Raw genomic sequence first — 57,671 nt, forward strand, 5'->3', positions numbered from 1 at the left:
CATCTTCATGTTTAGTTAATTATATTCATTCAACTTTGAAATTATGAATTTTTACCTCGAATTGCAAAGCAACAACCAGATAATTCTGAAAATCAAGCTTGTATGAGTATAGTGCTGGCTTGTATGAGTATAGTGCTAAACTCTATAAAGTCAAACTCTAAAAAGTCTCCAAACGAATAAATTGTTATCCAACAACTTGATATTTAAACTGTTTATTGCTAAAGCATTTAATTTTTTTAAGCAAAGGTTAATACATGGATCTGACTGACATACTTAAGGCTGTTAAAGAGGGAAAAATGGATCTTGAGAGTGCGGAGCAGCAGGCTCGGGGCCTGGGGTTCGTCTCTTATCTGGATATAGCAAAACTTGATTCTCACAGAAAAAGCAGAACAGGAGTAATCGAGGCTATTCTTGCCGATTGTAAAGATCCTGATGACGTGGTAGAAATTGCGAGGGTCATGGTTGCTGAGAGCAAAAGAGCCCTTATTACGAGGGTCTCGCCAGGGCATCTCGAAGCCTTAAAGCAGGCCTTTGGCCAGGATAAACTGGAGTGGAACAGCAGGGCTCGTACAGTTGTTATCCATGACGGCACGCCTGCCCCTAGAACCGGGGGAGTCGTAGGGTTCGTTTCAGCAGGCACGGCAGATATCCCGGCTGCGGAAGAAGCCAGGGTTGTAGCTTCAGAAATGGGTTGTGAGACGGTTGCGGTTTATGATGTGGGTGTTGCGGGAATCCACAGGCTTATCCCGGCGCTGGATAAACTGAAAGCCAGGATGCCAGGAGCAATCGTCGTTGCGGCTGGGAGGGAAGGAACGCTTCCCACAATAGTTTCAGGATTAGTTGACGTGCCTGTAATAGGGCTTCCGGTTTCGACAGGCTACGGAGCAGGTGGAGGAGGAAAGGCTGCCCTGCTGTCAATGCTCCAATCCTGTTCCACACTTGCAGTTGTAAATATTGATGCAGGCTTTGTTGCGGGAGCGTATGCGGCCAGAATCGCAAATATGATTGCGGCTGCTTATGCCCACGGCAAAGAGGATAGGGCCGGGCAGGCAAAAGAGGGTAACGGCAATAAAAAGGGGATAAAAAGGGAATAAAAAGGGAATAAAAAAAGAATAAAAGGAAAAGAAAAAGGAAAAGAAATCGAAATGCAGGAAAGAATTTTATGAAAGCACTTGTATTCAACCCTTTTTCAGGGGCAGCAGGAGATATGATCCTTGGGTGCACTCTCGATCTAGGAGCTAACCGAAAAATGGTTAAAGAGCTGATAGAAGCTTCTGTCAACGTATCCGTAGATATAAGAGAAGTTATGAAAAAGGGAATAAAGGCCCTGGATGTCCGGATTAACGTACCTGAAAAAGAACCAGTCCGTACATATCCAGAAATTCTGGACGTGGTAAAGGCCGCAAAACTGCCCTCCGGTGTGGAAGCAAGTGCCCTTGATATCTTTTCGAAGTTGGCCGAGGCCGAAGCTTCAGTTCATGGGCAGACTGATCTTGAGAAGCTTCATTTCCATGAGGTTGGGCAGAGTGATGCGCTTGCTGATATAATCGGCTCTTCGGCAGCTATCTATTCCCTTAACTGCGATTCCGTTTACTGCACTCCTATAAATGTAGGCAGTGGGACAATAGAATGCGCACATGGAGTTCTTCCTGTGCCAGCGCCTGCAACCCTTGAGCTTCTCAAGAAAGGAAAATTTTATTTCAGGGGAGGGGCTGAGCAAAAGGAACTTCTTACTCCTACAGGGGCTGCTATTCTTGCTCATTTCGCAAGACCTCTGGAAGCTTTTCCTCAGGGCAGAGTAATTTCAATAGGTTATGGAGCCGGGGATTCCGAGCTTGCCGGGCCCAATGTACTGCAGGGAATGTTATGTGAACTTGATTCCTGCCTGATTACGGATATAATTGAGGTACTCGAAACGAACGCTGATGATGTGAGCGGAGAAGTACTGGGGAACCTGTTTGAGGAGTTACTTGCTATGGGGGCAAGGGATGTTGCAATTCTCCCGGCAACGATGAAAAAAGGCCGTCCTGCTCATGTTATTAAAGTCATCGCAAAACCTGAAGACACTGAAAAACTCGCCCGGAAAATCATTATCGAAACAGGGTCTCTGGGTGTGAGAGTTATCCCTACCCGGCACAGGTTGATGGCTGCCAGACGAATAGAACCGGTTAAGTTTGAGGTCGAAGGGCAGATATATGAATCTGCTGTCAAGATTGCCAGGGACTCTGAGGGAATACTGCTCAATATTTCTGCCGAGTTTGAGGATTGCAAAAAAATCGCAAAAGCGAGTGGCATCCCTGTAAAAGAGGTTATGAGAAAGGCAGAGGAAGCTGCAAGAAAGCTTTTCTCATGAAATCCTTAAAAGGTCTGAAATCAGTAAAAAAATAAAGAACGAAACAGATTTAAAATGAGTAGCGAAGCTGAAAAGTAAAGTTGAAAAGTAAATCTGAAAAGTAAAGTTGAATCGTAAAGTTGAAAAGTAAGTCTGAAAAGTAAAGTTGAATCGTAAAGTTGAAACGTAAAGTTGAAAAGTAAGTCTGAAAAGTAAAGCTGGAAAGCAAAAGCCTTCTTAAGCTGTGAGGCTTTCACTTTTCATTCTATTTTGCTTGTAAGCCATCCAGATTTAAAGTTTGCCCATTGAATGCAGGAGTTCCGCATTCAGCACACTTGCCCCGGCTGCTCCACGGATGGTGTTATGTCCCATTGCGATGTAGCGGATTCCTTCTCTTATACGGCCCACTGAAACGCTCATGCCTTTTCCCATGTTGCGGTCAAGGCGCGGCTGAGGCCTGTCAATTTCATCTCTTACAATTAAAGGTTTTGCAGGTTCGGAAGGAAGTTCTTTCAGCCTTGGGTCAAATTTCAGAAAAGCTTCCCTTACTTCTTCAGGCGTTGGTTTATCCCTCATTCCGGCCCAGATGGCTTCTGTATGCCCATCTATTACAGGAACCCTGTTGCAGGAAGCACTTACTTTCATATCTGCAGGCACGACTTCAGAGCCGTTGAACTCTCCGAGGAGCTTTAAAGTTTCAGTTTCCATCTTCTTTTCTTCATTTCCTATGTACGGAATGATATTGTCGTAAATTGCCATTGCGGCAACTCCGGAAAAACCTGCGCCTGAGATCGCCTGCATTGTGGCTACCTGTATGGTTTCAAGTCCAAACTGCATAAGAGGCTTTAAGGTGACAGTCATGACAATAGTGGAACAATTGGGGTTTGTAATGATATATCCGTCCCATCCTCTTGCATCCTGCTGGACTTCGAGAAGCCCGAGATGTTCTGGATTTACCTCCGGAATCACAAGAGGTATATCCTTTTCCATCCTGTAGGATGAGGCATTGCTTGCCACTGCAAATCCGGCCTTTGCAAATTCGGGTTCCACTGTCAGGGCAAGGTCTGCAGGAAGGGCCGAGAACACCACTTCCGCATCTACGGCTTTTGGATCTACCGGAACAACTTTGATATCTTCAACGCTTTCCGGCATAGCTGTATCTAACCTCCAGCCTGCGGCTTCTTTATATGTTTTGCCGGCGCTTCTCTCGGATGCTGCGAGGGCTGTAATCTCAAACCAGGGGTGGTTTGCAAGTGCTTCTACAAATCTCTGCCCAACAGCGCCTGTGGCGCCTAAAATACCCGCTTTAATTGCTACCATTTAAGCTACCTCCGGAAAGATAAGAGTCATTGACAAAACTGATTGATAAAACTGATTGATAAAACTGACTGATAAAACTGACTGATAAAACTGATTGATAAAACTGATTGATAAAACTGATTGATAAAACTGATTGATAAAACTGACTGATAAAACTGATTGATAAAACTGATTGATAAAACCGATTGATAAAAACAACTAATAAAAACGATTTATAAAACCGACTAATAAAACCGATTGATAAAAACAACTGATAAAAACGATTAATAAAACCGATTGATAAAAAGGAAAAAGAAAATTGGAATAAATAGATTATTCCAACTAGTTACCTTTTTACTCTTCTACTTTAATTGCCTGGTTCGGGCATGCCTCTTCACATGCACCGCATTCTACGCATTCGTCATTGTCGACTACTGCGATTCCCTTTTCTTCATCAAGAGTGATTGCATCATTGGGGCATTCATCTACACAGGTTCCACATCCGGAACATTCATCTGCATTAACTGTTGCTGGCATATTTATTCACACTCCTTTTTGCTTACTCGATATATACGGAAATTAAATGGGACGTTTTTGAAACTTCCATAAGATATCGAAAAGTTTGGTCATAACGCCATTGACAAGACAAACATAAAAACTTATCGCTTTTTAGCAAAAGGAAGCTTTCTAAAATCAGGATGGAGTTAACCACCAGGCAACTAAAAAATCTTATTGAAAGTTATAAAATAAAGGGAAAATTAAAAAAAATTTATTTAACACACCGAATCGTGCATGGAAATTCCAGAAGCGGTCAGACGATACATTCCATCTTCGAGTTTCAGAAAGCCTTCCTTTAGCAGAAAATCCATATGGAACTTAAAGAAGAAGTCATTTAATCCGGATTCATCCTTTAGCTGTTTTTCAGTCTTTCCAAAGATTCCAACAATCCGGAGGAGCTTTCTTCTTTCAGGGCTTACGGAAATCTTTTCCATCATCATGTGTTCCAGTTTGACAGCTTCTCCTTCAGTAGGCTCACTTTTGTTTTCAAAATAAGCATCAAGTTCATCAATTTCCTCGCTCATGTTAAGACTCCATTATTTTTTTGTAATTATAAAACCTCAACTCTTTTTTATACAGTTCCGAAAAGGATAAGTGTGATTGCAAACCTCTTAATTAAGTTGCAGGTTTCTACCATACCTTTAAGTTTAGTTGTAAGTTCAGCTTTAATTTAACTTTGAGTCAAGCCTAAGTCCAGCTTTAATTTAACTTTGAGTCAAGCCTAAGTTCAGCATTAAATTATCTTTAAGTTGAGCCTGACATATTTTTAATCGTCTTTCCTGTATATATTAACCTTGCATATTTGCTCATTTTCATGTTCACCATGACTCTCAGCGTGAGCATCAGTACCATGCTCATGGACCTCTTTTTCAAAGACAAAACCTGATTTCTTGAGATTTCCTTCAATAGTACTTTCAATTATCTCTATGAGTTTATATTTTGAGACCTTTGTAATTGCGGAAAGCAGCCTGAGTTCGATGTTCTCATTTTCCAGAGCAGGAAGAAGCTCTACCTGAGGCACTTCTTTAGATGAGGTTACACTGCCCTTAACCGCAGATTTCGGAAGTTTCATGGAAAGCTTTACATGCCCTATAAACTCAGGATTAAGTTCCCGAACTCTATCCTGAATGGTCTGAAGGTTTTCTTCTATGAAACGTACACTTTCTTCAGGGCTGAACTCCCGTGGTTCAAGGGTATAGAGAGCTGAGTAAGCTGAAACCTCAGAGAGTTCAATGGAGTTTTTCTTTTCCTGGGAAGGCTTTTTAAATCCCGGTACAGCGAGGTGAATAAGTAGTTTTTCGAATTGTTCATCTTCATGTTTTGCGGAAAATTTCAGAATATGGGCTTCCGGGTTCATCTCGTAGAGCATTTTCTCAGCAGCCAGGACAGTTTCTATAGGCGTTACGTCAATCTTGTTTATGCAGAGAACTTCAGCATCTTTTATCTGCGTCTCTATAAACCTCGGGATCTGTTTTGCCTCGGTCCCGAACCGACCAGGATCTATAAGGGTTACTATCGGGGCAAAGGAGAGCTCAGAGAGTCCCATTGTTTCGATTTCTTCTCGTATCTGACCAGGGAAGGCGATTCCTGTCGGTTCGATAATAACAACGTCAGGCATAAACTCTTCTTCAAGAGTCTGAAGAGTATACTGCATGCTTATCCTGAGTGTACAGCAAATACAGCCACTTGTAAGTTCCTCGGTTACAATGCCAGGCCTTGTAAGAATATCCCCATCAAGCCCTATTTCCCCTATTTCATTTACAATAATCGCAGTCTTCTTTCCTGCGTTACTGAGCTGCCTGCTGATTTTCAGTATAGTGGTTGTTTTCCCGCTTCCGAGAAAACCTCCTATGATCATGACTTTCATGTCTCTCTCCTTTTTTCAATAATAAAATTGTTTTTTAGACGGTCGAGTGGTATAATCTATTTTAAGATATATATAAAATTGGCAGTGCCGCCAGAATCAGCAGAATTGCAGCTCAACCCTTTTAAAAAACTGCTTGGCTGCGAGCCATTTATCAAAAATTTGAACGAAAACCTCGAACAACGACATGGTCGAAAAGTGCTAATAAGAAAGCAAATAAGACCTTTAAACCAAAAAAGAAGAAATCCTTTTATTACCGGGAGAAATTATCGGACAGCTTGTAAAGACTCAGGGGTTTTACGCTTCGTCCTATAATTTCTTGTATCTTATTTTGTCAACGTTTTCTGCCGACTAACCGGGCAATTTGCATGATTCTAAATAGACGTGTTGAATTTATTTTTTAGATCGCTTTTTTAAAAAACCAAATATACTAAACGATGTCCTATAGTAAATCCTGTTATACACTGCTTTTTTTGGATTCTTTATAAGTCCCGTTCCCTTTTTTCCATAAAATGGTACTACAGCCTTTTTTACTTTACGTTTTAATTTGCCTGTAGTCCTTGCTTTAATAGACTTTTTCAAAGATGGTTTTCTGAAACCAAATTTCATAAACTTCCACACCATTGATTTTATTTTAAAAATAAAAATATAACATTAGTATATAACTGGTTTACTTCTTCTTAATCAGAATAAACGCTGTCAATAGAATACACAAAGTTTGAATACTCCCAGTCCAGACAAAAACGGTGTTTCACGCTTTACATAGACTTCTCTCATCTGTGATCCTTGAGCATGTGCCATTCAGCTTTGTTTCCATTTATGGCATTAGCATTGGGAACCAATGATATCATTTGGTATTTCCAGGTAATAGTGAATAGACATGTTATAAATGGTTTTTTATATTTCCCTCTTAATCATAACTCTTAACCGTCGACAGATACGGTTATTCGTAAAACTCCATTTTAAATCATAGTTCTTTTTAATATGAAACTTGGAATAACTTTTTATTTTTCCCACAGCCCATATTATCCTGATAAGCTTCCTGGCTGATGCACATGTTGCGGTATTGCAGTGCTTTCCTTCACTTATTGTTGAAATACGTTCCAATCACAGGTTGACACTTTGCCTGCACAAAAGCTCTTCCCAAAACCCATCTTAGCAGTTCTGATCCACTGTTGTCAGGTCCTGAAATCACTTCCTTTTTTAATTCTCTTGAAGCTGATTTTACACATTTCTTGAACTTCTGAACTTTCAGCATACGTTTGTTTTATGAAAATGCAGCTATAAAAGTAAAGTTACATGTCACTCTTTATACGAGTTATCAATATGGCCTTAATATTTGAAAAAAAAGATTGCGTTCTCATCAAGGAACCTGGAAGTTCTGAACGGCTCTAAGAGATTTTTATATGGGAAGAGATACTGAGGTACTGGACTCACGGGTTGCGAGCTTTGGTTAATTCTCTTTCCGTTTGATCCCCTTAATTATGGAGTAGATACTAATGAATTGGGTGTTAAAGGGATGAGAACGCAATTCATACTATGCGCTTACCATATATAATATTTTTAGCACAGAATGTTATGTAGTTATCTTGATATTAGCATATCATTATAATTTCAATCCATTATTCTAAGCTTATATGATTGTTATAACCAGGACTATATGCAGTTGAACTGAAAAATCAACAATATCAAATCGTTAACTATATAAAACGTGACTTTAATTCGCAACCTTTAACGTAATTGATTTTGTTTTTCAGGTGCGTGAGTCCTGGTTTGAGGGGATAAATTTAGGGCAACGGTCAGAGGCAAGCTACTCTCAGCAAAGGTTAGGGCAGCAAGACCCAAAAAATATTTCTTCTGGTATTGAATTGGCTGAAAACAATTTAACAGGTTGTCTCAAACTTGACCCATTTCTATAACTGGATAATTGGAATTGTTACCTTTAAATTCAGATCGAAAATTATTCTGAAATAACAGAATAATTTATATATTTCTTTAATGATGAGAGAAAATAAAGAAGCTGCAGAACTAAATTTATTTTTGGAATTACTTGTGATTAATCCCTTTTAATCATTTTGTGATCACTTAGTAGTCGCTTGATAGTTGCCCTTGTATTCACTTTGTAATCACTCTCAGGAGAATTTGCATGCAAAGCAAGCTAATTACGCCGGAAATTAAAGCTTTCCTTATTTCTATAGGTTCGGTTTCCGTAGACCCCTCACTTATCCCACGGGCCCGAGGTTCGACTGCGGGTCCGGGGGCAGGTACGAGTTCAGTTTTTTTCAGGTCGGGAAATAAACGGGTAAGGCTCAGCATAAATAAAGACTCTCCGCTTTCGATTTTGAAAGTTGAAGGTGAAGGAGATGTTGGAGTCTTCTATCAAGGAAAAGAGCTCGTAAGGGGAAAACTTGAACCTGCACCTGCGCACTGCCCTGATCAGGCATTTATAACCCTTTGTGAAAGGTGCGTATTTGACTGCAAATATTGTCCTGTACCCAAGTTACAGGGGCACGTTAAGAGTGACGAAGAAGTCCTGAATATAATCGATGAGGTTTTACGAGCAGGAAATCTGAAAGCTATTTCCCTTACTTCGGGAGTTGAAACCTCAATAGAAGGAGAGGTTGAACGTGTGCTTAAATTGCTTCCTGCTCTCAAGAAATACAATGTCCCCATTGGAGTTTCGGTGTACCCTACTGAAGGATGTTCCAGAAAATTCTATGAAGCCGGAGCTTCTGAAGTCAAGTACAATGTTGAAACTATGGACCAGGAGATCTTCAAAAAAGTCTGTGGAGACCTTTCCCTTGATTACATTCTGGATAGACTCCGGGAAGCTGTTGACGTTTTCGGGAAAAACCGGGTTTTCAGTAATTTTATAATAGGGCTTGGGGAAAGTGACGATTCTGTAAGAGATGGAATCGAGACCCTTGCACAAATGGGAGTGATTCCTGTCCTGCGGCCGGTAAACCCGCATCCTCTAAGGGCCGGAGATTGCTTTACAGAACGTCCGTCCCCTGAACGCCTTTTAACGCTTGCAAAACTTGAAGCCGAAATACTCAAGAAATACGGGCTCGATCCAGGGCTTGCAAAGACAATGTGCCTGAAATGTACAGGTTGTGACCTCGTTCCCTTCGTTGATTTTTAATTTCCACTTTTTTCTCTTCGTTGATTTTTAATTTCTACTTTTTTCTTTTTTCTTTTGAAAATTTGGCTTTTCTCAAAGAGCCCGTCGTAAACGGAACTTATGACTTGAGTAGTAAAACCAGGTACAATATATGTTTCTGTTAAACCTGCATTTTAGGCAACTAAAGGTTTAATGTTATATTCCATTTCAACCACATAATTTCTGCTTTTATTTCTTTAAGAGGAACCCCATAATTTCCACTGGAAACTTCCACGGGTTAATTTTTTTGTTACTATTGATTATTTTACTTTTTTCTTTTTTGTTATAGTTCTATATATTTTTTTAATTTGTTCTTTGAGTTTTAATTTTTATGTGAAAACGGTTCTGTTTACTTTTTTGATGTAATTTTTAAAAATTTTGAAACACTTTTTATCCAGTTATATTTATTATAACCCATCGGCAATTCGCTTACTGTACTCAAATGTTTGTTTTATTATCGCATTCAATCTTATCTTTTTGTTTTCGTTCCTGATAATTTCAGTACCCCCTAATTTCCACTGGAATCTATTGGTTAACAGCCGGGTTTTCATGGAATATATACATACACTTGAGTTTAACTCCGGCTTTTTCAAAAAAACGCAAAAAATATCTCAAAAAGAGTTCATGCCGCTTAAAAAGCACTTTATCTTATTCTGCATTCGTTCACTTATTCTGCATTTGTTCACTTATCATTCGGCATTTTTCTTTTATTGTTCATTCTGTACATAGCATGTGAGATGATTTTAAGGTAATTTGTTCTTAAACTATGTACCTGAGAACTATTTGTTAAAATGTAACTTTTAGGTTTCAATTTAGATAGATATTAGGTTAGCAGCTTTAAAATAGAAAAATGAACGAATTTGAATATTTGAGTAAAGTTTTGGAAAATAACAAGCTACGACTAATTAGTGAGTCCAGAACATGAAATTTAAAGTTTTTAACCGAGGCTTTTTACTTTTAGGAATTTCTTAAGTCTTATTCAAACACCTTATTATATTTATAATGTGTTTCTTCATAATATATAGAAGAAGAGATTAGAAGAAGAAATCTATCTAAAAAATTATAACCCGTTTATTTCCATTGGAAAAAGTGGAACTTACCCCTCTGGCCTTCTTCTTTCGGTATGATTTTAAATTCCACTTTTCCTTTCCAGTTAAACTTTATCTTTTAATTTTTACATCAGTCTTTTTAACCTTCAGGATTTACCTGTTCGACTTTGATATTTCTTCCACACTTACGCCCCCGTGAACAACTTTTGCAATTTTTTGGACAAGGTCTGTTGGGTCACGGGACTGGAAAACATTTCTTCCTATAGCAACACCTCTTCCTCCTGCCTCGAGTGACCCTGCGATCATTTCCAGCAGTTCCTGTTCAGAATCCATTTTTGGACCGCCTGCGATGATTACAGGTACAGGGCATCCTTCAACTACTTCTTTAAAAGTTTCAGGGCTTCCGGTATAATTTGTTTTGATTATATCAGCTCCAAGTTCGGCTCCAATTCGAGCTGCATGTTTTACAACATCCACATCATATTCAGAACGAACCTTTTTTCCGCGTGGGTACATCATCGCAAGAAGAGGAATTCCCCATTCATCGCACTTTCCTGCCACATAGCCTAGCCCCTGCAGCATTTCATACTCGTCTTCAGCCCCGATATTTACATGAACTGATACGGCATCGGCCCCTACTTTTATAGCTTCTTCTACGGTTGTCACCAGAACCTTATGGTTTGGATCAGGAGAAAGAGAAGTTGAAGCTGAAAGATGTATTATAAGGCCCACATCATGTCCGTATCCACGGTGTCCGTACTTTGCAAGCCCCATGTGTCCGAGCACGGCGTTTGCCCCGCCTTCTGCAACCTTGTTTACAGTTTCCTGAAGGTTTTTAAGCCCTTCAATTGGACCTGCACTAACTCCATGGTCCATAGGAATAATAATTGCATTACCGGTACTTCGATTGAATATACGTTCCAGCCTCACGGATTTACCTATAGTGTTCATAGGCTGCATATTTCGAATTAGAGAATATAAACTTTATCAGTATATCTTTAAGGAACCAAATGCCAGGATTTCTCTTGCTTACTTTTCATGACTCAGATTTTCGGAAGGCAGAGACTATAAAGCTTAATCTGCTTTTAAAAATGCACATAATTTGTGAAAAATAACTTAAAAAATTCGGGGAAATATTAAAAAATTAAAAATGTTACTGAAAATTCGAAACGTTAAGAGGGTTAACAAAGGTTACAAAGGTTACAAAGGTTACAAAGGTTAAAACCATTAAAAATATTAAAAAAAGTTTAAACACTTTTTGATGACTTATTTTGGCTCTTCGTTGTTTTGTGTGGATATCCTTATAACGTCCTCATAAAAACCAATGCGGTCTTGAATTGAAAATCATTTTATCCATAGGGAATAGCGAAGAGCCCTTATTTTGTATTTTCGTTCTGATAAATCCCTGAATACCCTTTTTCTACTTCAGTATCCAGAGTATAGAATAAAAGCTGCATAATTCGGGCGTCTTTTTTCAGTCTGAATCCTTCCGTATTATAAACCACCAGCATCGACTCGCTGCGGCCTCTGTATCCTGCATCCCATACCGCGGTTTCAAGGGTAGCTCCGCATCGAATAAGAGTTGAACGTGGCTTTGCAATCGCAGCTAGATTCATGGGAATATTTACAATCTCATTGAAAAGTACCTTGTAAATCCCCTCTGGCAGGTGAATCCAACCATCATTTTCGAATTCAAGAGTTTTTCCATCTGGAAGCTTTCGTTCAGAGTTATCAAAATCCACAGCTCCAGAACCTTCTATTGTTTTCACTTCTTTCAGGGTAAGCTCAAGTCCGTTAGGCTGGATCTGGGTTTCTATATCAACGGCATTTTCAAGCAAAGGAGGCTTTGCCTGTATAAGTTTTCTTAGTTCGGTGCTGGATAGAAGCGTCATCGAAAATGTAATTGCAAAGATTCTTTATTACTGTTTCGGATTTCATTTTATGGTTTTATCCTTTTCTGGATATTATTCTCTTTGATTTCATTTTTATTTCCAGTACTAATATTATTATCTTTATTATATTAAACGAGAATTTATGAAAAGGTTTATTCTTATCAGGTAAATAACCACTACCTATCAAGATATTCATAATCACTAACTCTCAAAACGAACATGATATTCTTCGAATAACATTCACAACCAATGAAAGTGCTTGCAGATGGCAGTATTTTCATGCTAAATATTCAAACTAATGCTCAATCGGTTTTAATAACGAGCTTACGAGAGGCTTTTAATGATAGCAAAAAGATCTACTGTATACGTGATTTCCTTTGTATTTTTCATATTCTTATTAACAGGCTGTGCCCTGGCTGCCACGGGCGGCACGTCGGGTCTTCCCACAGAAAAGAATTCATGGAATTGCTCTAAGGAAATCCTAATTACTGAGAACGCCGGTAAAGACCTGCAAGGATACCCTGTTGCTGTTGTTTTGAACTCTTCGAATTTTAACTTTTCAGAGGCAAAAATTGATGGCTCTGACCTTCGATTTTCCTCAGGAAATAGAACATTCAATTACTGGATTGAAACCTGGGACCCTGAAAACGAGGAAGCTCTTATCTGGGTCAGGCTTCCGTCTCTTTCTGCGAATCAAACCACTAAAATTCTCATGAGATACGATAACTCCGGGGCCGAAGCCGTAAGCAGTGGAGAAAAAACTTTTGACTTTTTTGATGATTTTGAGGGCAATTACCTTAATGAACTGGACTGGAGCGCTGAAAGTGCAGGAGGAGGACTAGTTGAGGTTAAAAATGGGATCTGTAACGTCTCAGCTCCTAAGGTTCATGCCTATGATTCCTCTATGATCTACAGCAAAAAAAATTTTGAGATAAATTCTATGTTTGTAGTCAAAAGGATGAAAGTCACCACGGGTACGGACAATAGAGGGCCTGTGCTGCAGCAGGGTTTCATAGACCATATAGACAGCAAAAAAAACGAAATCAAGCATGAGACCGAGCTTGCAAACGAAAGCCGAGTGAACCTGGAAACGATTTACAGGAAACAAAAAAAGAACCTCTATGATCTTACTGATGTCAATGTTCCTGAAAGAGAATGGTATGTCTCGGGAATTGCCTGGTATGAAGAGAACAATACTCGCAAAATATCCTGGTTTAAAAATGGTGTCCGTGATCCGAGAATGGACTTCGCCTCAAACGATTCCGTAACCAATATCCCAATGCATGTTTATCTGTATGCTGCTTCTTACAAGGATGCCTCGAAGAATACAGGCTCTATGGCAGTCGATTATGTGCTGGTTCGGAAATTCGTTGGAGCCGAACCCACAGTGAAGATTATTTCAGCTCAGGACGAAAGCAAAGTTTCTTCCGAAAGCGTTTCTGAGAATAACTCTGGGAACTCTTTAGGAGATGATTCAAATGGCACCTCTGAACAGAGTATCTCTGAACAGAGTATCTCTGAAAATAACTCTGACAACGTCTCTGAAGATAACTTTGAATATAGCTTTAAAAGCAGCTCTGAAAACATTTCCGAGCCTCAAATCGCGGCTGGATCCAAACCAAATTCCGAAACTTCCGGAATCAGGCTTTCTTCCCCATACGAGTTCAATTTCTCTGACCTTGTAAATGAACTGAATTCCTCAGGAATAAACACGATTTTCCTCAGCGTAGACAGCGAAGACGTATGGCAATATGAACGTTTTGTGAAAATGGCTCATGAAAAGGGGATTTTCGTACATGCCGTGCTTCTGGAAGACGTAAATTGCACAAAAAAAGGAGCTGATAACCTCTGCCAGAATACTCTGGACACAGTACTTGATTATAATGAAAAATCCCTTGCTCCCTTTGATGGGATTGATATCGACGTAAACTCTTCTGGCTGGGAAAGTTCTGAAGAAAACGCAATCGATTACAGGACACTGTTTGAAACAGCCGATAAAGAGGCTAAAGAAAACGTATCCATCTCAGCAAGCCTTCCGCTTAATTATACTGCGTCTCAAATCAAGGAAATCGCTCCGTTTGTTGATTTCTTTATTATCAAGGCTTATCCCGGCGAAGATAAAGAGCTTAATTCCGTTTCCAACATTGTTGACGCCGTTGCCCTTGAAATGGGAGAGATAAGAGGCGCTGGCTCAAGAGGAATAATAGAAATCTCTGTGGAAGAAGGTTTTAAGGATAAATATTCAATAAGCCAGCTTTTTACCGGCCTGTCAGACTATTATTCCAATGATTCGGCTTTCCTGGGAGTCTCGATTTTCAACTACGATACCTATAAAGGACTGCCTCAAACACAAACAGAAGAGAAGGGGTTCCCAATTCCCGGATTTAACACCCTCGCGGTGATTCTTGCGGGGCTTGGAGCTTTTGCCCTTTTAAAAGAAAAGAAAAGTTAAGAGTCGATCATGAAAGTCAGTAATGTATATTGAAAAGTTACCAGGACTTACGCGGTTTAAATGAAAACTCAATAATTAAACCTTCAACGATCTAAAATATGCCTTTAGCCGCAGCGTCTATTGTGCTTGAGTTTTCACATTCAGTGCGTAAGTCCTAGCGTCATCATTAAGGTATTTTCTCAAGACACCTTTTCCCAGTAACCTTTCAGCGGGTAAGTTTTCAAAAAAAATAAGGATAGGTAAAGACGACGCTCGGCAAACCCCAAATCGTTAATGTACATTACCTTAAGAACATAAGATAATGACTATAAGTCATATTTTTCCTCCTTACCCTATACTTTCTTTGTCTTTCCCCAGAACTTTCATGAAAACTTCTTTGTTTTTTAAAATAAGAGAAACTTTTTTATGCTTACTTATCATTTATACTTTTGTTATACTGTTTGACATTTTAACTTTTTAAACTCTTCAATGGGGGTCTTAACATTAAAATTCTTGGATTGGTGGGTAGTCCTAATATCAATGGGAATACTGCAAAGCTTGTAAATGCAATTCTCGACGGAGCTGCTGAAAACGGTGCCGAAAAAGTAATTTACAATCTAGCTTCTCTAAATATTAAAGGTTGTGACGCCTGCTTCAGATGCAAGGAATCAGGCTGCTGTGCAATAGACGACGACATGCAGGAACTTTACCACGAAATCCAGGCTGCAGACACTATTGTAATCGGCTCTCCTGTTTACATGTGGCAGATGACGGCCCAAACTAAACTCTTAATTGACCGTCTGACAGCCTTTTTAAAACCTGATTTTTCAAGCAGGCTTGATAATAAAAAACTGATCCTTGTTTTTTCCCAGGGCAGTTCAGACAGGGATGCCTTCAAACCGTATTTTGAATACACAGCCGGCCTTCTCTATTATCTCGGCTTTGATGTCCTGGAAACCGTTATTGCGGCTGGCACGGATAATCTTGAAGTCTCATTCAGGCCCAGGCTGCTTGAAAAAGCAAGAGAACTTGGAAAATTGGTTTCAGCTTCTCCTTTTTCTGGTCCTGAGTTTAGAAAAAGCGAGTCAAGCCTGATCCCACTTCTCTGATTTTTTCAGTTTAATCTTTTTTGTTTTTGGCATTTACTTCTTTACACTTTTTTACTCAATTTAAACCTGTTTTACCACTAAAATCCTCTTTTTCGTATTCTCTTCAAATTGTATGGGCAAAAGTAAATTTCATGTATTTACTGAAAATTTAATAATTTTATTAAGTTTAAATAACAACCTCAAACGATAAATTCAACTTTATAACTGTATACTAAAACTGTTGCACATTTTTCGAATTCGGCTCTTCGTTGTTTTGTGTGGATATCCTCATAATATTCTCATAAAAACCAATACGGTCTTGAGTTGAAAATCATCTTATCCATACGGAATAGCGGAGGGCCGAAAATTCTCGATTGAATTTGAAGAGGATATACAATTATTATACTGCTTAATGTATGATTTAGTTAGAGCACAATTTTCGGAGATTCCGGAAAAAATAGAGGACAACACTTCAATTAGAGCAAACTTTTGTATGTAAAAACGGAGTAGTAAACCCGAAGGAATAAAATAGTCTGAAGATAAGATGGGGCTTTCACACAATAAAGAGATACATACGATAAAGAAAATATCTATAATATCATAATTTTAATTTCATATTTTTGCTGGAGGTAAGAAATATATGAGAGAAGGGCCGGACCCATTTGGGGTCAGAGACACTATTGAAACAGCTGCCGGAACAGCTACGATTTACAGATTGGGCAAACTGGAAGAAAAGGGCTATGAAGGAATTTCCCTGCTTCCTTACTCCATAAGGATCCTGCTGGAATCTCTGCTAAGGCATGCAGATACTGAAAAGCATATAATAACTGCTGAGGATGTGGAGGCTCTTGCCCACTGGAGTCCTGAAAATGTAAGTGACAGGGATATTCCGTTCATCCCATCAAGGGTAATAATGCAGGACTTTACAGGCGTTCCGGCTGTAGTAGACCTGGCAGCTCTCCGCTCGGCAATGCAGCGCCTCGGAGGCAATCCCGCAAAAATAAACCCTGTAATTCCTGCCGATCTTGTTATTGACCACTCGGTCCAGGTGGACTCCTACGGCACGGCATATGCCCTAGAGGAAAACGAGAAAAAGGAATTTGAACGCAACACGGAACGTTATTCCGTCCTTCGCTGGGCCCAGAAAGCTTTTGACAATTTCAGAGTCGTGCCCCCTGGAAGGGGAATTATCCATCAGGTGAACCTTGAATATCTGACTCCACTTGTGCACCTTAAAGAGAAAGATGGTGAGTTGTCTGCATTCCCTGATACTCTTGTAGGGACAGACTCCCATACTACAATGATTAACGGAATTGGAGTACTCGGCTGGGGAGTAGGAGGCATAGAAGCCGAAGCCGTAATGCTCGGGCAGCCTTATTATATGCCTGTGCCTCAGGTAGTGGGCTTCAAGCTTTATGGAAAAACTGCACCTGGAGTCACTGCCACCGATCTTGTCCTGACAATTACGAAGATGCTTAGAAAAGAGGGAGTTGTCGGCAAATTCGTGGAATTTTATGGGCCCGGGTTAAATTCACTGAGTCTTCCGGACAGGGCAACGATTTCCAACATGGCCCCTGAGTATGGTGCAACCCTCGGAATTTTCCCGCCTGATACCGAGACGCTTGACTATCTGCGAAGAACTGGCAGGGGTGAAGAGCAGGTTGACCTTGTGAAAAAGTATCTGGAAGCCCAGGGACTTTTCTATTCGCCTCACGAACCTGACCCCGTTTTCAGCACTACTCTGGAACTTGATATGAGCACGGTAAAACCCTGTCTTGCGGGCCCGAAGCGTCCTCAGGACCAGCTTTTCTTGAGTGAGGTGCCTGAAAATTACCGTGAAACTATGCAGCAGACCTTTATCCGAAAGAAAGAGTCAGGGCTTGAACTTTCCCAGGACCCTGCTTACCAGCGCTGGACAGAAGACGGAGGGAAACCTTTAGAGGGGCCTGAAATTCTCGGCGCCGAAGAGGAAATAAAGAAATCTTCGGAAAAGGCTTTCAGGGTAACACATGGCTCTGTAGTGATTGCAGCAATTACTTCCTGTACCAATACCTCAAACCCTTCAGTTTTAATAGGGGCCGGGCTGCTCGCCAAAAAGGCTGTAGAAAAGGGCCTTCATGTCAAACCTTTTGTAAAAACAAGCCTTTCCCCAGGCTCAAGAGTAGCTACGGAATATTTGAGAACTGCAGGACTTTTGCCCTATCTCGAAGCACTTGGTTTCCACCAGGTTGGTTATGGTTGTACAACCTGTATTGGAAACAGTGGGCCTTTACCTGAAAAAGTTTCAAACGAAATTAAGGAAAATGACCTTACTGTCGCAGCCGTACTCAGTGGAAACCGAAACTTCGAAGGGCGGATTAACCCGCTTGTCAGAGCAAACTTCCTTGCTTCTCCGCCTCTTGTTGTGGCCTATGCAATCGCAGGTACCGTGAACATCAACCTTGAAACCGATCCTCTTGCTTATGATCCCAACGGACGTCCTGTTTACCTCAAGGAAATCTGGCCTGCAGAAGAGGAAATAAGGGACGCTGAAAAGAACAGCATCAAACCTTCAATGTTCGAAAAAGAATACTCGAGTGCTCTGGAGGGTCCCAAACGCTGGAAAGAGCTGGAAGCCCCGACAGGGACCCTCTATGATTGGAACTCTATGTCCACATATATTCAGGAACCACCCTATTTCATGGACTTTCCGCCTGCTCCACCTTCGCCTGCGGATATAAAGAATGCAAGAGTTCTGGCTCTTTTTGGAGACAGTATTACCACGGATCACATCTCTCCTGCAGGGGACATTCCTTCAGATAGTCCTGCAGGCAGGTACCTGATTTCCTGGGGTGTGAGCCCTGAAGATTTCAATTCTTATGGGTCCAGGAGGGGTAACCATGAGGTGATGATGCGTGGAACCTTCGGGAATATTCGGCTCAGGAACAGGCTCGTGGACAGAGAAGGAGGATGGACCGTATACCATTCCCGAAAAGAAGACTTCCCCGAGGACACTTGCGAAGGAATCCCAATTTATGATGCATCTATGCTTTATGCAGAAAATAACATTCCTCTTATCGTTCTCGCAGGAAAGGAATACGGGACAGGCAGTTCCAGGGACTGGGCAGCAAAAGGTACGTTCCTGCTTGGAGTTAAAGCAGTTATTGCCGAGTCTTTCGAGCGTATTCACAGAAGTAACCTTGTCGGCATGGGAGTTCTTCCATTGCAATTTAAAGAAGGTGAGAATGCCGATATCCTGGGCCTCACAGGAAAGGAAAGCTATGATATTCTGGGCATTGAATACATGGAACCCCACGGAAATCTCACTGTAAGTGCAAAGGACGAAAATGGTAATGAAGTGCAGTTTCAGGTAACTTTGAGGCTGGATTCTGCTGTGGAAGTTGAGTATTACCTGAACGGCGGAATTTTGCATAAGTTCTTGCGGGATTCAGTGAAGAAAAAATAACAGGTTAGAAATGCCGGAATTAAATAAAGAATCTTTTTGAGACGGTTTCGCAAGCTTTACATAAAGCTTCCTGCTTTTTTGAAACCTTTTTCTTTTCCAGGATCGGAAAGAGATTTATAAAGAGTTTTTTAATTTTACAGGCATTTTTAAGGAAAACTTTATTCTGAAATGAGCACATTTCATTTTTAATGTAACTTAGAGGTTTAAGGCCGTAGCAGCCTTAATATTAAAAAAATAATTATAATGGTACTGAAATATAATTTCAACAAATTTAATATACTTATTCAACGATAATAGGAATGCATTGTCACCCTATTTTTGGGTCTTTTAAGACCCTTTGCGTTAAATTTTCCACATATAAGTAGAGGATTCCCCAAACTTCAAAGTTTTTTGAAAATCCTCTTGGCATAACTGTGAGGTATAAAATGAGTAAAAATATCTGTTTCATTGATGGGTTAGAAGGCATTCTGAAATACAGGGAGATAGACATTAACAAGCTGGTTGATCTCCCCTATGATGCCGTTTCCTATCTGCTTATCCTCGGAGATCTCCCCGGAGATCAGGAACTTGCCGAGTATTCAGCCTGCCTGCATGGGGAGCGTGAAGTCAACAGGGAGGTGATAGACATTATCCATATGTGCAATTTCAACATTGAAGCTATAGAAGCGCTGCGTACAATCGTTTCTTTTATATCACAGTTCGATCCGGACATCAACGACAGCTCTCCTGAAGGAAATAAGAGAAAAGCCATAAGGTTAATTGCCAAGATACCAACCATAGTTGCTGCGTATTATAGAATCGCAAACGGGAACCAACCTGTTTCTCCTGATCCGTCCCTATCCCATGGAGCTAACTTTCTGTATATGTTAAGAGGAAACAAACCAACTCAATTGGAAGCTGAGGTCATGGAAAAAGACTTCATCCTCAGCGCCGAACACGAACTAAATGCCTCTACTTTTTCGTCAAGAGTTACCGCCTCTACTCTTTCAGACCTCTATTCTGCTGTTGTTTCCGGGCTTTGCACTCTTAAAGGTCCTCTGCATGGGGGAGCAAGGGCAGAAGTCACAGCCATGATCGAAGAGATCACTTGCCCCGAAAACGCGGAGAGTTATGTCCTTGATAAGCTGAGTAAAAAAGAAAAAATTATGGGCTTTGGACATAGGGTTTACAAAACTTACGATCCTAGAGGCACGATATTCAAGCAGCTTGCTAAACAACTCGCAGAAGCAAAAGGGGATATGCACTGGTACAATATTGCTGAAGTAGTAGAAAACACTGTTGTCCGCGAACTCGTAGAAAAGAAAGGAAAGCCAATTTATCCGAACGTTGATTTTTACTCGGGAGTTATTTACAAGTATATGGATATCCCCCCTCAACTTGCAACATCAATCTTCGCAATCGGCAGGGTGTCAGGCTGGATAGCTCACTGCTTTGACCAGTACGAGAAGAAAAGGATTATAAGGCCCAGGGCTTTCGTGCTTGACGAATGCTAAGATGACCTTTTCAGGCTTTTTTAAAAAGGTTCCCACCACTGCTACGGATTTTCGATCAAACCTTTTTTGAAAAGGTTTGTGGTCAAGCTTTTTTTAAAAAGTCTTGCAGGCAAGTTTTTTACAAGTTATTCTTAAAAACTTGTCAGATAATCTTTTTATCATCTGACAGCTTTCTGATATCCAGATACCCATGAGTTTTAGAACTTTTATCAACCAGTTAAAAGAAAATGGAAAACTGGTAGAAATATTCCAATCTGTGTCTCCGAGATTTGAAGCTTCAAAAATTGCAAAAAACACAAAAACTCCCGTTCTCTTCCATGATATTTCAGGTTCAAAAGTCATAATGAACCTGCTGGGGTCAAGGGATGAACTTGCCTCCATGCTCGGAGTCCCTAAAGAAGAGATTATAAAGAAGCTTTCGGAAGTTTCTCCTGAAGGGGAAGTGAAGCTGGTGTCAGAATCTCCAACGCTTGAGGTTATAGAAGACCAGGTAGATCTGACAAAACTTCCTATCCTCACGCATTTTGAAAAAGATGGAGCTCCCTATATAACTGCAGGAATTGTGGTTTCCGAATACGGAGGTACGATTAATGCTTCTATCCACCGGCTTATGCTAGCAGGAAAAGATAAACTTGCAGCCCGGCTGGTTCCTCCAAGGCATACCTATCTCCTGCATAAAAAAGCCGCCGAAAAAGGCGAACCTCTGCCTGTTGCAATCGTGCTTGGTTGCGACCCTACAATTATTTACGCGACTTCGACAAGGGTTCCTGTAGGAAAAGAATTTGAATACGCAGCCGCCCTTAGAGTTGCTCCAATTGAGCTTTTTGAGTGCGCAAACGGGGTAAAAGTTCCTCATGCGGAGATTGTGCTTGAAGGGTATATTGATCCTGTAGAGAGGATTGATGAAGGGCCTTTTGTAGACATAACCGGAACCTACGATGTGGTAAGAAAAGAACCTGTTATCCATATTACCCGAGTCATCCATAGAAAAGACCCGATTTATCACGGAATTCTGCCAGCCGGTCCTGAACATCTTCTGATGATGGGAGTGCCTTACGAGCCAAGGATTTACAGATCTGTAGGGGAGGTTACGACGGTCAAGAACGTGGTATTGACCGAAGGAGGATGCTGTTATCTCCATGCAGTTGTTCAGATTGAGAAGCAGACTGAAGGGGACGGGAAAAACGCTATCATGGCGGCCTTTGCAGCTCATACGAGCCTTAAGCACGTGGTAGTTGTGGACGAAGATATAAATATTTTTGATCCGAATGATGTCGAATTTGCAATTGCTACCAGGGTAAAAGGGGATATGGACATTTTGATTATCCCCAATGTTCGGGGAAGTTCCCTTGACCCACGAGGAGCTCCTGATGGAACGACCACAAAAGTGGGAATTGATGCTACAAAAGTGCTCGTAGAAAAGGAAAATTTTGAAAGGGCAGCAATTCCTGAATAATTCCTGAATAATTCCTGAATAATTCCTGAATAATAAGTAAAAATTATTTTAAGCATCTGTAATTATCGAGTGAATTTCAATGTATCTTACAAAAGAAGAAGAGCAAATCCTGAATGGAGACGCCGGAGAGACTCTCAGGCAAGCTATTGAAATCCTGGTGGCCCTTGGGGATATTTACGGTGCAGATGGGCTTATTCCCATCAAAAGTGCCCAGATTGCAGGAGTTTCTTACAAAACTATGGGCGATGCGGGTCTTGAATGGATTTCAGACCTGCAGGGGAAGGTTAAGGTTCCTGCGATTCTAAACCCTGCCGGGATGGATCTGCAAGACTGGAAAAGGCTCAGGATCTCGCCCGAGTTTGCGGAAAAACAAAAATTGATTGTCCAGGCATACGAAAAACTGGGAATTCGGTGTGAATGCACATGTACGCCTTATAATCTCGAGGGTTTTGATGTCGGTTACGGTGACCATCTGGCATGGAGCGAATCATCAGCCGTTTCCTATGCAAATTCCGTACTCGGGGCCAGAACAAACCGGGAAGGTGGGCCGTCAGCCCTTTCTGCTGCACTTCTTGGAAAAACCGCAAACTATGGATTCCATCTGGATGAAAACCGTGTGCCTGAGATTTCATTTGATGTAGAATATCCACTGAAGGGATCGGATTACGGTGCGCTTGGTTATGTAGCTGGGAAACTTGCAGGGAGCAGGGTGCCTGTTTTTCATCTAAGGAGTACTCCGGATGCGGATGAGTTAAAAGCGCTGGGAGCTGCAATGGCAGCGTCAGGAGCAGTTGCCCTTTACCACGTTGAAGGAGTCACGCCTGAGATTCGCAGGGTGGATTTTGAGGAGCCGTCAGAAAAAATAACTATTGAGAAAAGCCAGCTTGAAGAGGTTTATGCGAGCCTGAAAAAAGCCTGCAAGGAGCCTGAATTGATAACCATAGGGTGTCCTCACTGCTCGGCAGCAGAGCTCGAAAAAGCAGCCGAACTCCTGAGAGGAAAAACAGTTTCAAAAGAGTTCTGGATCTTTACCTCAAGGGAACTTGCAAAGCGCTATCCTGAGTATGTCGGGACCATTGAGAAAAGTGGAGCTAAGGTTGTCTGTGACACCTGCATGGTAGTTTCTCCTGCTACCAACAGCTATTCCTGTGTCATGGTGAACTCAGGAAAAGCGCTTGCTTATGTGCCGGGGATGTGCGGAGCTGAAGCCGTATACGGAAGTATGGAGGCCTGTGTCGAGGAAGCAGTAGGCGAAGCATCAAAGAAGGTAGTAAAAAAGGCAGGTGGTTCCCATTAAACTTAAAGGCAGGACGATTTCAAGAGGATGTGCACAGGGGGAAGTACTGCTCTCCAGAGATCCTATTTCATTCCTTGGCAGTGTAGACCCGAAAACCGGGGTTGTAATTGAAGAGAATCATGCCCTTGAAGGAAAATCAATCCAGAATAAAGTTCTTGTTTTTCCACACGGCAAAGGCTCTACAGTTGGCTCGTATGTTATGTATCAACTGAAGAAAAATGGGGTCGCCCCTTCAGCGATAATAAATCTGGAAACCGAGCCCATAGTTGCAGTTGGAGCCATTATTTCCGAAATCCCACTTGTTGATATGCTTGAGAGAAACCCTTACGAAGTATTAAATAATGGAGATCTTGTTCTGGTTAACGGAAGTAAAGGATATATTGAACTTCTCAAGCAGGAAACCATTAAAACTGAAAACGAGTAAAACTGAAAAATAATCATCAAACGAAAAAAGGTTATTTAAGTCCTGAAAGCTGGACAGAAACTGAAAAATAATCATCAAACGAAAAAAGGTTATTTAAGTCCTGAAAGCTGAACAGATAAAGTTGAACTGATCAAATTGAATGGATAAACCCAAAAATTAAGTTTTAAGATGGAAAATAGGAACTCCAAAATGAACCCGGAAAACCATAAGAAAGGCAAGGGAAAATTCAACGCCGAAGAAACGGTCTCGCGTTTATATCCTTACATAGCCAGGGTATTCGACGTTTATGAGGTCCAGAATTCCGGGGAAGCTCTTTACTTCTATGGAACCCCTAGAACCAATTCCGAAAATGTTCCAGGAGAACTCTGGGAACCTTTACAGCATTTTGGGTTTGGGTGTACGTTGAAGTACGAACTTGGAGAATATGTACTGCTGGTTTCTCCTGAAAAGAAGGCAAAGGAAAAGACCTGGATAAACCTTGTCCTTTTCATAGCAACCTTTTTTACAACTATGGTTTGCGGAGCCTGGATGTCAGGAGCAGACCTCGAAATCGATTCCTCCCAGCTTATCCGGGGCTTACCATTTACCCTTGCGATAATGACAGTTCTTGGTTCTCATGAGATGGCTCACTATTTAATGGCCAGATATCATGGAATGAAGGCATCTCTTCCGTATTTCATTCCTTTTCCGACTTTTATTGGCACTATGGGAGCGTTAATTCGCTACAGAGGGCCTGTACCCAGTCGAAAAGCGCTTTTTGATGTTGGAGTTGCAGGGCCACTGGTAGGTCTGTTCATGTCGGTCGCAGTGACTGTAATTGGACTTAACCTTAAGGCGCCTGCAGTAAACCCCCTGTCGGAGTCTATGATGCTTGGTCTTGGCCTGCCTCCACTTTTCGTGTTTATCCAGAACCTTGTTGGAGTTACAGGAGAAAACCTTCATCCCGTAGCCTTTGCAGGCTGGGTAGGAATGTTTGTTACCCTGCTCAATCTCCTTCCTTCGGGGCAGCTTGACGGTGGGCACATCCTGAGGGCTATGCTGGGTAAGAAAGCGGAAAAAATTTCATTTATGATGCCGCGTGTCCTGTTCCTGATAGGGCTTTATGTAATTTACTGGCTGAAGGAAGACGGATTTATATGGATTTCCTGGGCCCTTTTCCTCTGGATTTTTGCTGCGGTAGGGCATCCGTCTCCCCTGCACGATAAAGTCGAACTGGATAAAAAACGCATTTTTATAGGGATCATTACCTTTATCCTGGGCTTACTCTGCTTTACTCTGATACCTTTTAAGCCAATTCCCTGAAAGAGTCTGGATTTCTAAAAAACGGAGAAAAAAATAATGGACGTGCACTTCCGGTACAGCAAGAAAAATTCTTACAGCTTTGCAGTCCTTTCGCCTTTACTGCCTGAAGCCGGTTTTGTGGACAGACCCGTAGACGGGATCATGATCTACAGTTTTACAACGCGCCAGGCGGCAAAAGTATTTATAGAAGTGAAAACTGCAGGCACGGATTCGATTTTTATTGCTGGAGGACCTCATCCATCCGGCGCTCCGGAAGAGACACTCGAATACTTTGATTATGTTGTGATCGGGGAAGGAGAGGAAACCCTTCCGGAACTTGTGAAAACGATCCAGGAAAATGGAGACCCACGAAAAGTACCTGGCATTGCATACAGGGATGTAAAAACAAGCAAGGTTGCCACAACTCCGAAAAGGCCATATGTAAACCTTGATTCCTACCCCTGCTTTGACCCTCATAAACTCCGGTCTCCTATTGAAATTAGCAGGGGATGTCCCTGGGGCTGCAAGTACTGCCAGACTCCCAGGCTTTTCGGAAGAGAAGTCAGGCACAGAAGCATAGATTCCATTGTGAAAAATGCAGGGTACTATAATGACCTCCGCTTTATAGCTTCCAATGCCTTTGGTTATGGCAGTGACGGAATTCACCCCAGGTTTGATAAGGTGGAAAAATTGCTTTCGGCACTTCATAAACTGCCTGATAAGAAAATCTTTTTCGGGACTTTTCCTTCGGAAGTGCGTCCTGAATTCGTAACCAATGAATCGGTTGAACTTGTAAGAAAATACTGCACAAACGATAGCCTTAGCCTTGGGGCTCAGTCCGGCAGTGACCGAATTCTAAAGGAGATCCGCAGAGGGCATACGGTTGGAGACAGCATTTCAGCAGTTGAGTGCTGTCTGGAATATGAAATTGTTCCAGCTGTTGATTTCATTTTTGGCCTTCCCACCGAAAATGAGGAAGACCAGGAAAAAAGCCTTGACCTTGTCCGCTGGATCTGCAAGAAAGGAGGCACTGTAAGAGCCCACTACCTGACCCCTTTGCCGGGAACTCCATATGCATCGGCTGTTCCCTCAGAAGTTAGCGATAGGGTCAGGCGAGAACTTGGAAAATTTGCCCTTGGGGGCAAACTTACAGGATACTGGGAAATACACCGAAAATTTGATAAAAAGTAAAATTAGAGGGATAAGGTTGAAGGTCGATATACGGATTTCGTTACCGGCTTTGAAACCAAATCTTACTGTTCTGGATTCATAAATTCCCTGAGACGTTGAGCACAATTTATTTATTTATTTTTGAGATTTACGCACATGTTATCTACTCTGGTTCTGTTGCTATCTTTCTTCTATCTTTCTCCTATCAACTCCATAACTTGAATTCGAGTTTTAATCCATAGCTTCATTTCACATTTAATTTTTTGAATAGGCTTTATTTAGTTTCATTTTGACAGAGTCTGCAATTTTCAAATTTATTTGTAAATTTATTTGTTGGTCTTGCACTTTCGATTGATCTTGTACTACCGGCTGTTCCTTTAATCAAACAATACTTAGAGCTTTTACTACATTTTCAGTTTAGAATAGATACTCTTTGAGCTTAGGAGGCTCTTATACTGACACACTTCTATAAATTAGGACCGCTCATTTTTAGTCCCATATGTAATAAAGTGATTAATGTATTTATAATTTGTTGCTACTAATATCAAAATAAAGCATACCAGTTAAATAAAATACTCATCTGAGTTCTGCAGCCTTCCCGGAGAAAGCTTAACCAAAGCTCAAAGTGGTGCAAGTCTTTTAAAAAAGTTTGAGCAAAAACTGCTCTAAGTTTGAGTTTAAGGATTTTATCCCAGCCCCTCTCCGGCGTGATCGCAAGCCTTTTAAAAAACGGCTTGAGCAAAAACCACGGGCCAACATTTGGGTCTGAGAACCTTATCCCCAAACCCTATCGGCGTGATCAACCGGCGCAACGGTTGTGGGACAACCATTTTGAAAAAATGTTTGAGTGGAAGCCCCAGGAGAGATTCGGGACTTATTTGGGAGTTGAAGCTTTTTCTGCTCTTATGACCATTTGCAGGCCTTCCTGCATGAGTTCTTCGGCTCGTTCTTGCTTCTTTGCTTCGGCAAAGATTCGGAAAATCGGTTCCGTGCCCGAGGGGCGGATAAGGACCCAGCCGTCTTCGTACCGTATTTTGACTCCGTCGATGGTGTCCATTTTAAGCCCGAGGCCTGAAGCTTCATATTTTACTCCTTCCATTGTAGCTTGCGTGTTTACAGAAGGAACTTTAGTTTTTGCGTTGAAGTACTGAGGTACACTCTTAGCAAGCTCGGAAAGCTTTCTCCCACCAGCCAGGATTTCAAGGATTTTGGCACAGGCCATTGCTCCATCCCTGCAATACTGATGTTTGGGGAAAATAAGGCCTCCATTGCCCTCGCCTCCGAATACTGCATTTACTTCCATCATCTTCCTGGCGACGTTGATGGAGCCAACTGCTGTCCAGTAAAGCTCGACTCCTTCTTCTTTTGCTACATCGGCCATCCGCTGTGAGGAGCTAACAGGAGTTACTATAGGCCCTTTTTCGCGTTCAAGCATATATTTTGCCATCATGGCAAGCAGAACTTCTTCATTTAAGAACTCGCCATTTTCATCCATAAAGACTATTCTATCTGCATCCCCGTCGTGAGCTGCTCCGAGATCGGCCCCAGTCATTTTCACAAGTTCGGAGAGCTCGGTTAAAGCATCGGGAGTGGGTTCGGGATTTCGCCAGGGGAAGGTCCCATCGGGCTGAGCTCCAAGAGTCAGCACATTGCAGCCCAGTTCTCTGAGCAGAAAGGGGAGAGTAAGCGAACCTGCTCCGGAACCTGTATCAATGACTACTTTGAGTTTGCGGCTGCGAATCTTTTCGGCATCCACTGCGTTAATAATATTTCTGATATAATAGTCATTGACTCCTGGATCGACTCTGAAACTGCCGGTTTTCTCCCAGGATACAATGGAATATTTTCCAGATAAGTAAATTTTTTCGATATCTCTTTCTCCATCCCTGGGAAACTCCGTACCATCTCCAGCAATTAATTTGATTCCGTTATATTGTCTTGGGTTGTGAGACGCAGTAATAACGATTCCTGCATCGGCATAATCACGCACATAGTATTGAATAGAAGGAGTAGGGAGAGTTCCCACGTCAATTACATTCAGACCTGTTGAAAGAGCCCCGGCAATTGCGGCAGACTTCAGCATCTGACCTGAAATCCGGGTATCACAGCCTATAGCAACCGTGCCTTTTGAACCCATATATGTACCAAGGCTTCTGGCTAAATTGACTGCCAGTTCTGGATTTATATATTCATTGGCGATACCACGTACACCATTAGTTCCGAATAATGCCATGTAAGATCTCCGTCTTTATAATTTGAATGAAAATTCTGTAGTTCAGGCAAATTTGCTCTTTACTTTGAATTATTATAATAAATAGAGCTCTGATATAGAACAAAGCTCTGGTAATAAAAACATTACAATGATTTCGAAATGCCTCTATTTTGAGAAGATCCTCAAACTTAAAAATAGTATCCATTAGTAAATTCATAAATCCTCTCTGTAGGCTGTTTCAAATAGCCTGATCATAGGGCTGGCAAATACATATATCTTATTAGCTAAAAACCCGTTATTAATGGCCAGTGAAAAGATAGAACTGATAAAGGAAGCTATAAAAGCCAGAGAAAGTGCAGTCATTGCATTTTCAGGAGGGGTGGACAGTGCTACTCTTGCAGCCCTTGCTTTTGAGGTACTTGGAGAAAGAGCTCTTGCCGTAACCATAAATTCTCCACTTTTTCCAAGGACACAACTTGAAATAGCTGTCAAGACAGCCTGCGAGATAGGAATTGAGCACAAAATACTCTCTTTCTCTCAGTTGAGCCTTCCTTATTTTCCCACAAATACACTAAACAGGTGCTATTTCTGTAAAAAGGCGCTGCTTGAAGCCCTGCTGGATTTCGCGGAAAAATCGGGATATAATGCTGTACTTGAGGGCACTAATTCCTCTGAAATACACGGGGAAAACCGTCCGGGATACAGGGCGGTCCAGGAAGCCGGAGAAATGGTCTTTTCTCCTTTTGTGGACTTTAACGTGACAAAAGAAGAAATCAGGGAGTTCGCTTCTGAACTTTCTCTTTCAGCAGCCAGCAGGCCGTCTGCAGCCTGCCTTGCCACCCGAATTCCTTACGGACAACCAATCACGGAAGAGGCTCTCCAGAAAATCGAAAAAGCTGAAGAATTTCTTTTTTCCCTGGGTTTTACTCAGTTTAGAGTCAGGATGCACGAAAATTTAGCCCGGATAGAAGTTATTCAAAGTGAATTTGAACATGCTCTGCGGAAAAGAGAGAAAATTTCGCGTCATTTGAAATCCCTGGGCTTTGACTACATAACTCTTGATCTTGAGGGCTTTCGGAGCGGGAGCATGGATGAGCCTTATACCTTGAAGAAAGCCAGATTACCATATGAAGAAAATCTGACTATCAGATAAAGAAAATCTGACTCCCATATGAAGAAAATCTGACTCCCAGATGAAGAAAGCCTGACTGCCAGATGAAGAAAGTCTGACTACAAGAAAACAACTAAGGAAAACAAGGGAAATTATGAGAGAGATCTGCATTCGAAAAGCCAGAAATTCTGACCTGCTAGCGATTCAGAGGCTCCTGTCAACTTACTTTCTTGACATGGAAGGACTTGCACCGGAAGATTTTGTGCTGGCTGAAATCGATGGAAAAATTACAGGATGTGCTGCCCTTATAAAATCCGAATTCCACGGTAAAAATTTTCTGGAGATTCATTCTATTGCAGTCCATCCGAACTTCCGGGGAAAAGGTGTTGGAACCAGGCTTGTTAAGTATCTTCTAACAACTACTGGGGACTCATGCTGCGACTTGTATGTCAGGACAACTGCTCCCATCTTTTTTGAAAAACTAGATTTTAAAAAAGTAGAAAATTCTGAAAAGTTATCCCTCTGGAAAGATTGTAAAAATTGTGAGCATTTTGAAAAGTGTACACAGCATGCAATGAAGTATTCTTATAAGTGATAAACTTCCAACTCAATTGTTAAGCCTTCACTCCAGATTTTCCGGACACAATATCCATATTTTCTGTTAGACAACTCGAGAAAACAAGAGTTTTTTTTCATATTCGGAATTTTAAATTGATAAGTTAACTGTTGCCGGGTTAGTACATAATTTTGACGATTTCAGACGGAATGAAAAAGATTTCAACGGTATTTTATGTCGGGACAGTTATAGCTTTCTTTATTAATTATAAAAAGGGATTAAAACGCTTGGCTGAGAGTTAAAAAAGCACCATAAAAATATACAAAAATCACTAGTGTTTTGAAAATTTAGTTATTGTTCTTATGTTAAATCTGAATAGATATCTTTTGATGAAAAGCTATCAAAAATTATGTTCGATAATTAAGTTGCCATAACACTAGATTTTGGAACTGAGCATAAAGTGCTAATTGTTAGATACTTTGGTAATACAAATTATATAGATGTTTATAAGTTGTAATATTTGGAATTCAATCGGGTGTGAAAATTACGATTGGAACCCAAAAATCTCAAAGCTCGATTAGTTACTGAGCTCGTCCCAAAACTAATTTTATTTATCATATCAAAAATTTCAGAACCTTTTCACGATTGGAAATTCGATTGGTTATTTGGTTTTTGAAAATTCAGATACACAATTTTGAGTTTTGGGATTGGCTCACTTACAAAATGCGATCTAAAAAAGTAATTTTGAGTTGTAGGCTCAGCTCAATAAGTACTCAATGTTCTCCGGATTGTCTAGCAATAGTTACCAGTTGCAAGTAAAATCAATGACAGATTTATCAGTACTCGATTTCGACAACTCTGGGGGATAATAAGCACTAAAATAAATGAAAAAGATGGGAGAGAAAAGACAAATGAAAAAGAAAGAAAAAGTGTATTCAATAGCTTTAGCTTCAACGTTTCTAATTTTATTTTTGCTTTTTATTTCAACTGCAGCATCGGCGTCTCCTGAACAAAATCAGCGAACCGTTGCTCCACCGGAGATCAGCAGTGGAGCAGGGGATCCCTCAGATGACCAGATTCTGTCCGATGAGTTATCTACCGAAGAAAACGATACAGCCACGGAATCTATACTTGCTGCCGCACCCAAGATCACTGAAAAGCGTATCACCACCAATGCAGCAGAGCAGTATTCACCTGTTATCTATGGTAACAAAATTGCGTGGTATGATAATCGTAATGGAAACTGGGATATTTACATATATGATCTTTCTACTAAAAAGGAAACCTCTACTCTCAATAAATCAGATCAGTATTCTCCAGATATCTACAGTAATAATATTGTGTGGACAGATACGCGTAACGGAAAGACTGAGATCTATCTGGAAGATCTTTCTACTAAAAAACAAACTCGTATAATTAATAATAAAGTAGATAACTGGGATCCTGCAATTTACGGTAACAAGATTGTCTGGACAGGTTATCCGGGTGAAGACTACGAAGGTTACAATATTTTCATGTATGACATTTCCACTAAAAAGGAACAAATGATAGCTGCCCAAGCATATTCTCCTGATATATATGGTAACAGGGTTGTGTGGGTAAACGATAACGCTGGATATAGCGATATCTACATGTACGATCTCTCTACTAAAAAGCAAACTCAAATTACCAATAACGGACTCGCAAACTCTCCTGCAATCTATGGTAACAAGATTGTATGGCAGGATGCCCGCAATGGAAACGCCGATATATACATGTACGACATTTCCACTAAAAAGGAAAAAAGAATAACCACCAATCCATCAGCTTCATATTCTCCAAAAATCTACGGTGACAGGATAGTCTGGGAGGATGATCGCAATGGAAATTGGGATATCTATGTGTACGATTTAGCCACTCGCCAGGAAAGTCATACTACTGATAAATCAGACCAGTACTATCCCGATATCTACGGCGACAGGATAGTATGGACAGATATGCGCAATGGAAATGCTGATATTTACATGGGTACTCTTTCAACCTCTCCAGTTGCTGCATTTTCTGCATCTCCAACCTCAGGAAACGCTCCACTGAAAGTAAAATTTACTGACAAAAGTACAGGCTCTCCAACTTCGTGGAAATGGAGCTTTGGAGATGGAAAAACTTCAACATCCAAGAATCCTTCATACACATACAGTAAAGCCGGAAAATATACTGTCAGCTTAACAGTAAAGAATGCTGCAGGAAGCAACACGAAAACAATAAAGAACTATATTGTTGTAAATGCGTTGAAAGCGCCGGTTGCTGCTTTTTCAGCTTCTCCTCGATCAGGAAAAGCCCCACTGAAGGTGCAGTTTACTGATAAAAGTGCCAATAGTCCGACTTCCTGGAAATGGAGTTTCGGAGATGGAACGTATTCAACAGCAAAGAGTCCTGCACACAAATATAGTAAAGCCGGAAAATATACTGTCAGCTTAACAGTAAAGAATGCAAAAGGCAGTAATACCAAAACTATTTCTGGATACATTACGGTTTCCAAAAGATGAATATTTTAAACTGAAAAGTGAGCAAAAAGATTAGGTCTAAGGGTTAGGTAGGAATATCGATCAAATCTGACAAAAAAGGCAAAAGTAATCATTTTGTCAGATTTGAAAATTCTTTTTTACAATTTTCAATATTGATCTTAAAATCCAGCTTTTTAACTTCTTTAAGTTCTTTTGAGACAGTCTCAGCCATTCTCTTATTTTTTGTGTCAACATATATAATATTAAAAATTTACAAGGTATTTTATATAAAGACTTAACATTCATTTGATAACTATTGCAAATAGTGGGGATCTTAAGCAAGAAATTTTTTACATTTTCCAGTTTTTCCAGCGACGCTAGCCAATTGAAAGCAAAATCAATGCTAGAAATGCTTGGTTTCGACAATTGCGGAGAACAGTTTACACTAAAAGGAATGGAAAAGAGGAAGGAAAAGTGAAAAAGAGAGAAAAAGCGTATTCAATAGCCTTAGCTTCAACAGCTATGATTTTGTTTTTGATGCTTGCATTATCCATGGCGTCGGCATCTCCTAAACAAAATGCTTCGTTCACGATCACTGAAACTCTAGTAGTCGCAAATCAATCAGTTGGTGACTTCCCTGTTATCTATGGAGATATTATCGCGTGGACAGATGAGCGCAACGACTATGACTATGTCTATATTTATGACTTATCTGAGGTTTTACCATTTTTCTTTAAATCACTTATTTTCACCAAATAATACTCAAAAAAAGTTATTTTACAAAAATATTATTTATTTATCTTTTAAATAGATTTTTAAAATTTATCGTAAGGATTATGTCCGATTAAGGTTATTTTAAGTTGCTAATCTAAAAACAAACCATAAAAAGGCATAATCCATGATAAAACTTATTGATAAGGGATATAAATATTTATTGCTACAACTGAGTGATTTTTTAGGGATTGCAAAAACAATAGTTGTAAGTCTGAAGAGCATTGAAGGTAGAAAAAAATATGAAAATCTATTTGGAAAAAAAGTAAAAGACAAAAAGGAAACTATAAAAGTTTATGTTCTTCACACCAACCAATCACTACTTATAGATTTTATAAGTCATCTTTTTAAAAAACCAACATCTTCAGCCATCTTCCACGATTATATTCATTCCAAAAATTCTAATTTTAAAATAATATTTCAGGACACTAATAAAAAGAACAAGAAAAACGTAAAAAGCAATAGATGTTGCATAACTTTAGTACTTCAAACATTACTTTCCGACTTTTTTGAAGACACATTAGATGTCCTTAAAAGGAAAATTAATATCCCTTACAAGGTTAAACCTTTGATTGTTAAGGGTAAGGACTACATGGAAACTGTTCTCCCCTTGGATCAAATACTTGCTTTTCAACATATTAAAACATTTAAGGGATATTTAGGTAATCTTTTTGCACTAAATCCTTCACTTGACTCTTATTTCAATGACCTCCAAGTTTCAATGGGATATATGCCTCAACTTGAAGAATTGGCTTTTAATAACATTTTCAAGTTAGAAGTATCAAGATGCAAACTTGGGTACTCCAACCTTGAATCATTTATTAGAGATTACAACCAGAATCAAGCTATAGGACAGGAATTAAAAATCAGAAGCAAGGAAAAGATTACTCTTTCATCTTATCGACGAAATCTAAAAATGATTTATCCTTATCTGGACAAATATGCAGGACTACTAATACAAGAATGTAGAAACCTTAACCTTATTGGTGATAAAATCTGGATTTGGGATCGAAGATTTTTTGAGTGTAATTGTAGTGGTTTGAAAAATAAAGAAACTGGACTGCTTTCAGACCCAGATGCTGGACATTATGTCAAGAAAACAGGCAAATATAGTGTATTATCAGGAACAGGATACACTGATACATGTATTGTTGATAGCTGGTGGGGTTTACCCATTTATTGGGATGCAGTAAATGCTAGCAAAAATGACAACACTATATTTCAGGATACAATAAACCAGTGTATGGAATCAACAACAGTAAAACCATTTTTTGTGATAGCAGACGCAGGACCTGATAGTCATCCTTCTAACGAAACCGTAGTTGAAAAAGGGGTTATTCCAATCATAGCAGCAAGAAAAAATAGTGCTGGAAATATCTTAAAAACGGAAAAGGGAACTCACTTTAGAGCTAAATACATACCAAGAATTTACCATAAATTGCTTGGAAAATTGTACAATATTAGAACAACTGTTGAAAGAAAAAATTCAAACGATGTTGTTGGATACAATAGATCAAAAACGCCTACAAGAGGAAAAGTATGGGCCAAAACTTATGTGTCAATAAGCAATATTGCTGCATTACTTACGGCACTTACGGCTTTTAAAGTTGGAAGACATGAACTGATAAGAGCACCAGGAGCTTTTAGAAGGTTGAATATCTAAGTAATTAAAAGTAAGTTTTTCTTAAAAAGAGGAATTTAATGGTTTTAATTTAAGATTAAAGCATTAATTAAGAAATTGGCAAAGGCTCATCTACATCCAAGAAAAGTCGGGTCACTAATAATAAATCAGATCAGTACGAACCCGCGATTTACAGTGACAAAGTAGTGTGGGCGGATGGGCGCAATGGGGATTACGATATTTACATGTACAACCTCTCCACTTCCACAGAAACTCCGATAGTCATTACCGGATCAACGCAGTTCAGTCCTGCTATCTACGAAAACAGGATAGTGTGGGAAGATGATCGTAACGGAAACCAAGATATCTACATGTATGATCTTTCCACTAGTAAAGAAACTCAGATCACCACCGACGAATCCGATCAGTTACGTCCAGCTATTTATGGCCACAAGATAGTGTGGCAGGATCGTCGTAATGGAAACTGGGATATCTACATGTACGATATTCCCACCTGCACTGAAACCCAAATAACCAGCGATGAAGGACATCACGCGTACCCTGCTATATATGAAGATAGGGTCGTTTGGGAAGATACTCGCAATGGAAACTACGATATTTACATGTACAACATTTCCACTTCTAAGGAAACTCAGATCACTACAAATGAATCATGGCAAGTTAGTCCTGCAATCTACGGGGACAGGATAGTATGGCAGGATGGGCGCAATAATGAAGGCATTAATGACGATATCTACATGTATGACCTTTCTACTTCCACGGAAACTCAGATCACTACTAATAAATCAGGGCAGTGTCGCCCTGCAATCTACGGTGACAGGATAGTGTGGATTGATTATCGCAATGGTGATATCCCTGATATCTACATGGCTACTCTAGGTTCAAGCCTTCCGGTTGCTGCATTCTCTGCATCCCCAACCTCAGGAAAAGCGCCATTGAATGTTTGTTTTACCGACAAAAGTACAGGCTCACCGACTAAATGGAAATGGGATTTTGGAGACGGAACTACTTCAACCAAGCAGAACCCAACTCATAAGTATTCCAAAGTAGGTAGTTATACTGTTAAACTTACAGCAACAAATGATAAAGGCAGTAACACGGTAACAAAAAAAGATTATATAAAAATTGTAACAAAGCCGGTTGCTGCATTTTCGGCAAACCCAACCTCCGGAAAAGCATCATTAACCGTTGCTTTTACTGATAAAAGTACGGGAATACCAACTAAATGGAAATGGAGTTTTGGAGACGGAAAGACTTCAACTCAGCAAAATCCAAAACATCAGTATTTACAGGAAGGAAAATACAAGATTACACTTACAGTAAGCAACGCGGCAGGCAGCAGTACTGTAACAAAAACAAATTACATAAAAGTGACAACAAATACAAGACCCGGTATCTACTCTGAAAGCAAATAAACCCTTAAATTGAAAAACGAAAAAAGATCAAGGTTAAAAGGATATGTATGATTGTCGATAAAATCTGGCAAAAAAGGCGAAAGTAATCCTTTTGTCAGATTTAAAAGTTTTTTAACAGCTTTTCACTAATTGATCTTAAATCCAATTCTTTAATTTATTTTAAGCTAATTGAGATGTTCTCTATTTTCTCCTTATTTTGATGTCAAGATATCTAGTATTTAAAGATTTCAAGGTATTTTATACAAGGACTTTACATTCACTTACTAACCTAACTTCCGCTTTTTTAGGCGCATATGTGCTTTTCTGTATCTCTGCGGGGTCATATGATTGCGATTTAGATATTTTTACCTTGTATATAATGTGCTTAAGTTTAAGCACATGTATCGATATCAAGCGAGATTTATGTGCTTAAAAATGCGGAACTAAGGTTACTAACCACTACAAATAGTTAGAATTTTAATCAAAAAATTTTTGATATTTTTCAGTTTTCTAGTGATAGTATACCAGTAGCAGGCGAAATATCAAATTCTCCAAAAAACATATATGATATTCTTCGAATAACATGCCCCAAAAATGAAAGTACTTGAGAGCACTTTCATACCAAATGAGCATATTATATTAAAAAATATATCACAATGCAACATATAAAAATAAGTGGGACATTTATACATGAATCTATATCGAAACTCACAATTTGATTTTTGAACCTCAAATTTGGAACAGTTAGTCGAATATATGATCATGGAAAATGAGCCTGAAAATTCTTGATGATTCAGTATAAAACAGATTTTAGGATAGAGTCGTAAAACCGATACATAATAAAGTGAAAATTATCATATAGACTGTCTTAAATATAAACTCGATTCTACAATTGAGATATTATATTTGACTATAAGGTTAATCTGTAGTAAAAATGGCTTGAGTTTTGAGACCGCTTGAGAAGAGATGTTCCATATCCTGATACGGTTTGATAAATTTAAATATGTACAAAGTATATATTAATTATGAAATTTTTTAACATAGCTGTTGGGACAACAAATCTGCTTCATAATAAATGTGAATACAGATCGAGGTGTGCTGGGTATAAAGATGATTCTTACACATGTACAAAAACATTGGATAAAAACTACTGTGGAATCTATAATCATTTTTTACAGGAAACCTCTGAAATCTTAAATACAGAACTATAATAAAATTATTCAGAGTTATTAGGTTACGCTGACAAACTTCTGTTTTTTGTTTTGCTGTGAATTAAACAGTAAAATATCAAACTGAAGAACAGGAGCTTTATTCCCTTTTATCTATTTGAAGGTCATTATTTTAAATGCGGTCTAAGTAACTGACTGTTCAAGGAGTTATTAAACCCGAAAAACTTAAGAAAAATCAATAAAAGTTGACGAAACATTATTTTACGAAAAAGAATAATGAAGCACCTTATGCTCACCCTTGGGATAGTAAATACCTACGATAAAATCAAAGTTCTAGATGCGCATTATCGGGCAATAGCAAGAGCTGCTCCGATCTGCCATGCTTTTGGATTCCACCTCGCTCTTTACGATTTTCCTTTCAAGATGACCGCAGAAGAACTGGTAGCTTATGTGATGGAAAAAACCACAATAGGAGAATCGGGAAGTTATCTCAAAATCCTTTATGAAAAAAACCACCTGTCAGTATCCGATCTTCCAAAAAAAGGGTTTGCTTCCCAGTTTGGGGAAATCGTAATCACTACCTCAAAACCTGATCTCAAAAGACAGGTTCTGCCCATAAAGATTGCCGAAGAAGCTCTTCGAAACCGTTCATTTCTGTTTCTTGTAGGGCTCGGGCACAAAGGGCTTCCAAAAGAGCTTTTCGAGAGAGGAAAATACCATCTTGACATTACCTGCAAAGGGCTTTCTCTTGAGACCTGTACTGCCATAGGGGCGATTCCGGCTCACCTCTCTGGGCTTATGGCAAATTTGGAAGCTAAAAAATAAACACATACTAATTTTTTTAAAGGTTGAAAATTGGGGTTTATTCCAATCGTTTAATCAAAAAATTTAACTCAATTAAAAAAATTTCAAGCGTATCTAAAAGAAATTCCGGAATCAATATATATTACGATTGACAATTAATACTTGTTGTGGAGAACAACGCATGCTGCGCTGTCATGGGGTTTTTAGCCCATAGGAAATAGAATTCTGGCCCGCTTTCAGGTTTTATCCAGAACAATTGAGGTTCTGGACCTTATTGCAGGAGTTTGTCCACAGGGACTTAGAGAATGACGTTGATTGAATTTCCCTGAAGGGACTGGGAATTCTAACCTGCATTCAATTGCCGCTCCCGAAAAGGCTGAAAACTTTTACCTGAATTGCATGGCCCTCAAATCCGCAAGGACTACTATGACCCACATTTAAGCGCAGGTTTTGAAGAGACAGGAGGAAATTTTATGAGTGAATTAATGCACGAACACAGAAAAAGAAAAGAATATGGACGTAAGCACCAGGAAAATGGTTATCATGCCGTTGTAAAAGGCTGTACCGACAACCTGGACTCAGATGAACTAGACCTTTACCGCTTTATGATAGGCGGGGTGCAGGGTAAATAACCTGCAAAACCTTTTTTTATTTCTCGTTCCTACAAAAGAAGCATGTACGACGTATATGCGGTCCGTGAAGATTTCCCTGTTCTTAAAGAAGTCGTGTACCTTGACAGTACGGCAACTACTCAAACTCCGATACCTGCAGTTGAAGCTATGGTAGAGTACTTTTACAGGTATGCTGGAAATCACGGGAGAGGTGCTCATCGTCTGGCCAGGGAGGCTACAAACCGCTATGAAGATGCAAGGGAAACAGTTGCGCATTTTCTTAATTCTGAGCCTTCAAAGACCGTTCTTACGAAAAATACCACTGAAGGAATCAATCTTATTGCAAACAGTTACCCATGGGAGGCTGGAGACCATATCGTTACAACCGTTCTCGAACACCATTCTAATCTCCTGCCCTGGCTGCGCCTGCAGAAAAAAGGAGTAAATGTTACGGTTGTAAGTCCGAACAGTAATGGAAAAATCGATGTCTCTTCGATAGAAAAAGCCTTTACTGAAAAAACCAGATTGGTGGCCATAAATCATATTTCAAATGTCTTCGGTTCTGTCCAGGATGTAAAAACCATTACTAAACTTGCCCACCGATACGGTATAAAAGTCCTGGTTGACGGGGCTCAGTCTGCAGGACATATGCCGGTCAGCCTTAAAGACCTGAACTGTGATTTTTTTGCGACTGCCGGACATAAAGGCTTGCTTGGGCCGCAGGGCACTGGTGTCCTCTATATCAAAGAACCGGATGTGCTCGATAGCGCTTCAGTGGGGGGCGGTACGGTTTCGGATGTTGAGGGATGTACTTACGTGCTGGAGCCTTCTCCAGCCTGCTTTGAAGCCGGCACTCCTAATATCCCTGGAGTTATAGGCTTGGGAAGAGCAGTCGAATATGTAGAAAAAATAGGGGTGCCGGAAATCGAGGCACATGAAATAAAGTTGTCCAGGGAAGCTGCAAAAAGGCTCTCTGAATTTGAGCATGTAGAGGTATATGGGCCTGAAGACAGGGCAGGGATAGTACCTTTTAATGTAAAAGGGCTTCATGCCCATGATGTTGCACTGATCCTTGACCAGACAAGGAAAATCTGTGTCAGGAGTGGGCATCACTGTGCAATCCCAACCATTCGCTTCCTGAATGTAGACAGCACTGTAAGAGCTTCTTTTGCACTCTATAATACCGAAGAAGAAGTGGATATACTGGTAAATGCAGTTGCAGGGCTTAAGGCATTGGTTTCTTAACTTCCCGCGTTCCGCCACCCGAGTCCCGTCTCGGGAGGACGGTGCCCTTTTCGCTCGCTCCGCTTTGCTCAAGAGGGCTGAATTGTAGTAATATGGCTTAATCAATACAGAATTTTCAAGATTGCTATTCTTCAAGAAAATTTATCGGATAGTCTCAAAAGCCATTAGATAAGGAAATCTTTCAGGTTCATCTTTCTTGTTATCGATAATTGAAATTGATGAATATAATCTACCGTTGCTTGAATTTGTATACCAGTAAATTTGATTTTGGAATAATAATCGGACTGCAGGACACCTGGAGTGCAAAATTAAGCACAAAAGACATTGATGTAAAATATGCGTTTTAGATAGTTGAAGGGTAAAGGCATATCGATTTTCCGGTTCAACCACGCAAGTCCTAAATAATATAAACACTGATTGAGGAAAGTGATTAAAACTATGTCAGAAGTTAATTTTAATTCCAAGGCTTTTACATATGCAGATAATGCACTGGTTCAAAAGTCAGCCTCTGAAGTTCTCTTGAATTTATTATCAATTCAACCTGAAGAAGATATACTTGATATAGGCTGTGGACCAGGTCATATCACGAAAAAAATTGCACAAATTACAAAAGGAACTGTACTGGGCATCGATGTCTCTCAAGGTATGATAGAACAGGCAGTAAGTTCCAACAAAGAGCTTCCCAACTTAAAATATTCTGTCATGGATGCTGAAAGTTTTGAGCTAAATACAAAATTTGATGTTATTGTGTGTAACTCGTGTTTTCAGTGGTTTCAAAAACCAGAACAAGTATTAATGCGTTGTTTTAATGTGCTTAAGGAAGGAGGTAGAATAGGGATACAGGCTCCGGCTACTCAATCTTATTGCCCTAACTTTATTTCAGCAATAGAAAAAATCCGTATGCATCCATATACACGAGAGGTATTTAATCACTTTAAAAGTCCATGGTTTTTCTTTGACAGCAAGGACGAATACGAGCAACTTTTTAGAAATCCTGGATTTGATATAATTTATAGCGAACTTCGTGAAGAGTCAACTCTCTTTTCTGTTGAACAGGCGTATAAAATATATCAATCAGGAGCCGAAAATGGTTACTTGAACCAATCGTTTTACACAGTAACTTTGACAGATGATTATATTAGTGCTTTTCGTGAATTAGTTAAAGAAGCTCTTCAAGAACAGGCAGATAATTCAGGAATGATTAACTTAAAGTTTAAAAGAATCTATTTAGTTGCTAAAAAACAATGAATTTCAAGCCTTATAATTCTTGCATGCTTACGTGACCGGGTTGCGTCTCTAAGTTACTGAACCGGAATTCTGAATGTTAATAGTTTCCTTTAAACTCTACATGTGATCAGCTATTTTTTCGGCCACTGATGGAGTTTTTTGGAACCATTTTCTATTTCCAGAGTCAATTTTCAGGAATCATTCCAGGTTCTTAAAACTTTTTTTCTGAGGAATGTCGAGTCCAAAAAATGCTGTACCTCTGGTTTCACTAAAGTAATGCTTGCAGGTTTTACATTTAAGAAGTTCATAGTTATTTTTACCGTATCTTTCTTTAAGGACTATATTCCTTTGATTTTCATTCCATAATTAGGACAATCTTTATTCAATCCCTATATTTATGAGAAATCTATTTTGGAAACTCAAGGACACGACCAATTCCTAAATTGTAAGTACTTATTAAACTTCTTAAGGAAAATAGGCAAGCCGAATTCTCGTGAAAATGGTTTAGAATCAAGAAAAACAGCATGCTGCGTTAGGAAATTTTGATTTGGATACCTTACTGTTTACCAGGTTTCATCTTAACATGTAAAGTTTTTATAAGATGTTTATCTTATATGACCTAAGAAGAAACCTGAAGGCGAGAGTTTGAATGATGTAAAAGGAAAGCTAGCGAAGAATAAGGTTGTTTCGGGGTTATTTGGGAAAAAAAGTAACTCCAACTCCATAGCTGAGGTCGTAAAAAAGGCTAGAAGCTACTTTGATAAGCCTTTGAGGACTCTACCAGCTTATGACCCGGAAAAAGAAGGACCTCTTGTAGATTTTATAGTGCCTGACGGGTTAAAAGAACTCGAAAGATACTGGCTTCAGGAACCTTACTCTTTTGTATCGATCCTGGAAGACCGTAGATCAACATATTACAGGCTTATTGAACCTTCTCTGACAAAATTTGATAAGGAGCTTCTTGAAAGAATATATGAAGATTTTCAAGATATCCTGATTCTTGGGTCTACGCATTCTAAATCCGAAAAGGATGCATTTCTGGTAGATAGAGCCCTCTTTCTTCTTGAACGTTATAAAGCTGACATTTCGAAAGCCACACTTCTAAAAATTATATACTATCTTAAAAGAAACCTGCTAGGCTACGAGAAAATCGATCCTCTCCTTTATGATCCTTATATAGAAGATATTTCATGTGATGGAGTGGGAGTCCCTCTCTATGTTTATCATAACAGATATCTCAATGTTGAATGTAATATTACTTTTGAAGAAGAGGAACTTGATGCTCTTGTAATCAAGATGTGCCAGTTGAACAATAAACACGTTTCTGTAAGCCAGCCAATCGTGGATGCAACAATTCAGGACGGTTCCAGACTTCAGGCTGTTCTAGGAAGAGAGATTACGCCCAGAGGCAGTTCTTTTACTATCCGTAAGTTCAGAAAAGATCCAATGACTCCTATAGACCTGCTTGGCTATAAGACGTGCGACCTTGACATGCTTGTATATTTCTGGATGGTCATCGAAAACGGCCACAACATGCTTTTTGCAGGGGGGACGGCGTCAGGAAAAACGTCTATACTGAACGCTACATCCCTGTTCATGCCTTCTACAACGAAGATAGTATCGATAGAAGATACAAGGGAACTCTTACTCTACCACAATAACTGGGTTTCCGGGGTTGCAAGAGAGGGTTTTGCTGCAGACTCTTCGGGAGAAATTACCATGTACGACCTTTTGAGAGCTGCTCTCAGACAGCGCCCAGATTATATTATTGTGGGTGAAGTGAGAGGCAGTGAAGCTCTGACTCTTTTCCAGGCAATGTCAACAGGACATGCAACAAGCTCAACAATGCACGCAGGAGATGTACAGACCGTTGTAAACAGGCTCACCCACGAGCCAATAAACGTGCCTCACGTCATGCTGCAGTCTCTGAATGTGCTCTGTATTCAGGAGCAAGTGTACATAGAAGAAAAAAGAGTTAGACGAACTCGAAGTCTTGTAGAAGTCCTGAATGTCGATCCTGAAACAGGAGATCTGGGTATAAATGAGCTTTTTAACTGGGAACCTTTAGAGGACTGCTTCACTAAGGTAGGAGATTCTCATATCCTGCAGGAAATTATGAATGTAAGAGGATGGGATACCAGTCAGTTGAGAAACGAGATGGAAAATCGGAGAAAAATTCTGGCTTATATGTACGAAAAAAGCATAAGGAACTATGTTCAGGTGTCCATTGTAGTTCAGGCATACCAGACTCATCCAAAGATGGTTATGGAAGCTATAGAAAACGATACTCTGGAGAGTATGATACAAAGTATAGCTGCTTAAGAATAAGCCTTTTAAAATAACTGCTTGCCCGCAAGCCTTTTAAAAAAAGGCTTGACCGAAAAACCAAGCAACAAAGTGGTCGGCGTGATCAACCGGCGCAACGGTTGCGGGTCAACGGTTGTGGGTCAACGGTTGCGGGTCAACGGTTGCACTTAACGGTTTCTGTACAGGAATATGGTTGCTTAAGAGGGGGAATATGACTTATACTATTCTGGATGAATTAGCATACCTATTTTATGGGGACTTTTTCTATAAAAATAAAGAATATTTTCAGGATTTAAAGGTAAAAATACGTCATTCTCATATCTCGATGTCAGTAGACCAATATCTGGCTTCTACCTTCATGTACTCCGTAATTGTAGGAATTACTTCAGGAATCTTTGGCTTATGGCTGGGACTAAAAATCTTTGGGAGTCCGGTTTCCCGACTTAGCCTTTTTGTAGACCCTGCACGTGCCGACATTGCAGGTGAATATGTGTATCCTCTTGCGCTTCTAGTTGGCCTTATACTGTTTCTTGTAAGTTTTTTTGCCGTATTTCTCGTGGCATATATCTATCCTTATTTCCAGGCAAATAACCGGCAAGCATCTATCGATAAATCCATGCTTCCGGCAATAACTTACATGTATGCTCTGACAAAAGGAGGCATGTCAATTTATGATGTTTTCCGGTCTTTGAGCAGGTACAGCTATATATTTGGGGCAACTGCGGAAGAAATCTCCTACGTTGTAAGAGATATGGACTACCTGGGAAAAGATTTCATAAGTTCCCTTAAAATTGCCAAGGAACGTACTCCTTCTGAAATTTTCAAAGACTTTGTTGATGGATTGATTATTGTTTCAAGCAGTGGAACCATAACCGAATATATCAAAAATAAGTCTGAACAATATCAGGGTCTGGCCGAGATGGCAAATAGAAACTTATTACAGAGACTAGATGTACTTGCCGAAATCTACGTGACGGCTCTTGTTGCAGGCCCTCTTTTCGTAATGGTAACCCTTGTTGTGCTACAGTTTTTCCGGCCAGCTTCAGCTCAGATCCTTTACATGCTTATTTATATAATATTACCTCTCGCAACCCTGCTCTATTTAGTACTTCTCGATACTGTGGGAGAACTCTCCATTGATCCGAAAAAAGGTGATATTCGAAGTTTTACAATAAACCTTTCCGATATCCCGGAAATCAATTCCGGATTTACTGAAGAGGTGGAGCAAAAAAGGAAAAAGATGTACATGCTGTACAGGGAGCTTCACAGGCTAAAAGACATGGTGCTTAACCCTTACAGGACTATCCGGAATGAGCCAAGATACACGTTTTTCTTCGGAGTTCCACTCGGATTGTACTATCTTACCCAACTTCCAAGAAACCTTAGAAACAGCCTATTTTCTAGTTTTCATCATCTGAACATAAGTTTTGACCATGTCACTGACAGTGCTATAAAGCTAGTTACTGCTGTTGATGATTATTTTGTCATCTTTATTGTCGTTGCCCTTATTCCTTTTATAATTTTTTACGAAATAAAGGCCTGGAGGATGCGCAAAATCGACGAGAAAATGCCCGATTTTTTGAAAAGCCTTTCCAGCATGAATGAATCGGGGATTATGCTTGCCAACTCCTTAAAAATAATTGCTGAATCCAAAATGGGGATCCTAAGTAAAGAACTTAAAAAGTTAAAAGAAGACCTTTCCTGGGGCACTTCCACCTCTAAAGCCCTTATGAACCTTGAAAACAGCATCAGAACACCTTCTTCAAGTCGAATCCTTCACATTCTGGTAAAAGCAAATGAATCAACAAGTGACCTTAAAAACGTACTCTCGATTACTGCTAGACAGGTTAGAAATGACGAGGATATGAAAAAAGAGCGCTCATCAGCAATGGTAGTCTACGTTATTACAATCTATGTAGCCTTTTTCGTATTCCTTTTCATAGTTTATATCCTTGCTACTAACTTCTTCCCACAAACGGCTTCTTTTTCCACCTCTTCACAGGGAATGGGGGGAATCGGCGGATATTTTAACGTCGAAGAGTACAGTATGCTTATGTTCCACTCCGCCTTGGTGCAGGCTTTCACCTCCGGGATTGTTGCCGGGAAGATGGGGCAGGGCTCGGCGTATCTGGGCCTGAAATACAGCGTAAGCATGGTAATAATAACTTACGTGGCTTTCACCATGTTTGTTTGATTTATATGACGAAGCGTAAAACCCCTGAGTCTTTAGCTGAGGGGTAGTTCATGTGGAGAACTTGGGGGATCTATCCAAAACACCCCCAATTTCATTCATTAGTTTTAAATTGTCAGACGGGGCCGGAAAAATTTAAACCTTGATATCGAGAAAAAAGCTCTTAAATGAAAAATAATTAATCTTGATCGCCATTTTCAGTCTGCTTATTTTTTCCTGCGCATTTACCTTTATTGCTTATATGTGTAGTGGATTATTTGTAATCAGCAGTCCCGAGGGTTCGAGCCCCTCCGGCAGCTGTTTGTTTTTGGTTCAGAACCTGTCTTTATAGACCATTAAGTAACGGAAATATCAATTTATAAACCAAGTTGTTAATTTTCAGGGCAACTCTGTTCCTTCAGAAAGCTGTCTACGTTTTCCCCCACTTTACAATAATATAATATGTTGTAATGCTCCTGTCTTGGCCTTACTGACTTTCATTGGACTGTTTCATCAGAATGTTTCCGTTATAGTATCTACTTCTTTCGACATCTCGTTGATGTACTTTCGATAGCCTACAAGTTCTGCAATCAGGTAATTTCTTGCTTCAGATAACTCACGGATAAATTCATTCCGAAGAGAAAGCATTGCCGTAGCATCGGTTACTGACATTTGATCTTTCTCTTCTTTGAAGTAATCTCGTGAAAGAGCTTCTATGACATCGCTGAGTTTACTCAATGCATCTTCCATTAAAAGATCGCATTCTTCTATTGAATTTGTAATATATTCTTCAGTATATTCATTTGTGTTCTTATTCTTTTCAAATGTGGCATATGAAGAATGCATCACTGTACTTGCCGTTTCACCAATTGTCATTAATTACCATCCTATGGAGACTTAGCCATAATATAGAAACATCTTACAATATATACAAAGGTTTTCCATGGATTTGATTCAAGTGTAAGTTATTTCTCAAGACAAAATATTGCAAAAAGATGAAATTGGTGTATTAGTTGGGTACCAGAGAGATTTATCTAATGAGGACCTGGGCTTTCTTTTTTTGCGAAAAACCTGAAAACGAAATGAAAGGCTTTTGAAAGAGTTTTTAATGTTCCTTAGTACTATTAAGGATCTTAAATTCGGTTATTATTATATTATATTTATATTATTCATTAAATTAACTAAATACTCCGGAGATCTAATTTATTTTTAATTGTTAAACTAAACTACCGTATTGAATTTAACTACCGTATTAAATTCAACTGCCTTCTTAAATTCAAAATGTTTAAAATTCTTTTCCGGATGTCAAAATACGTAATATTATCCGTAACATTATCCGTAACAGGGCAACAGATAATCATAATTCTTGATCGCTCGTTCATTCTAGGAATTTTGGATGGCATATTTATTTCAGGCGATATGCCCATATTATTATTACATATAAAATATAATACATAAAGTTTCAATAAATCACTGAGTGGTAGTAAAATTGAGTAGGGGGATGTATACACATGGCTAAGAAATTTGAAAATAAGGAGATAAGGGAAGAGTCTTCGGAAGCACCAACCCAACGTAGATGCGGAGCGATGGAAGTTCATCACAGGTTGTTAGCGGAATCTGAATCATATGCCAGAAATCGCGATCAAATTGAAAATCTGGCTCTTGCATATAAACGAGGGCTTCGAGCGGTATCTCGGACCGGGATTGTCCAGATTCCTGTGGTCGTTCATGTTGTATGGAATAAAGAAGAAGAGGATATTTCTGATGCTCAGATCCAGAGCCAGATAGATGTCCTTAATAAAGACTTCCGCAAGTCGAATTCAGACATATCGCAGGTTCCTTCTGTCTGGAGCAATCTTACGGCAGACCTGGGAATTGAATTTTCTCTCGCAACGAAAGATCCAGATGGGCATCCGACTTCAGGAATAACTCGCACTCAAACCTCAGTGACATCTTTCACTGTCGATGACAAAGTTAAATCCAAATCTTCTGGCGGTGAGGATGCATGGCCGGCTGACCGTTATCTGAATATGTGGGTATGTAAGCTTGGCGGGGGTCTTCTGGGTTACGCACAGTTCCCAGGAGGGCCAGCTGAAACAGACGGTGTTGTTATTACTTACACAGGATTTGGTACCACTGGAACTGCCAGACCACCATTTAACGAAGGGAGGACAGCTACCCACGAAATAGGCCACTGGTTAGACCTATATCATATATGGGGTGATGAATTGAGTTTTGAAGACCCATGTTCACGCTCGGATCAAGTTGATGATACTCCAAACCAGGCAAATGAAAACATTGGCGTTCCGGCATTTCCACATATTAGTTGTAACAACGGGCCTAATGGTGATATGTTCATGAATTACATGGACTACGTTGATGACAGATGCATGGTTATGTTCACACAGGGCCAGGCAGTTCGTGTAAATGCATGTCTTGAAGGGTCACGGTCATCATTCCTTACTGCGGCGCAAAAAGCAGAGGTCAAGAGAGCATCATCTGAAGGTAAAATGCCTATGCCAAGGTGAAGTATCTCTGAGGAAGATAAAAGTATCATTGCCTGAGGAAGGAATACCTTGCCGTTTTCTTCCTCTGTATCAATTTTGTCCTGTGTCACAATGAAACAACTCGAAATGGAACCAGTCAGTAAATGTTCTGAATAAATGGATGAGGTTACTGCTAACTTTTGATTTTGTATGGTATATATAAAGGACAGGCTATGACCGAATTACCTGACGAGATCTTCCGAAAATGGATACATTCCTTTGAAGAAGATACGAATGGAATAACTGTGTATAGGCCAGTTGAGTATGATTTTCCACTAGCGCGCGGTCGAGGTGGTATTGAGTTCAGGCCAGATGGAGTGTTTATCTCCTGGGAAATTGGTCCTACTGATGCCACTCGTGGAATTAATGGACACTGGAAGATAGAGGGTTCTGGGCGTGTAAGTGTGTCTTTTGAAGAGAGCACTCGACCTTCTACAGTCATAGAGATCCTTCAATGTGATTCAGAAGTATTGAAGGTGCGAAAATTGCCAGAATCTTCATGATTCGTGTTCGAGGTGAAATTATGGGGAGATATATAGTACTCTCGGATTCAAGCGAAAAACGCAGTGTTGAAGAATCTGCAAGGAACTTCGGAGCGCACTGGGCTCGTCTGGGAGATAAAACTGTAGTATGGACAGTTTCTAAAGAATGGGACACTTTCGCCAATAAAGCCATAGAGGCAGGCATGAGTCTCGACCAGGCAGAAGGTCGCAAATTGGAAGGTCAGTTTTATCTTGTTATCCAGACTGGAAGGGCATTCCAGGATGAACATCCTGAAGTTCGGATAATCATGGAAAAAGGCCGTTACCTGGTGGCCGATTTGCTTCCCGAAGAATTAAGCCGTTTCTCTAAACGTGAAAACGATTGGTGGGCGATACGCCCTCTGGCAATGGACAGCGTGATTATGGATATAATAAAACCGGAAGTAAGAGCGGCAGTTCCCAGAGTACAGGCAAATGTCGATGTTGTATCACAATCTACCTATAGTTCTTATCTGACTTCGCTGGTGAATTTCCTGACTCGCCATTCCTTAAGCTCTCAATTTACCAGTGCAGCAAAATGGGCTGCAGATCAGTTGCAAAGCTTTGGTTACCAGGTAAAACTGTATCCAATCAATATTGGAGACGGCAATAGCTATAATATCGTGGCAGATCGACCAGGTAGTGAAAGTGGGTCCTGTAAACTGGTGCTTGTTACTGCTCACCTGGATTCAATTAACATCAAAGGTGGAGTGGATGCACCTGCTCCAGGTGCAGACGACAATGCAAGCGGTGCTGCAGGAGTTCTGGAGATTGCACGCGTGCTTGCTGAGCGTCCTGCAAAAAATGACCTGCGACTTATCCTTTTTGGAGGAGAAGAGGAGGGACTTCATGGGAGTAAACAGTATGTCAGCGGGTTGTCAAAAAATGAGCGTACCCGTATTAGTGCAGTTATCAATATGGATATGATCGCGACCTTAAATACCGCATCGAAATCTGTCCTGCTTGAGGGTGATCCAGTTTCCCGGACTTTAATGGAAGAACTTGCAGGAGCCGCTGCCACATACACATCCCTGATTGTCCAGACATCCGAAAGTTCATTCGGAAGCGACCACGTACCTTTTATCGGTGAACTTATTCCCGCGGTTCTAACGATTGAGGGAACTGACAGCTCAAATCTCAATGTCCATACTGCTAATGATACTCTTGATCACATCAATTACGGACTCGCGCTGGACATTATTAGGATGAATCTCGCTGTTACTTCGAAGCTACTTGCTTGAGTAAATAGTCTTGATTGTTCGAAAGTGCTTTGCTTTCTTTGCGAGAATCAGGAAGGCATGGAAAATATACTAACTTTAAGATTAAAACACAAGTAATAAATGTTTTAAATAATGTAAATAAAATAATAATTATGTGTAGGTAAATTGTCATAATGGATAAAAAATATTATTCTCTAAGTGAGTGGGGTAAATGAAATGATTGGTATAGCAGCTGCTTTTGAAAAGGTGAAGATTCCGGAGACTGGGGAAACTTTTTCAACTGGTTGGCTTCCTCCATTGCCGGACTTGAGAGATTACACAGAAGGAACAACAGAAGAAGATGCCCAAATTCCTGAAATAACAAAAAAACTCGGGCTCCTGTCTTTCAAAAAGAAATCTAAAGCTTCTGAGCTGCACGCATCGGTAGACCTTAGAAGCTGGTGTTCGCCGGTTGAAAACCAGATGGATCTGGGTTCCTGTACTGCCCACGCAGGCGTAGGAGTGATTGAATACTTCCAGAGGCGGGCTTTTGGAAAGCACATTGAAGGGTCAAGGCTTTTTGTTTACAAGACGACAAGAAACCTGATGGGCGTTAAGGGAGACACCGGAGCCTGGCTTCGAGATACTATGGCAGCTCTTGTTCTTTGCGGGGTCCCTCCTGAAAAATATCACCCTTATACTGACAGGAAAATCCCGGGACCGGCAGGGGAACCGACCTTTGATGAAGAACCTTCGAATTTTGTATATTCGCTTGCCGACGATTTTGAGGCCCTTAAGTACTTCTGCCACGACCCGCAGGGTATGAACATCCTGCCTTCAGATGTTCTTTTTAGCGTGAAAAAGTACCTTGCAGCAGGAATACCTTCAATGTTTGGTTTCTTTGGTTTTCCCTCTTTCAACGATACAGATGTAAAAGGCGGAATCCCTTTCCCAGGTCCCAAAGAACAGGCAATATGGGGTCATGCAGTCGTTGCTGTAGGATATGACGATGATATAAAACTCAAAAACACCCTCAGCAACCAGGAAACCACTGGGGCCCTCCTGATTCGCAACTCCTGGGGGACAGGGTGGGGAGATCAGGGATATGGCTGGCTACCCTATGAATATGTCCTGAGTAAGTTCGCAGTGGATTTCTGGTCTCTTATCTCAATGAACTGGATTGACACAGGGAATTTCGGACTTAAACTCTGACGGTTCCACACCATTGAGGCACGGCCATCGGGGTTTAAAAGAGGTAATTGAGAACGTCTTCGATATTCAGCAACTCTATTCCAGTTCAGTAGTTAACATCCAGAAAACAAGATTTCGTCCTCAGCAATGCTGTTTTGCAGCAGGATTGCAGCAGGATATCTAAAACACTGAACTATATCACAGAGGCTATAAGTTTATTTTTATACCACGTTTATATAAATACTCACATATGCCAGAAGAAAGCAAAACTGCCCGGAACTTCAAGGAACTTAAATGGAGTGACCTCCAGGATTGGGCTGGAGGGAAAGCAACTGCAAAGGGGATTAAGTATCAAGAAGAGGGGCGTGTGAAGGAAATAAAATGCACTTCCACAGGCAGTCTGGTCGCGCGGGTAGAAGGGACGATAGAGTATTTCACTGAAGTTTCCCTTGAAAACGGGAAACTGAGTTCTATCTGTACCTGTCCTGTCGGGTATGACTGCAAACACGGAGTTGCAACTGTACTTGAATATCTTGACCTTATTGAACAGGGAGAAGATGTGTCGGTTGTTACTGAGGAAGATCCCCTTATTAAAAGATCCAGAAGAGGATTTGCAGGAGCCGGAACTTCTGGAGCTTACCAGGTCGAAAAATCTTCACGGATTCTCCAGGAATATCTAGAAAAGCTGGAGAAGCCGGAATTAATCCAGATACTGACAACGTTCGCAAAAAAAGATAACATGCTTGGCATATATCTGACAGACCGTCAGCACCTTTCATCTGAAAATCCGGAAGGAGTTATTGGAAATATCTATTCCGAGCTGGATGGGCTCTGGAGAGAATTAAAAAGTTTTGATTTCTGGTCTTACGAAAGCGAAGAAGTGCCTGATTTTTCAAAGTTACAGGTTCGGCTTGAAAGCCTCCTCGATTCAGGTTATCCTGATGAGATTCTTGATATCGGAAAAGAGCTCATGGACCGATATAATGAAATTGAGGAATATGACGAAGAAAGGGATATCGGAACACAAATCTCCAGTTGCATGGATGTGGTGTTCAGAGCCTTATCTCAATCCTCTCTTCCTGCACATGAGAAAATGCTTTACACTCTTGATCTTGAGCTAAAAGATAATCACAGTATTCTTAATGAACCTGTTATCTGGAGAGAAGCCTATTCTCGGGAAGAGTGGAATCTATTTGCAGAAACCCTGAAAGTCCGGTTGCAAAAAGAAACAGAAAAAGAAACAGAAAAAGAAACAGAAAAAGAAACAGATATCCTGTACGAGTCATTCTGGGAACGAGATTATGCTGTTGACAGACTTATCGATGCCCTGAAAAAAGCTGGGCGTTCGGAGGAGATTATCCCGATCTCCGAGCTCGAAGTCGAAAGGACAGGCAATTATACGAGGCTTGTTAGAGAACTGCTCGATTCCGGGCAAAAAAAGAGAGCAGAAGACTGGATTCATAAAGGGATCAAAGAACTAAGAGAATATGACCCTGGCACTGCCTACGAGCTCTTGCAAACCCTTATTGAAATTAAAGAAAGCGAAGGAAACTGGCTTTTCATAGCTGCCCTTGAAACGGAAGATTTTTTCAGATATCCCCAACTTTCCAGTTATATTAAAATGCAGAAAAAGCAGCCATGAAAATTGGAAAGTGGCCGGAAATCCGAGAGGTTGCTCTCCAGTACTTGAGAAACGGAGAGTTGCCAGTCCGCCAGTCCAGAACTACGGAGGATTTTTCAATCATTCCGGGCATTCTCCCGGAATCAGGGCTGCTGGAAGTAAGCTGGTTAGAAAAAATTAAACCTCCTGTCCTTGATCTGTTGATTCATATAGCTATTCAAGAAAATGACGCTGATGAGGTAGTCCACTGGTATGAAGAGCTTAAAAAAAGCAAAGGTGCAGCCGAAATAGCCATACAATCTATCTTAGGAGAAGAAATTGCAAATGCTATAAAGGACAAATACCCTGAGGTTGCGATTGAAATCTGGAAAACCATTGCAGAAGAATTGATCTCAAAGACAAAAGTAAACTCATATGAAGTAGCATCAATATACCTCCGAAAAATAAAGGAGACGCTGGAATCTATTGGAAAGAAAGAGGAGTGGGAAGTATATCTTAACCAGATTCGGAAAGTCAACAGGTTCAAAAAGAAGCTGCTTGAAATACTAAATCGGTTGGAAAAATCCCGAATTCTCGACAAGTGAAAAAGAACAAAAAGAAAACTTTGCTGGTAAAATGGGTTGAAAAATTTATACACTTAAATTTATATATTTAATCTGATATAATTAAGAATAGGTTCAGGCTAACCTTAACTTCAGACACATATAGAATGCCAGCAAAAGTCAATAAAGAAGAATGTACGGGCTGTGGAACCTGTGTGGACGAGTGTCCGGTAGAAGCAATCGTTATTGATGAGGACGAAGGTTGTGCAGTTGTCGATGAAGATGAATGTGTTGAATGCGGAGCCTGTGAAGAAGCCTGTCCCAATGAAGCCATAACGATCGAACAACCTGAATGAGTCGGGATTCCACGTTTTAAATAGATTCAACAAAATCCGATTATTCAGAAGAATGGGTACAAAGCTGGTCAATAAGGAAAAGTCGATCAACGCTTGAAAGCGGCGTCCCATTCCGATTTTCGACTTTGTAAAGATCGCCGGTTTGCTCCGCTTGACGAAGGGAGGACTTTTGTTTCATATCCCATTACCTTCAAAATCGGCTCATATTCTCCGGATTTCTTGCCATTAAAAAGAACCAGCTTCAGGTTCGGAGCCATGTCTTTCAGCATTGAAAATTGGTTTATTTCTTCGTCCTTTATCTTTGTATCTTCGCTTCCTTGTCTTTTTCCGGCTTTGAAAACATCCCAGAGCCCTATTTTATTGTGTTTCAGGGTCTCAAGCCGATTTTGATAATCCATGCTCTGAAGGTCTTCTCCGATAATACTGCCAAGCAGCCTCCAAAAATCATTGCCTGGATGCCCGTAGTATTGATGCTTCCTTATAGAAATGTCTCCCGGAAGAGACCCAAGAATCAGGATTTCGGTATTTTCGTCAACGATTGCTGGGAAACCTTGCTTTTTCATTCTAAATAATCTGGAACTTAAGATTATTTCAAACTTTGGAAACGAAAAAATTAAACTGATCAAAAACTAAACTGATCAAAAACTAAACTGATCAAAAACTAAACTGATCAAAAACTAAACTGATCAAAAAACTAGATTAGTTGGAAACTAAACTGTTTGAAAATTAAATTGATTAAAAAATTAAATTTGAGTTATTTGTTTGGACAGGTCTTTGTAATAGTTAAAAAGTTCCTGTCCCCAGACAAGGGCGCTTTTCTCGAAACTTACCATCTCATGGTTATAGTACCTTCCTTCTTTAGAGATCATGGATAAGGAGATAAACCGATCTGTAACAATGCTGGAAGCAAGCTCAATTTTATGGTCGCAGACAAAAAGGTGCGTATTTTCCATATTTAAGAACTCTTCCACATCTGCCCTGTAGTCGGAAACTAGTTTTTCACATATTTGCCTTTCCAGAACAAGCGAAACCTCAATGCCTCTTTTTGCAAGGTCCAGATATAGACTCGGATATCCGGGGCGGAAAATTGAAGAAATCTCCATGACTGTCCTGGACTTGTAAAGAGGGTCCATAATTTCAGGAGGGTAATCAAAAATATGGGTTTTTCCAGGTAAAAGCTCTTTACAGCTACCAAGTTCTCCAATTCGGTCCAGCAAGTGAGGAGGAAGAGTCCGCAAATTCTGCCTTGCCCAGTACTCATGGTTTTCGTCGAAAACCCGAAAAGTGGAGAGAAGAGGTTCCATTTTTGGGACAATAAGCTTTCCTTTTACAGAGAGACAATAACTGTCCCCTTTTTGCACCAGCAGCCCTTCTTTGAGAAGGATTCGGATCTGGGCCATTATAGGACTGGAACTGACTTTAAGCCCTTTCTTAATTTCTTCAATTGTCTTTGGCCCGTCCTTCAGGAGTAAAAGCAAATTTTTCCTCTTGTCCGAAAAAAAAATTGTATCTATTAACTGAAGTTCTGTACTCATTTAATTTAACCTCCGGAAAGGGATTCTGAAGTGATTCTGAAAGTTGGTTGGAGATTCGACTCTGATGGTTTACATCTGAACAAACTGCCTTACCAACCGCGCTTACAAATTGCCTTATGTATGTTCTTGCCAATTGGTTGCTTTATTTATCAGTGCAGGCTGAACATCATGGATTCCGGGAAAGCTTCGCTTTCGGCTGTACCAATAAAATTATCGATACATTGCTCGTTCTCGATCTGCCAGGCTCTTGATTTATAGAACTCAATAAGCTCTTTTGCCCAGATTATGGCTTCAGGTCCGGAACAGGACATATACTCGTAATAAAATCTTCCATTGCTATCAAAGAGAGAAATTATCATCCCGCGGTCTGAGACCATAAGTTCAGCCAGCTTGACCCCGTCATTACAGACAAAAAGCTCGGTGTTTTCCAGCGTAGCAAGTTTTCTTATCTTCTTTTCATAATTCTGCATAATTTTTTCGAGTACCGACTCAGTGAAAATAAGGGTAACATCTGACTCCAGCCTTCCAAGCCTTGTGTAAAGGGGGAGAAATTCAGGCCTATAGAAAGACGAAAATACCATCAGATAACGTGATGAGGAGAAAAAATTCAAAAGTTCAGTACTCGGCTCAAAAATCTGGCTAGGATCGGGTTCAACCAGCTTGCAGTCCTTCAGGTCTCCTATTCTGTCGAGGAGATACTTAGGAATTCCACTCAGGTCGTGTTCGATCCAGTAATTATCTTGTTCGAGTAAAGTAAGGACATTGACAAGAGACTGAACTTTTTTAAAGACCTGATCTCCCATATCTGTCAATTCATAGCTGCCATTTTTTTGAATAACAAGGTTACTGTCTGTAAGCCTTTTGATCTGGGGTAAGATAGCCGTGGGAGAAACATCAAGAAAGGTCTTAATTTCTTCCATTGTTCTTGGTTCCTCTCCCAAGAGTAAAAGGAGGTCTTTTCTTTTCTGGGAACGAAATACTACATCTATTAACTCGTGTTGCATTCAAACCACTTCTATCGCGTTTTTGTATTAATATAGAATCTCTGTATCATGTGACACTAAAGTCTCCGCACAAAGACAGATGTAAATTCTACCTTCAGTCTGCTTTATACGACCTGAATAGGAAGAAGCGTTTGTGCCATTATTGAGATTCGATATATCCATTTATATAAAAGAGTTTGGATTAATAATTTTAAACGCGAAGGCATCTTGTAGATATAATTCAAAAAGTCTTAAACTAATTTCAGATACTCATAAAAACGATAGCTTTAAATGCATTTTTAAATTTTTACGGTCTTATATGACAGAATAATCAAGTTGTATAAAATTGAAATCGTAGAGTACGATCATTGAAATTTTTGATAGGCTTTATCTTAATAATCACATTGTTTAAACAATTTTGATATGTTTCCCCTCACGAATCTCAAAATTCATGAATCTAAAAAATATTCAAATGTATTTCAAATTTACTTCAAATATTTGAGGGGCATATCTCCTGAAAAACGGGTACATAAAATTTCGTGGCAAAATGCTCTGTAATCGATTCAAAATTTCAGACCTCTTATTGTCCTGTAAAAATCTTAAAAAAATTCCCGTCGGTTATGGTATATGTGATAATCTCCCCTAATAATGCTGTAAAGACGTGTCAGCATTAGCAGACATGCAAATTAATCAAAAAGGAAAAGTTCCGGTGAGAAGAAGTAAATTCTTTCGCTGGTAGACCCTGAGTAAAGTCTGGAGATAGAATCCTGTAAAATTGATGGATTGTAGATTTTTCCAGGGCTAGGGATCCTCGAAAGAAATGACTTCACGGAGGTAAAGTCGGAACCTCACAATACCGAGCATGTCCGGGACTGCAGACCCGGTAACGGTAGCGACCTTTTTGCTAAAAAACCAAAACGGAGGTTTAAAAATATGTTGGACTTTACAGAGGCAAGTCTGAAAAAGGTTTTAACCAGATACAATGTGGCTCTGGAAAAGGCAATGACGCCTGAAGAAGCCGCAGAAGAGATCTATCCTAAAGACGAACTGATTTACCCGATCGCAAAGGCCATCTTTGAAGGAGAAGAAGATGACGTTATCGAGGGTCTCCAGGCCGCAATCGATGCAGGCAAGGACCCAATTACACTTATCGATGACGCTCTCATGGTCGGTATGGGCGTTGTCACAAGACTCTATGATGAAGGTATCATTTTCCTTCCAAATGTCATGATGTCC

Annotated in this window: 45 protein-coding genes and 1 pseudogene (1 of these 46 only partly in view); 32 read left to right on the forward strand and 14 right to left on the reverse strand. The window is 40.2% G+C overall.

Annotated elements, in window-relative coordinates:
• Positions 1-254 precede the first annotated feature (254 nt).
• A complete protein-coding gene (gene larB / locus MSVAZ_RS01595; RefSeq protein WP_048117211.1) occupies positions 255-1,094 on the forward strand; it encodes a nickel pincer cofactor biosynthesis protein LarB in 840 nt (279 codons plus the stop codon).
• Between the two features lie 68 nt (positions 1,095-1,162).
• A complete protein-coding gene (gene larC / locus MSVAZ_RS01600) occupies positions 1,163-2,353 on the forward strand; it encodes a nickel pincer cofactor biosynthesis protein LarC (RefSeq protein WP_048117213.1) in 1,191 nt (396 codons plus the stop codon).
• 270 nt (positions 2,354-2,623) lie between these two features.
• Here larC and asd read toward each other — a convergent pair whose 3' ends face one another.
• The 6 genes from asd to MSVAZ_RS19915 form a co-directional block, all read right to left on the reverse strand.
• Positions 2,624-3,652 carry an aspartate-semialdehyde dehydrogenase gene (gene asd, locus MSVAZ_RS01605; protein ID WP_048117215.1) on the reverse strand — a complete coding sequence of 343 codons (1,029 nt, stop codon included), beginning with the start codon at positions 3,650-3,652 and terminating at the stop codon, positions 2,624-2,626.
• Positions 3,653-3,985: 333 nt separating this feature from the next.
• Complete coding sequence (locus MSVAZ_RS01610) at positions 3,986-4,168, reverse strand: 4Fe-4S binding protein (RefSeq protein ID WP_048117218.1); 183 nt, start codon at positions 4,166-4,168, stop codon at positions 3,986-3,988.
• 236 nt (positions 4,169-4,404) lie between these two features.
• Positions 4,405-4,713 (reverse strand): hypothetical protein, encoded by a 309-nt coding sequence (locus MSVAZ_RS01615; RefSeq protein WP_048117220.1) that lies wholly within the window; start codon positions 4,711-4,713, stop codon positions 4,405-4,407.
• 242 nt (positions 4,714-4,955) lie between these two features.
• On the reverse strand, positions 4,956-6,056 hold the full coding sequence (locus tag MSVAZ_RS01620; protein ID WP_048117222.1) for a CobW family GTP-binding protein: 1,101 nt from the start codon (positions 6,054-6,056) through the stop codon (positions 4,956-4,958).
• Between the two features lie 390 nt (positions 6,057-6,446).
• The gene (locus tag MSVAZ_RS01625) at positions 6,447-6,662 is read right to left on the reverse strand and encodes a hypothetical protein (RefSeq protein WP_048117226.1); all 216 of its coding nucleotides are present in this window, start codon (positions 6,660-6,662) and stop codon (positions 6,447-6,449) included.
• Between the two features lie 288 nt (positions 6,663-6,950).
• Positions 6,951-7,160 (reverse strand): hypothetical protein, encoded by a 210-nt coding sequence (locus tag MSVAZ_RS19915; RefSeq protein WP_157205991.1) that lies wholly within the window; start codon positions 7,158-7,160, stop codon positions 6,951-6,953.
• 1,039 nt (positions 7,161-8,199) lie between these two features.
• Between MSVAZ_RS19915 and MSVAZ_RS01630 the strand changes: the two genes are divergently transcribed.
• On the forward strand, positions 8,200-9,195 hold the full coding sequence (locus MSVAZ_RS01630) for a radical SAM protein (RefSeq protein WP_048117228.1): 996 nt from the start codon (positions 8,200-8,202) through the stop codon (positions 9,193-9,195).
• Between the two features lie 1,220 nt (positions 9,196-10,415).
• Here MSVAZ_RS01630 and MSVAZ_RS01635 read toward each other — a convergent pair.
• Positions 10,416-11,213 (reverse strand): 2-amino-3,7-dideoxy-D-threo-hept-6-ulosonate synthase, encoded by a 798-nt coding sequence (locus MSVAZ_RS01635; protein ID WP_048123531.1) that lies wholly within the window; start codon positions 11,211-11,213, stop codon positions 10,416-10,418.
• A 425-nt stretch (positions 11,214-11,638) separates the two neighbouring features.
• Positions 11,639-12,154 (reverse strand): deoxyuridine 5'-triphosphate nucleotidohydrolase, encoded by a 516-nt coding sequence (locus MSVAZ_RS01640; protein ID WP_048117231.1) that lies wholly within the window; start codon positions 12,152-12,154, stop codon positions 11,639-11,641.
• Between the two features lie 340 nt (positions 12,155-12,494).
• On the opposite strand from MSVAZ_RS01640, the gene MSVAZ_RS01645 reads away from it, so the two are divergent.
• Positions 12,495-14,606, forward strand: coding sequence for a DUF2341 domain-containing protein (locus tag MSVAZ_RS01645; protein WP_048117233.1), 2,112 nt, complete (start codon positions 12,495-12,497; stop codon positions 14,604-14,606).
• Between the two features lie 159 nt (positions 14,607-14,765).
• Here MSVAZ_RS01645 and MSVAZ_RS21915 read toward each other — a convergent pair.
• A pseudogene (locus MSVAZ_RS21915) lies at positions 14,766-14,911 on the reverse strand (DUF4277 domain-containing protein); the annotation flags it as partial.
• A 183-nt stretch (positions 14,912-15,094) separates the two neighbouring features.
• Here MSVAZ_RS21915 and MSVAZ_RS01650 point away from each other — a divergent pair.
• The 8 genes from MSVAZ_RS01650 (at position 15,095) to MSVAZ_RS01685 (ending at position 26,260) form a co-directional block, all read left to right on the forward strand.
• On the forward strand, positions 15,095-15,694 hold the full coding sequence (locus tag MSVAZ_RS01650; protein WP_394297484.1) for a flavodoxin family protein: 600 nt from the start codon (positions 15,095-15,097) through the stop codon (positions 15,692-15,694).
• 619 nt (positions 15,695-16,313) lie between these two features.
• On the forward strand, positions 16,314-19,118 hold the full coding sequence (acnA, locus tag MSVAZ_RS01655; RefSeq protein WP_048117238.1) for an aconitate hydratase AcnA: 2,805 nt from the start codon (positions 16,314-16,316) through the stop codon (positions 19,116-19,118).
• Positions 19,119-19,543: 425 nt separating this feature from the next.
• A complete protein-coding gene (locus tag MSVAZ_RS01660) occupies positions 19,544-20,611 on the forward strand; it encodes a citrate/2-methylcitrate synthase (RefSeq protein ID WP_048117241.1) in 1,068 nt (355 codons plus the stop codon).
• A 190-nt stretch (positions 20,612-20,801) separates the two neighbouring features.
• On the forward strand, positions 20,802-22,067 hold the full coding sequence (locus MSVAZ_RS01665) for a UbiD family decarboxylase (protein ID WP_048117244.1): 1,266 nt from the start codon (positions 20,802-20,804) through the stop codon (positions 22,065-22,067).
• A gap of 79 nt (positions 22,068-22,146) precedes the next feature.
• Positions 22,147-23,364, forward strand: a complete 1,218-nt coding sequence (locus MSVAZ_RS01670; protein ID WP_048117247.1) for an aconitase X — start codon at positions 22,147-22,149, stop codon at positions 23,362-23,364.
• A complete protein-coding gene (locus MSVAZ_RS01675; RefSeq protein ID WP_048117250.1) occupies positions 23,351-23,788 on the forward strand; it encodes a DUF126 domain-containing protein in 438 nt (145 codons plus the stop codon). The genes MSVAZ_RS01670 and MSVAZ_RS01675 overlap by 14 nt, the downstream gene beginning before the upstream one ends.
• Positions 23,789-23,977: 189 nt before the next feature.
• Positions 23,978-25,090, forward strand: a complete 1,113-nt coding sequence (locus MSVAZ_RS01680) for a site-2 protease family protein (RefSeq protein ID WP_048117253.1) — start codon at positions 23,978-23,980, stop codon at positions 25,088-25,090.
• A 36-nt stretch (positions 25,091-25,126) separates the two neighbouring features.
• Positions 25,127-26,260 carry a TIGR04013 family B12-binding domain/radical SAM domain-containing protein gene (locus tag MSVAZ_RS01685; RefSeq protein ID WP_048117256.1) on the forward strand — a complete coding sequence of 378 codons (1,134 nt, stop codon included), beginning with the start codon at positions 25,127-25,129 and terminating at the stop codon, positions 26,258-26,260.
• Positions 26,261-27,113: 853 nt separating this feature from the next.
• Here MSVAZ_RS01685 and glmM read toward each other — a convergent pair.
• Positions 27,114-28,472 (reverse strand): phosphoglucosamine mutase, encoded by a 1,359-nt coding sequence (gene glmM, locus MSVAZ_RS01695; RefSeq protein ID WP_048117262.1) that lies wholly within the window; start codon positions 28,470-28,472, stop codon positions 27,114-27,116.
• Between the two features lie 280 nt (positions 28,473-28,752).
• Between glmM and larE the strand changes: the two genes are divergently transcribed.
• The 12 genes from larE (at position 28,753) to MSVAZ_RS01760 (ending at position 45,965) form a co-directional block, all read left to right on the forward strand.
• On the forward strand, positions 28,753-29,604 hold the full coding sequence (larE, locus tag MSVAZ_RS01705) for an ATP-dependent sacrificial sulfur transferase LarE (protein WP_048117270.1): 852 nt from the start codon (positions 28,753-28,755) through the stop codon (positions 29,602-29,604).
• 112 nt (positions 29,605-29,716) lie between these two features.
• Positions 29,717-30,157 carry a GNAT family N-acetyltransferase gene (locus MSVAZ_RS01710; RefSeq protein WP_048117273.1) on the forward strand — a complete coding sequence of 147 codons (441 nt, stop codon included), beginning with the start codon at positions 29,717-29,719 and terminating at the stop codon, positions 30,155-30,157.
• A gap of 872 nt (positions 30,158-31,029) precedes the next feature.
• On the forward strand, positions 31,030-32,643 hold the full coding sequence (locus MSVAZ_RS01715) for a PKD domain-containing protein (RefSeq protein ID WP_048123533.1): 1,614 nt from the start codon (positions 31,030-31,032) through the stop codon (positions 32,641-32,643).
• 432 nt (positions 32,644-33,075) lie between these two features.
• On the forward strand, positions 33,076-33,360 hold the full coding sequence (locus tag MSVAZ_RS01720; RefSeq protein WP_048117276.1) for a hypothetical protein: 285 nt from the start codon (positions 33,076-33,078) through the stop codon (positions 33,358-33,360).
• A 139-nt stretch (positions 33,361-33,499) separates the two neighbouring features.
• Positions 33,500-35,035 carry a transposase gene (locus MSVAZ_RS19920; protein WP_048117279.1) on the forward strand — a complete coding sequence of 512 codons (1,536 nt, stop codon included), beginning with the start codon at positions 33,500-33,502 and terminating at the stop codon, positions 35,033-35,035.
• Positions 35,036-35,109: 74 nt separating this feature from the next.
• Entirely contained in the window at positions 35,110-36,429 is a 1,320-nt protein-coding gene (locus MSVAZ_RS01730) for a PKD domain-containing protein (protein ID WP_084626043.1), read from the forward strand.
• Between the two features lie 1,424 nt (positions 36,430-37,853).
• Complete coding sequence (locus tag MSVAZ_RS01735; RefSeq protein ID WP_084626044.1) at positions 37,854-38,402, forward strand: DUF531 domain-containing protein; 549 nt, start codon at positions 37,854-37,856, stop codon at positions 38,400-38,402.
• A gap of 452 nt (positions 38,403-38,854) precedes the next feature.
• Positions 38,855-39,013, forward strand: coding sequence for a hypothetical protein (locus tag MSVAZ_RS19925; protein WP_156150929.1), 159 nt, complete (start codon positions 38,855-38,857; stop codon positions 39,011-39,013).
• A 42-nt stretch (positions 39,014-39,055) separates the two neighbouring features.
• Positions 39,056-40,237, forward strand: a complete 1,182-nt coding sequence (locus MSVAZ_RS01740; protein ID WP_048117282.1) for a cysteine desulfurase — start codon at positions 39,056-39,058, stop codon at positions 40,235-40,237.
• A gap of 438 nt (positions 40,238-40,675) precedes the next feature.
• Positions 40,676-41,485 carry a class I SAM-dependent methyltransferase gene (locus MSVAZ_RS01745; RefSeq protein ID WP_048117284.1) on the forward strand — a complete coding sequence of 270 codons (810 nt, stop codon included), beginning with the start codon at positions 40,676-40,678 and terminating at the stop codon, positions 41,483-41,485.
• 624 nt (positions 41,486-42,109) lie between these two features.
• Entirely contained in the window at positions 42,110-43,786 is a 1,677-nt protein-coding gene (locus MSVAZ_RS01755; RefSeq protein WP_048117290.1) for a type II/IV secretion system ATPase subunit, read from the forward strand.
• Between the two features lie 196 nt (positions 43,787-43,982).
• Complete coding sequence (locus MSVAZ_RS01760) at positions 43,983-45,965, forward strand: type II secretion system F family protein (protein ID WP_048117293.1); 1,983 nt, start codon at positions 43,983-43,985, stop codon at positions 45,963-45,965.
• 489 nt (positions 45,966-46,454) lie between these two features.
• Here MSVAZ_RS01760 and MSVAZ_RS01765 read toward each other — a convergent pair whose 3' ends face one another.
• On the reverse strand, positions 46,455-46,817 hold the full coding sequence (locus tag MSVAZ_RS01765) for a hypothetical protein (RefSeq protein ID WP_048117296.1): 363 nt from the start codon (positions 46,815-46,817) through the stop codon (positions 46,455-46,457).
• 635 nt (positions 46,818-47,452) lie between these two features.
• Here MSVAZ_RS01765 and MSVAZ_RS01770 point away from each other — a divergent pair.
• The 7 genes from MSVAZ_RS01770 (at position 47,453) to MSVAZ_RS01795 (ending at position 53,917) form a co-directional block, all read left to right on the forward strand.
• The gene (locus tag MSVAZ_RS01770) at positions 47,453-48,469 is read left to right on the forward strand and encodes a zinc metalloprotease (protein WP_048117299.1); all 1,017 of its coding nucleotides are present in this window, start codon (positions 47,453-47,455) and stop codon (positions 48,467-48,469) included.
• Between the two features lie 191 nt (positions 48,470-48,660).
• Entirely contained in the window at positions 48,661-48,990 is a 330-nt protein-coding gene (locus MSVAZ_RS20700; RefSeq protein ID WP_197078805.1) for a hypothetical protein, read from the forward strand.
• A gap of 20 nt (positions 48,991-49,010) precedes the next feature.
• Positions 49,011-50,249 (forward strand): M28 family metallopeptidase, encoded by a 1,239-nt coding sequence (locus tag MSVAZ_RS01780; RefSeq protein ID WP_232316181.1) that lies wholly within the window; start codon positions 49,011-49,013, stop codon positions 50,247-50,249.
• 195 nt (positions 50,250-50,444) lie between these two features.
• Positions 50,445-51,419: a C1 family peptidase gene (locus tag MSVAZ_RS01785; RefSeq protein ID WP_048117302.1), complete on the forward strand. Its 975-nt coding sequence runs from the start codon at positions 50,445-50,447 to the stop codon at positions 51,417-51,419.
• A gap of 229 nt (positions 51,420-51,648) precedes the next feature.
• Complete coding sequence (locus tag MSVAZ_RS01790; RefSeq protein WP_232316182.1) at positions 51,649-53,040, forward strand: SWIM zinc finger family protein; 1,392 nt, start codon at positions 51,649-51,651, stop codon at positions 53,038-53,040.
• Positions 53,037-53,603, forward strand: coding sequence for a hypothetical protein (locus MSVAZ_RS20980; RefSeq protein WP_232316183.1), 567 nt, complete (start codon positions 53,037-53,039; stop codon positions 53,601-53,603). Before MSVAZ_RS01790 ends, MSVAZ_RS20980 begins: the two co-directional genes overlap by 4 nt.
• 125 nt (positions 53,604-53,728) lie before the next feature.
• The gene (locus MSVAZ_RS01795; RefSeq protein ID WP_048117305.1) at positions 53,729-53,917 is read left to right on the forward strand and encodes an indolepyruvate ferredoxin oxidoreductase subunit alpha; all 189 of its coding nucleotides are present in this window, start codon (positions 53,729-53,731) and stop codon (positions 53,915-53,917) included.
• A gap of 86 nt (positions 53,918-54,003) precedes the next feature.
• On the opposite strand, the gene MSVAZ_RS01800 is transcribed toward MSVAZ_RS01795, so the two are convergent.
• The 3 genes from MSVAZ_RS01800 to MSVAZ_RS01810 all read right to left on the reverse strand — a co-directional run bounded on the left by MSVAZ_RS01800 (position 54,004) and on the right by MSVAZ_RS01810 (position 56,456).
• Positions 54,004-54,480 (reverse strand): DNA-deoxyinosine glycosylase, encoded by a 477-nt coding sequence (locus tag MSVAZ_RS01800; protein ID WP_048117308.1) that lies wholly within the window; start codon positions 54,478-54,480, stop codon positions 54,004-54,006.
• Positions 54,481-54,660: 180 nt separating this feature from the next.
• Positions 54,661-55,452: a helix-turn-helix transcriptional regulator gene (locus tag MSVAZ_RS01805; RefSeq protein ID WP_048117311.1), complete on the reverse strand. Its 792-nt coding sequence runs from the start codon at positions 55,450-55,452 to the stop codon at positions 54,661-54,663.
• Positions 55,453-55,601: 149 nt separating this feature from the next.
• A complete protein-coding gene (locus MSVAZ_RS01810) occupies positions 55,602-56,456 on the reverse strand; it encodes a helix-turn-helix transcriptional regulator (RefSeq protein WP_197078806.1) in 855 nt (284 codons plus the stop codon).
• Between the two features lie 912 nt (positions 56,457-57,368).
• Between MSVAZ_RS01810 and mtaC the strand changes: the two genes are divergently transcribed.
• Positions 57,369-57,671, forward strand: partial view of a methanol--corrinoid protein MtaC gene (gene mtaC / locus MSVAZ_RS01815; protein ID WP_048117314.1) — the start only. Its footprint extends 474 nt past the window's final position; 303 of the gene's 777 nt are visible here — the first part of the coding sequence; the start codon lies at positions 57,369-57,371; its stop codon lies beyond the right edge, outside the window.

Origin of the sequence: Methanosarcina vacuolata Z-761 (assembly GCF_000969905.1) — an archaeon.
GTDB classification, from domain to species: domain Archaea; phylum Halobacteriota; class Methanosarcinia; order Methanosarcinales; family Methanosarcinaceae; genus Methanosarcina; species Methanosarcina vacuolata.

What these genes read in the sequence shown, in the direction of transcription:
- larB (WP_048117211.1), top strand. Translation starts at nt 255, where the DNA reads ATGGATCTGACTGACATACTTAAGGCTGTTAAAGAGGGAAAAATGGAT.
- larC (WP_048117213.1), top strand. Translation starts at nt 1,163, where the DNA reads ATGAAAGCACTTGTATTCAACCCTTTTTCAGGGGCAGCAGGAGATATG.
- asd (WP_048117215.1), bottom strand. Translation starts at nt 3,652, where the DNA reads ATGGTAGCAATTAAAGCGGGTATTTTAGGCGCCACAGGCGCTGTTGGG.
- MSVAZ_RS01610 (WP_048117218.1), bottom strand. Translation starts at nt 4,168, where the DNA reads ATGCCAGCAACAGTTAATGCAGATGAATGTTCCGGATGTGGAACCTGT.
- MSVAZ_RS01615 (WP_048117220.1), bottom strand. Translation starts at nt 4,713, where the DNA reads ATGAGCGAGGAAATTGATGAACTTGATGCTTATTTTGAAAACAAAAGT.
- MSVAZ_RS01620 (WP_048117222.1), bottom strand. Translation starts at nt 6,056, where the DNA reads ATGAAAGTCATGATCATAGGAGGTTTTCTCGGAAGCGGGAAAACAACC.
- MSVAZ_RS01625 (WP_048117226.1), bottom strand. Translation starts at nt 6,662, where the DNA reads ATGAAATTTGGTTTCAGAAAACCATCTTTGAAAAAGTCTATTAAAGCA.
- MSVAZ_RS01630 (WP_048117228.1), top strand. Translation starts at nt 8,200, where the DNA reads ATGCAAAGCAAGCTAATTACGCCGGAAATTAAAGCTTTCCTTATTTCT.
- MSVAZ_RS01635 (WP_048123531.1), bottom strand. Translation starts at nt 11,213, where the DNA reads ATGAACACTATAGGTAAATCCGTGAGGCTGGAACGTATATTCAATCGA.
- MSVAZ_RS01640 (WP_048117231.1), bottom strand. Translation starts at nt 12,154, where the DNA reads ATGACGCTTCTATCCAGCACCGAACTAAGAAAACTTATACAGGCAAAG.
- MSVAZ_RS01645 (WP_048117233.1), top strand. Translation starts at nt 12,495, where the DNA reads ATGATAGCAAAAAGATCTACTGTATACGTGATTTCCTTTGTATTTTTC.
- acnA (WP_048117238.1), top strand. Translation starts at nt 16,314, where the DNA reads ATGAGAGAAGGGCCGGACCCATTTGGGGTCAGAGACACTATTGAAACA.
- MSVAZ_RS01660 (WP_048117241.1), top strand. Translation starts at nt 19,544, where the DNA reads ATGAGTAAAAATATCTGTTTCATTGATGGGTTAGAAGGCATTCTGAAA.
- MSVAZ_RS01665 (WP_048117244.1), top strand. Translation starts at nt 20,802, where the DNA reads ATGAGTTTTAGAACTTTTATCAACCAGTTAAAAGAAAATGGAAAACTG.
- MSVAZ_RS01670 (WP_048117247.1), top strand. Translation starts at nt 22,147, where the DNA reads ATGTATCTTACAAAAGAAGAAGAGCAAATCCTGAATGGAGACGCCGGA.
- MSVAZ_RS01680 (WP_048117253.1), top strand. Translation starts at nt 23,978, where the DNA reads ATGAACCCGGAAAACCATAAGAAAGGCAAGGGAAAATTCAACGCCGAA.
- MSVAZ_RS01685 (WP_048117256.1), top strand. Translation starts at nt 25,127, where the DNA reads ATGGACGTGCACTTCCGGTACAGCAAGAAAAATTCTTACAGCTTTGCA.
- glmM (WP_048117262.1), bottom strand. Translation starts at nt 28,472, where the DNA reads ATGGCATTATTCGGAACTAATGGTGTACGTGGTATCGCCAATGAATAT.
- larE (WP_048117270.1), top strand. Translation starts at nt 28,753, where the DNA reads ATGGCCAGTGAAAAGATAGAACTGATAAAGGAAGCTATAAAAGCCAGA.
- MSVAZ_RS01710 (WP_048117273.1), top strand. Translation starts at nt 29,717, where the DNA reads ATGAGAGAGATCTGCATTCGAAAAGCCAGAAATTCTGACCTGCTAGCG.
- MSVAZ_RS01715 (WP_048123533.1), top strand. Translation starts at nt 31,030, where the DNA reads ATGAAAAAGAAAGAAAAAGTGTATTCAATAGCTTTAGCTTCAACGTTT.
- MSVAZ_RS19920 (WP_048117279.1), top strand. Translation starts at nt 33,500, where the DNA reads ATGATAAAACTTATTGATAAGGGATATAAATATTTATTGCTACAACTG.
- MSVAZ_RS01735 (WP_084626044.1), top strand. Translation starts at nt 37,854, where the DNA reads ATGAAGCACCTTATGCTCACCCTTGGGATAGTAAATACCTACGATAAA.
- MSVAZ_RS19925 (WP_156150929.1), top strand. Translation starts at nt 38,855, where the DNA reads ATGAGTGAATTAATGCACGAACACAGAAAAAGAAAAGAATATGGACGT.
- MSVAZ_RS01740 (WP_048117282.1), top strand. Translation starts at nt 39,056, where the DNA reads ATGTACGACGTATATGCGGTCCGTGAAGATTTCCCTGTTCTTAAAGAA.
- MSVAZ_RS01745 (WP_048117284.1), top strand. Translation starts at nt 40,676, where the DNA reads ATGTCAGAAGTTAATTTTAATTCCAAGGCTTTTACATATGCAGATAAT.
- MSVAZ_RS01760 (WP_048117293.1), top strand. Translation starts at nt 43,983, where the DNA reads ATGACTTATACTATTCTGGATGAATTAGCATACCTATTTTATGGGGAC.
- MSVAZ_RS01765 (WP_048117296.1), bottom strand. Translation starts at nt 46,817, where the DNA reads ATGACAATTGGTGAAACGGCAAGTACAGTGATGCATTCTTCATATGCC.
- MSVAZ_RS01770 (WP_048117299.1), top strand. Translation starts at nt 47,453, where the DNA reads ATGGCTAAGAAATTTGAAAATAAGGAGATAAGGGAAGAGTCTTCGGAA.
- MSVAZ_RS20700 (WP_197078805.1), top strand. Translation starts at nt 48,661, where the DNA reads ATGACCGAATTACCTGACGAGATCTTCCGAAAATGGATACATTCCTTT.
- MSVAZ_RS01780 (WP_232316181.1), top strand. Translation starts at nt 49,011, where the DNA reads ATGGGGAGATATATAGTACTCTCGGATTCAAGCGAAAAACGCAGTGTT.
- MSVAZ_RS01785 (WP_048117302.1), top strand. Translation starts at nt 50,445, where the DNA reads ATGATTGGTATAGCAGCTGCTTTTGAAAAGGTGAAGATTCCGGAGACT.
- MSVAZ_RS01790 (WP_232316182.1), top strand. Translation starts at nt 51,649, where the DNA reads ATGCCAGAAGAAAGCAAAACTGCCCGGAACTTCAAGGAACTTAAATGG.
- MSVAZ_RS20980 (WP_232316183.1), top strand. Translation starts at nt 53,037, where the DNA reads ATGAAAATTGGAAAGTGGCCGGAAATCCGAGAGGTTGCTCTCCAGTAC.
- MSVAZ_RS01795 (WP_048117305.1), top strand. Translation starts at nt 53,729, where the DNA reads ATGCCAGCAAAAGTCAATAAAGAAGAATGTACGGGCTGTGGAACCTGT.
- MSVAZ_RS01800 (WP_048117308.1), bottom strand. Translation starts at nt 54,480, where the DNA reads ATGAAAAAGCAAGGTTTCCCAGCAATCGTTGACGAAAATACCGAAATC.
- MSVAZ_RS01805 (WP_048117311.1), bottom strand. Translation starts at nt 55,452, where the DNA reads ATGAGTACAGAACTTCAGTTAATAGATACAATTTTTTTTTCGGACAAG.
- MSVAZ_RS01810 (WP_197078806.1), bottom strand. Translation starts at nt 56,456, where the DNA reads ATGCAACACGAGTTAATAGATGTAGTATTTCGTTCCCAGAAAAGAAAA.